Annotated in this window: 59 protein-coding genes and 3 pseudogenes (1 of these 62 running past the window's edge); 32 read left to right on the forward strand and 30 right to left on the reverse strand. The window is 42.5% G+C overall.

The window, feature by feature from the left end; genetic code table 11:
• The first annotated feature begins 990 nt into the window (after positions 1-990).
• From PR699_RS13530 to PR699_RS13560, 7 genes and pseudogenes are all read left to right on the forward strand, one after another.
• Positions 991-1,863, forward strand: a pseudogene (locus PR699_RS13530) (GTPase family protein).
• Between the two features lie 91 nt (positions 1,864-1,954).
• Positions 1,955-2,378, forward strand: a pseudogene (locus tag PR699_RS13535) (antirestriction protein).
• Between the two features lie 13 nt (positions 2,379-2,391).
• Positions 2,392-3,228: pseudogene (locus PR699_RS13540) on the forward strand (DUF932 domain-containing protein).
• Positions 3,229-3,440: 212 nt separating this feature from the next.
• Positions 3,441-3,917 (forward strand): hypothetical protein, encoded by a 477-nt coding sequence (locus PR699_RS13545; RefSeq protein ID WP_014657556.1) that lies wholly within the window; start codon positions 3,441-3,443, stop codon positions 3,915-3,917.
• The gene (locus tag PR699_RS13550; RefSeq protein ID WP_223854669.1) at positions 3,902-4,138 is read left to right on the forward strand and encodes a WYL domain-containing protein; all 237 of its coding nucleotides are present in this window, start codon (positions 3,902-3,904) and stop codon (positions 4,136-4,138) included. Before PR699_RS13545 ends, PR699_RS13550 begins: the two co-directional genes overlap by 16 nt.
• A 4-nt stretch (positions 4,139-4,142) precedes the next feature.
• Positions 4,143-4,313 carry a hypothetical protein gene (locus tag PR699_RS13555; protein ID WP_004925596.1) on the forward strand — a complete coding sequence of 57 codons (171 nt, stop codon included), beginning with the start codon at positions 4,143-4,145 and terminating at the stop codon, positions 4,311-4,313.
• A gap of 18 nt (positions 4,314-4,331) precedes the next feature.
• Positions 4,332-4,727, forward strand: a complete 396-nt coding sequence (locus tag PR699_RS13560) for a hypothetical protein (RefSeq protein WP_004925592.1) — start codon at positions 4,332-4,334, stop codon at positions 4,725-4,727.
• Positions 4,728-5,296: 569 nt separating this feature from the next.
• Here the strand turns inward: PR699_RS13560 and fis are convergent.
• The 11 genes from fis to PR699_RS13615 all read right to left on the reverse strand — a co-directional run bounded on the left by fis (position 5,297) and on the right by PR699_RS13615 (position 13,980).
• A complete protein-coding gene (gene fis, locus PR699_RS13565) occupies positions 5,297-5,593 on the reverse strand; it encodes a DNA-binding transcriptional regulator Fis (RefSeq protein WP_004258438.1) in 297 nt (98 codons plus the stop codon).
• Between the two features lie 24 nt (positions 5,594-5,617).
• Positions 5,618-6,583 (reverse strand): tRNA dihydrouridine synthase DusB, encoded by a 966-nt coding sequence (gene dusB, locus PR699_RS13570; protein WP_014657558.1) that lies wholly within the window; start codon positions 6,581-6,583, stop codon positions 5,618-5,620.
• Between the two features lie 317 nt (positions 6,584-6,900).
• Positions 6,901-7,785, reverse strand: coding sequence for a 50S ribosomal protein L11 methyltransferase (gene prmA, locus PR699_RS13575; protein ID WP_014657559.1), 885 nt, complete (start codon positions 7,783-7,785; stop codon positions 6,901-6,903).
• 17 nt (positions 7,786-7,802) lie between these two features.
• The gene (gene panF / locus PR699_RS13580) at positions 7,803-9,266 is read right to left on the reverse strand and encodes a sodium/pantothenate symporter (RefSeq protein ID WP_014657560.1); all 1,464 of its coding nucleotides are present in this window, start codon (positions 9,264-9,266) and stop codon (positions 7,803-7,805) included.
• Positions 9,256-9,498 carry a YhdT family protein gene (locus PR699_RS13585; protein WP_004925572.1) on the reverse strand — a complete coding sequence of 81 codons (243 nt, stop codon included), beginning with the start codon at positions 9,496-9,498 and terminating at the stop codon, positions 9,256-9,258. The genes panF and PR699_RS13585 overlap by 11 nt, the downstream gene beginning before the upstream one ends.
• A 141-nt stretch (positions 9,499-9,639) precedes the next feature.
• Positions 9,640-9,942 (reverse strand): DUF202 domain-containing protein, encoded by a 303-nt coding sequence (locus PR699_RS13590; RefSeq protein WP_004925569.1) that lies wholly within the window; start codon positions 9,940-9,942, stop codon positions 9,640-9,642.
• 8 nt (positions 9,943-9,950) lie between these two features.
• On the reverse strand, positions 9,951-10,307 hold the full coding sequence (locus tag PR699_RS13595; RefSeq protein WP_004925566.1) for a YidH family protein: 357 nt from the start codon (positions 10,305-10,307) through the stop codon (positions 9,951-9,953).
• Positions 10,308-10,446: 139 nt separating this feature from the next.
• The gene (gene accC, locus PR699_RS13600) at positions 10,447-11,793 is read right to left on the reverse strand and encodes an acetyl-CoA carboxylase biotin carboxylase subunit (RefSeq protein ID WP_004925561.1); all 1,347 of its coding nucleotides are present in this window, start codon (positions 11,791-11,793) and stop codon (positions 10,447-10,449) included.
• A 12-nt stretch (positions 11,794-11,805) separates the two neighbouring features.
• Positions 11,806-12,282, reverse strand: a complete 477-nt coding sequence (gene accB, locus PR699_RS13605) for an acetyl-CoA carboxylase biotin carboxyl carrier protein (protein ID WP_004925558.1) — start codon at positions 12,280-12,282, stop codon at positions 11,806-11,808.
• 39 nt (positions 12,283-12,321) lie between these two features.
• The gene (gene aroQ / locus PR699_RS13610) at positions 12,322-12,765 is read right to left on the reverse strand and encodes a type II 3-dehydroquinate dehydratase (RefSeq protein WP_004925554.1); all 444 of its coding nucleotides are present in this window, start codon (positions 12,763-12,765) and stop codon (positions 12,322-12,324) included.
• 231 nt (positions 12,766-12,996) lie between these two features.
• The gene (locus PR699_RS13615; protein ID WP_014657561.1) at positions 12,997-13,980 is read right to left on the reverse strand and encodes an oxidoreductase; all 984 of its coding nucleotides are present in this window, start codon (positions 13,978-13,980) and stop codon (positions 12,997-12,999) included.
• 632 nt (positions 13,981-14,612) lie between these two features.
• On the opposite strand from PR699_RS13615, the gene PR699_RS13620 reads away from it, so the two are divergent.
• The 11 genes from PR699_RS13620 to PR699_RS13670 all read left to right on the forward strand — a co-directional run bounded on the left by PR699_RS13620 (position 14,613) and on the right by PR699_RS13670 (position 26,912).
• Positions 14,613-15,656 carry a rod shape-determining protein gene (locus tag PR699_RS13620; RefSeq protein ID WP_014657562.1) on the forward strand — a complete coding sequence of 348 codons (1,044 nt, stop codon included), beginning with the start codon at positions 14,613-14,615 and terminating at the stop codon, positions 15,654-15,656.
• Between the two features lie 87 nt (positions 15,657-15,743).
• Positions 15,744-16,712 carry a rod shape-determining protein MreC gene (mreC, locus tag PR699_RS13625; protein WP_004925539.1) on the forward strand — a complete coding sequence of 323 codons (969 nt, stop codon included), beginning with the start codon at positions 15,744-15,746 and terminating at the stop codon, positions 16,710-16,712.
• Positions 16,713-16,751: 39 nt separating this feature from the next.
• Positions 16,752-17,240, forward strand: a complete 489-nt coding sequence (gene mreD, locus PR699_RS13630) for a rod shape-determining protein MreD (RefSeq protein ID WP_004925536.1) — start codon at positions 16,752-16,754, stop codon at positions 17,238-17,240.
• Positions 17,241-17,280: 40 nt separating this feature from the next.
• Entirely contained in the window at positions 17,281-17,868 is a 588-nt protein-coding gene (locus PR699_RS13635; RefSeq protein ID WP_004925534.1) for a nucleoside triphosphate pyrophosphatase, read from the forward strand.
• Complete coding sequence (gene rng / locus PR699_RS13640; protein ID WP_004925530.1) at positions 17,865-19,334, forward strand: ribonuclease G; 1,470 nt, start codon at positions 17,865-17,867, stop codon at positions 19,332-19,334. The genes PR699_RS13635 and rng overlap by 4 nt, the downstream gene beginning before the upstream one ends.
• Before the next feature lie 22 nt (positions 19,335-19,356).
• A complete protein-coding gene (gene yhdP, locus PR699_RS13645) occupies positions 19,357-23,151 on the forward strand; it encodes an AsmA2 domain-containing protein YhdP (RefSeq protein ID WP_071821175.1) in 3,795 nt (1,264 codons plus the stop codon).
• Complete coding sequence (gene nit1, locus PR699_RS13650; protein ID WP_004925524.1) at positions 23,151-24,005, forward strand: deaminated glutathione amidase; 855 nt, start codon at positions 23,151-23,153, stop codon at positions 24,003-24,005. The genes yhdP and nit1 overlap by 1 nt, the downstream gene beginning before the upstream one ends.
• Before the next feature lie 5 nt (positions 24,006-24,010).
• On the forward strand, positions 24,011-25,456 hold the full coding sequence (gene tldD, locus PR699_RS13655; protein WP_014657565.1) for a metalloprotease TldD: 1,446 nt from the start codon (positions 24,011-24,013) through the stop codon (positions 25,454-25,456).
• Positions 25,457-25,470: 14 nt separating this feature from the next.
• The gene (locus PR699_RS13660; RefSeq protein WP_041705188.1) at positions 25,471-25,956 is read left to right on the forward strand and encodes a ribonuclease domain-containing protein; all 486 of its coding nucleotides are present in this window, start codon (positions 25,471-25,473) and stop codon (positions 25,954-25,956) included.
• 12 nt (positions 25,957-25,968) lie between these two features.
• On the forward strand, positions 25,969-26,256 hold the full coding sequence (locus PR699_RS13665; protein ID WP_004925519.1) for a barstar family protein: 288 nt from the start codon (positions 25,969-25,971) through the stop codon (positions 26,254-26,256).
• Positions 26,257-26,315: 59 nt separating this feature from the next.
• Entirely contained in the window at positions 26,316-26,912 is a 597-nt protein-coding gene (locus tag PR699_RS13670) for an alpha/beta hydrolase (protein ID WP_014657567.1), read from the forward strand.
• Between the two features lie 41 nt (positions 26,913-26,953).
• Here PR699_RS13670 and PR699_RS13675 read toward each other — a convergent pair whose 3' ends face one another.
• Both PR699_RS13675 and PR699_RS13680 read right to left on the reverse strand, forming a co-directional pair.
• Complete coding sequence (locus PR699_RS13675; RefSeq protein WP_014657568.1) at positions 26,954-28,537, reverse strand: hypothetical protein; 1,584 nt, start codon at positions 28,535-28,537, stop codon at positions 26,954-26,956.
• Between the two features lie 173 nt (positions 28,538-28,710).
• Entirely contained in the window at positions 28,711-29,043 is a 333-nt protein-coding gene (locus PR699_RS13680) for a low molecular weight protein tyrosine phosphatase family protein (RefSeq protein WP_004925512.1), read from the reverse strand.
• 490 nt (positions 29,044-29,533) lie between these two features.
• Between PR699_RS13680 and PR699_RS13685 the strand changes: the two genes are divergently transcribed.
• Positions 29,534-31,090, forward strand: a complete 1,557-nt coding sequence (locus tag PR699_RS13685; RefSeq protein ID WP_272572916.1) for a leucine-rich repeat domain-containing protein — start codon at positions 29,534-29,536, stop codon at positions 31,088-31,090.
• Between the two features lie 56 nt (positions 31,091-31,146).
• Here the strand turns inward: PR699_RS13685 and yjgA are convergent, their stop codons facing one another.
• A complete protein-coding gene (gene yjgA, locus PR699_RS13690; protein WP_004925504.1) occupies positions 31,147-31,692 on the reverse strand; it encodes a ribosome biogenesis factor YjgA in 546 nt (181 codons plus the stop codon).
• Between the two features lie 158 nt (positions 31,693-31,850).
• Here yjgA and pmbA point away from each other — a divergent pair, with 158 nt between their 5' ends.
• A complete protein-coding gene (gene pmbA, locus PR699_RS13695; protein ID WP_004925502.1) occupies positions 31,851-33,206 on the forward strand; it encodes a metalloprotease PmbA in 1,356 nt (451 codons plus the stop codon).
• Positions 33,207-33,402: 196 nt separating this feature from the next.
• Here pmbA and rnk read toward each other — a convergent pair whose 3' ends face one another.
• From rnk to kdsD, 11 genes are all read right to left on the reverse strand, one after another.
• On the reverse strand, positions 33,403-33,813 hold the full coding sequence (rnk, locus tag PR699_RS13700) for a nucleoside diphosphate kinase regulator (RefSeq protein WP_004925498.1): 411 nt from the start codon (positions 33,811-33,813) through the stop codon (positions 33,403-33,405).
• 188 nt (positions 33,814-34,001) lie between these two features.
• The gene (gene npr / locus PR699_RS13705; RefSeq protein ID WP_004925495.1) at positions 34,002-34,274 is read right to left on the reverse strand and encodes a PTS phosphocarrier protein NPr; all 273 of its coding nucleotides are present in this window, start codon (positions 34,272-34,274) and stop codon (positions 34,002-34,004) included.
• Positions 34,274-35,125: an RNase adapter RapZ gene (rapZ, locus tag PR699_RS13710; protein ID WP_004925493.1), complete on the reverse strand. Its 852-nt coding sequence runs from the start codon at positions 35,123-35,125 to the stop codon at positions 34,274-34,276. Before rapZ ends, npr begins: the two co-directional genes overlap by 1 nt.
• Before the next feature lie 168 nt (positions 35,126-35,293).
• On the reverse strand, positions 35,294-35,761 hold the full coding sequence (gene ptsN, locus PR699_RS13715; protein ID WP_004925489.1) for a PTS IIA-like nitrogen regulatory protein PtsN: 468 nt from the start codon (positions 35,759-35,761) through the stop codon (positions 35,294-35,296).
• Positions 35,762-36,021: 260 nt separating this feature from the next.
• A complete protein-coding gene (gene hpf, locus PR699_RS13720; RefSeq protein WP_004925485.1) occupies positions 36,022-36,309 on the reverse strand; it encodes a ribosome hibernation promoting factor in 288 nt (95 codons plus the stop codon).
• A gap of 22 nt (positions 36,310-36,331) precedes the next feature.
• Positions 36,332-37,777, reverse strand: a complete 1,446-nt coding sequence (rpoN, locus tag PR699_RS13725) for an RNA polymerase factor sigma-54 (protein WP_014657573.1) — start codon at positions 37,775-37,777, stop codon at positions 36,332-36,334.
• Between the two features lie 45 nt (positions 37,778-37,822).
• Positions 37,823-38,548 (reverse strand): LPS export ABC transporter ATP-binding protein, encoded by a 726-nt coding sequence (gene lptB / locus PR699_RS13730; RefSeq protein ID WP_004925481.1) that lies wholly within the window; start codon positions 38,546-38,548, stop codon positions 37,823-37,825.
• Between the two features lie 5 nt (positions 38,549-38,553).
• Positions 38,554-39,102 (reverse strand): lipopolysaccharide ABC transporter substrate-binding protein LptA, encoded by a 549-nt coding sequence (gene lptA, locus PR699_RS13735; RefSeq protein ID WP_004925478.1) that lies wholly within the window; start codon positions 39,100-39,102, stop codon positions 38,554-38,556.
• The gene (gene lptC, locus PR699_RS13740; RefSeq protein WP_004925475.1) at positions 39,086-39,679 is read right to left on the reverse strand and encodes an LPS export ABC transporter periplasmic protein LptC; all 594 of its coding nucleotides are present in this window, start codon (positions 39,677-39,679) and stop codon (positions 39,086-39,088) included. The genes lptA and lptC overlap by 17 nt, the downstream gene beginning before the upstream one ends.
• Before the next feature lie 15 nt (positions 39,680-39,694).
• Positions 39,695-40,255 carry a 3-deoxy-manno-octulosonate-8-phosphatase KdsC gene (gene kdsC, locus PR699_RS13745; RefSeq protein WP_014657574.1) on the reverse strand — a complete coding sequence of 187 codons (561 nt, stop codon included), beginning with the start codon at positions 40,253-40,255 and terminating at the stop codon, positions 39,695-39,697.
• Positions 40,256-40,267: 12 nt separating this feature from the next.
• Positions 40,268-41,236 (reverse strand): arabinose-5-phosphate isomerase KdsD, encoded by a 969-nt coding sequence (kdsD, locus tag PR699_RS13750; RefSeq protein WP_014657575.1) that lies wholly within the window; start codon positions 41,234-41,236, stop codon positions 40,268-40,270.
• Between the two features lie 483 nt (positions 41,237-41,719).
• Between kdsD and mlaF the strand changes: the two genes are divergently transcribed.
• From mlaF to murA, 7 genes are all read left to right on the forward strand, one after another.
• Positions 41,720-42,523 (forward strand): phospholipid ABC transporter ATP-binding protein MlaF, encoded by an 804-nt coding sequence (mlaF, locus tag PR699_RS13755; RefSeq protein WP_004925466.1) that lies wholly within the window; start codon positions 41,720-41,722, stop codon positions 42,521-42,523.
• A 6-nt stretch (positions 42,524-42,529) separates the two neighbouring features.
• Positions 42,530-43,312, forward strand: a complete 783-nt coding sequence (gene mlaE / locus PR699_RS13760) for a lipid asymmetry maintenance ABC transporter permease subunit MlaE (RefSeq protein ID WP_004925463.1) — start codon at positions 42,530-42,532, stop codon at positions 43,310-43,312.
• Between the two features lie 3 nt (positions 43,313-43,315).
• Positions 43,316-43,825, forward strand: a complete 510-nt coding sequence (gene mlaD, locus PR699_RS13765; RefSeq protein ID WP_004925461.1) for an outer membrane lipid asymmetry maintenance protein MlaD — start codon at positions 43,316-43,318, stop codon at positions 43,823-43,825.
• A 34-nt stretch (positions 43,826-43,859) separates the two neighbouring features.
• Positions 43,860-44,486 carry a phospholipid-binding protein MlaC gene (mlaC, locus tag PR699_RS13770; RefSeq protein WP_004925458.1) on the forward strand — a complete coding sequence of 209 codons (627 nt, stop codon included), beginning with the start codon at positions 43,860-43,862 and terminating at the stop codon, positions 44,484-44,486.
• Positions 44,487-44,490: 4 nt separating this feature from the next.
• Positions 44,491-44,781 (forward strand): lipid asymmetry maintenance protein MlaB, encoded by a 291-nt coding sequence (mlaB, locus tag PR699_RS13775; RefSeq protein ID WP_004925456.1) that lies wholly within the window; start codon positions 44,491-44,493, stop codon positions 44,779-44,781.
• Between the two features lie 140 nt (positions 44,782-44,921).
• Positions 44,922-45,176 carry a BolA family iron metabolism protein IbaG gene (gene ibaG, locus PR699_RS13780; RefSeq protein WP_004925453.1) on the forward strand — a complete coding sequence of 85 codons (255 nt, stop codon included), beginning with the start codon at positions 44,922-44,924 and terminating at the stop codon, positions 45,174-45,176.
• Positions 45,177-45,333: 157 nt separating this feature from the next.
• Positions 45,334-46,596: a UDP-N-acetylglucosamine 1-carboxyvinyltransferase gene (gene murA, locus PR699_RS13785; protein WP_004925449.1), complete on the forward strand. Its 1,263-nt coding sequence runs from the start codon at positions 45,334-45,336 to the stop codon at positions 46,594-46,596.
• Between the two features lie 94 nt (positions 46,597-46,690).
• Here murA and degS read toward each other — a convergent pair whose 3' ends face one another.
• The 3 genes from degS to zapG all read right to left on the reverse strand — a co-directional run bounded on the left by degS (position 46,691) and on the right by zapG (position 50,178).
• Complete coding sequence (gene degS / locus PR699_RS13790; RefSeq protein ID WP_004925447.1) at positions 46,691-47,755, reverse strand: outer membrane-stress sensor serine endopeptidase DegS; 1,065 nt, start codon at positions 47,753-47,755, stop codon at positions 46,691-46,693.
• A 187-nt stretch (positions 47,756-47,942) separates the two neighbouring features.
• Positions 47,943-49,337, reverse strand: a complete 1,395-nt coding sequence (locus tag PR699_RS13795) for a Do family serine endopeptidase (protein ID WP_164457004.1) — start codon at positions 49,335-49,337, stop codon at positions 47,943-47,945.
• A gap of 436 nt (positions 49,338-49,773) precedes the next feature.
• On the reverse strand, positions 49,774-50,178 hold the full coding sequence (zapG, locus tag PR699_RS13800; protein ID WP_004925439.1) for a Z-ring associated protein ZapG: 405 nt from the start codon (positions 50,176-50,178) through the stop codon (positions 49,774-49,776).
• A gap of 221 nt (positions 50,179-50,399) precedes the next feature.
• Between zapG and zapE the strand changes: the two genes are divergently transcribed.
• The 5 genes from zapE (at position 50,400) to sspB (ending at position 54,422) form a co-directional block, all read left to right on the forward strand.
• The gene (gene zapE, locus PR699_RS13805) at positions 50,400-51,533 is read left to right on the forward strand and encodes a cell division protein ZapE (RefSeq protein ID WP_014657578.1); all 1,134 of its coding nucleotides are present in this window, start codon (positions 50,400-50,402) and stop codon (positions 51,531-51,533) included.
• A gap of 276 nt (positions 51,534-51,809) precedes the next feature.
• Positions 51,810-52,238 carry a 50S ribosomal protein L13 gene (gene rplM / locus PR699_RS13810; RefSeq protein ID WP_004925433.1) on the forward strand — a complete coding sequence of 143 codons (429 nt, stop codon included), beginning with the start codon at positions 51,810-51,812 and terminating at the stop codon, positions 52,236-52,238.
• Positions 52,239-52,253: 15 nt separating this feature from the next.
• On the forward strand, positions 52,254-52,646 hold the full coding sequence (gene rpsI / locus PR699_RS13815) for a 30S ribosomal protein S9 (RefSeq protein WP_004258235.1): 393 nt from the start codon (positions 52,254-52,256) through the stop codon (positions 52,644-52,646).
• Between the two features lie 634 nt (positions 52,647-53,280).
• The gene (gene sspA / locus PR699_RS13820) at positions 53,281-53,922 is read left to right on the forward strand and encodes a stringent starvation protein SspA (protein WP_004925425.1); all 642 of its coding nucleotides are present in this window, start codon (positions 53,281-53,283) and stop codon (positions 53,920-53,922) included.
• A gap of 8 nt (positions 53,923-53,930) precedes the next feature.
• A complete protein-coding gene (gene sspB / locus PR699_RS13825) occupies positions 53,931-54,422 on the forward strand; it encodes a ClpXP protease specificity-enhancing factor (RefSeq protein WP_014657579.1) in 492 nt (163 codons plus the stop codon).
• Between the two features lie 1,166 nt (positions 54,423-55,588).
• Here the strand turns inward: sspB and PR699_RS13830 are convergent.
• Both PR699_RS13830 and gltB read right to left on the reverse strand, forming a co-directional pair.
• Positions 55,589-57,004: an FAD-dependent oxidoreductase gene (locus PR699_RS13830; protein ID WP_014657580.1), complete on the reverse strand. Its 1,416-nt coding sequence runs from the start codon at positions 57,002-57,004 to the stop codon at positions 55,589-55,591.
• A gap of 10 nt (positions 57,005-57,014) precedes the next feature.
• Positions 57,015-57,671, reverse strand: the final stretch of a protein-coding gene (gltB, locus tag PR699_RS13835; RefSeq protein WP_014657581.1) for a glutamate synthase large subunit. Its footprint extends 3,807 nt past the window's final position; the window shows 657 of its 4,464 coding nt (coding positions 3,808-4,464); the start codon falls outside the window, past its right edge — the gene reads right to left on this strand; the stop codon is at positions 57,015-57,017.

Here is a 57,671-nt window from a genome sequence, read left to right on the forward strand (position 1 = left end):
GCGATATCCTTTATCCAAAATGACAAGTTGAGTTAGGTAAATGTAATTATCTATTAATTTCCGTCATCTCAGCCAGTGCGCACGGTAAGATTTACATTAAGGATAATAAAATCTTATGAATGGACTGTAAACCTGTCGACCTTTTTGTATCTCTCTAGGATAAGTGACTTAGCGTAAACTGGTTGAAATTTCGCTATATAATGCTAATAAAGATGTCAAATTAAAGCAGTATCAGAATAAACCTCGAACAAAAAACACACTAATTCACGACAAGCCCAGTAAGTTCTAATGTACATAGAAATAAACTATGTTACTAAATATTTCATACAGAAAAAATGAGATAACTCATTGATTAATAAAAATAAAAAAACACTCTTAGATTAACATTTAATTCCACAGGGATTAACCGTCTTAACAACATAGTGTAATGCTCTTAAAATCCACGCTTAAAATGTATTTTATTCCAACACTTAGTGATTTATCGAATTAACATATAAAAAAACATTTTTTTATGTCCATTTTCCATTTTTTCAGAATATTTGTCACGATATTACATCGTACACTCTCTATCCTTTCCTATTGAGAAAAAGACGTCAGCTTCAATTAATCTAACTTATTGAATATAGATATTCATCGTAAGCCAATCGTTTACAAATCATCACCCTTGTAATTTGTTATAATTTATTTCTGGATTAAATAACTTTTGTTGATATCATTCGTCTACCCATTTGAAATTTGGGTATTCATAGAACAAATAATCAATATTCCAAGTATTTGCCTCGGCTTACAGAGGCGCTTTTTTACTTTACTAAAGCCCTGTCATTCATCAACTCATTTTATGTTTATTCACCTTATATGCACAATTGGTTGTCGTTAAAGCTCGGTGAGTGTTCTTTGAAAACCGTGCCACCATTCGTATCATTACAAATAATCTCAGATATATATTATCTCTTTGAATAATTGTTATTTTCTTTTATTTCAAGGAGCAATATGTCCCAAAGGAATCCATTTAAAACAGCACTATCCACCTTACCGCATTCATTTCAAACGCTCTTTTCCACCCAACTCAACCACTTAATCAACTACTCACCCACCATTGGAATCATGGGTAAGACAGGTGCAGGAAAATCCAGCCTTATCAACGCGCTATTTCAGTCCTCTCTATCCCATGTCAGTAATGTCTCTGGCTGCACACGACAGGTTCAGCGCTTCAGTATGACGATGAACAACCACACACTCACCTTTGTGGATTTACCCGGCGTAGGAGAAAGCCTTGAGCGAGATAAAGAGTACCACTCGCTATACCGTAACTTATTGCCAGAACTGGATTTTATCATCTGGGTACTCAAAGCCGATGACAGAGCATGGTCATCGGATGAACAGTGCTACCACTTTCTGACTGAACAATGTGGTTATCATCCAAACCGTTTTCTATTTGTGCTGAACCAAGCTGACAAAATAGAGCCCTGTCGCCAATGGAATGAGCTGTACCACCAGCCATCCCCTGAGCAATCGGCTAACTTAGAATTAAAGCAAAAAGCCGTAGTAACCGCCTTTAAGCCACATAACCCTGTGATGATTGTATCTGCAATCGAAAACTATCAACTGACTGAATTAGCAGAGCAATTAATACAGACGTTACCAGCACAAGCCAGCAGCGGGGTAGCTAGGCAACTGCACCGCCCTTATCGGACGCAATCTGTGGAAAATTCTGCACGTAACGATTTTGGGTAATGTGTCAGTGATGTCGTCGATACGCTGATAGACATCCTTCCTCTACCTGTCTTGATAAAAAGCACGATTAGTATAGCCAAAAACAGCATCGTCTCCGTCGCTAAATCCCTGTGGAGCCTGTTCTTTTAGCTTCTTAACTTAACTCATTACTTATCACTCTCAGCGCCAGTCCTTAACGGGATTGGCGCTTTTTTATTTCTTTTTCCTGGAGTATCAACTGATGAATAATAAAATTGAATCTGCTATTGCAATGACACTCGTTCCCGATGAACAACGCCTTGATTTTTGGTTCAACCATTTTGGTGCAGTAAAAGGTTGGGCCACATTTGAAGTGGTGATCTTCACCACAATGGGACAATTCTGCGATGAATACCGTGGCGGTTATTGGGAGTACGGCACGCTCAGTAATGGTGGTGTTTTTCTACCCCGATATCAACGCGGACACCTTAACCCTATTCAACATGCACAACGGCAATGAAGCCACCGTGCGCCAAGAGGCGGCAGGCATTGCGGTATGCCTTATCCTGTATAGCATCTGGTCATTCCAAACAGAAAGCGAAGTGATGTGCGACCGCTTTTATCAGTTGCGTGACTACGCTTCACAACATTCCGAATCAGCTGCCATTTTCCACTTAATTGATTGATCAGGAGTCTATCATGAGTTTATTAGCTCCGCGTTTTGGTTCTGCTAACAGTATTCGTCGTGACCGTCCACTCACCATTGAAGAATTATTCCGTACTGTACCGAGCGTTTTCTCCGAAGATAAGCATGGGTCACGTAGTGAACGCTATACTTACATTCCCACCATCACCTTGTTAGACAGTCTACAAAAAGAAGGTTTTTACCCGTTCTTTGCCTGTCAAACTCGCGTGCGTGATGTCAGCCGCCGAGAATACACCAAGCATATGCTTCGATTACGTCGCCATGACCAAATTACGGGGAGCCAAGTCCCTGAAATTATCTTGCTCAATAGCCATGATGGCACCAGCAGCTACCAAATGTTGCCGGGATTATTTCGCCAAGTCTGTGCGAATGGGCTGATTTACGGCGATGTATTGGGGGAAGTGCGTGTGCCTCATAAAGGGGATGTGGTGGGCAAAGTAATTGAAGGCGCTTATGAGGTACTCGATACGTTCGAACAGGTCACTGAAAAATGCGAAAGTATGCAGTCGCTATTGTTACCGCCACCCGCCCAGCAAGCCTTTGCTGAAGCGGCTTTGACCTACCGCTTTGGTGAAGAGTTCCAGCCTGTCACACGAGAATAAGTTCTACAGCCTCGCCGTTTTGAAGATAAAAAAGAAGACTTATGGACAGTGTACCAACGCCTACAAGAAAATCTGATTAAAGGGGGATTATCAGGTCGTACCGCAAAAGGTAAGCGCGCTCGCACTCGTTCAGTGAATGGGATTGATGGCGATATCAAACTTAATAAAGCCCTGTGGGTGATGGCGGATACCTTATTTAACCAACTCGCTTCTCGCCAACCCAACTAATTTTCCCTCCCTGACAGGTTTTGTCGTCATCCCTCATTTTTCTCATTGTCTAAATAAACAACATAACCTTATTTATCAATTCATTAGAATTCACTTTTTATCACTAAATAGCTCAATGAGAATTTTTCCCAACAGACATAACCTGTCCTCTCCCTCCGTTACACTTTTCCTTTTTATAACAACATGATGTTTGTACACAAGAGCACGCGTTTATGCTTCCAACAAATCGAAAATATGACCGTATGGCTATGCGTTTATCGGCACTGATTACCCGATTAATGGCAGGAGAAAGCCTTGTGCTCTCATGTTTAGCCCAAGAGTTCAATGTTTCTGAACGCACGTTACAACGGGATTTACGTGAACGCTTGGCTTATCTGGGGGTAGAAGGTCGGCAAGGTTGTTATCGCTTACCCATCAATACGCTAAAAGCTTATCGAGACAAAGATGTTCTTACCTTTGTGAAACAGATTGGAATGACTCGATTGTTTCCGGGGCTAGACAGTCGCTTACTGGGATTACTGTTAACTCAGCAGCCCCATGCACCTTATTTGATTTGGCATCACGCCCACCAAACTTCAGCGGAGCATGCCGAGCATTTTTATCAATTAGTCTATGCCATCATAGGCTATCAGCACATTACCTTACTGACCGCTGAACGCCGTTTTCACCCGTTATGCCTTATCAATTAATTTACCGAGAAGGGCAATGGTATTTATTGGCGGAATACCACCAGAAAGTCCATGTGTTTCTTTTGGAAGATATTCAGTCCGTTAAACCACTATCCAGTACATTTATTCCCCAAAAAAATATCAACCAACTTTCGCAACAAAACAGTTTTATCGCTGCGTTACCGCATTTTCGATTGATATCGCAATTGCTGATGCCCCTCATTTCAACAACAGAAGGATAATCCCATGCTACATCATTCAATTTTGTCTACTCCTCCGTCACTCCCGACCGATTGCCCACATTGCCATTCTGATAAAGACATTATTCTGTGGGGAACTGGCTGGATGTGCCGTGATTGCGGTCATGATTGGCACATTCCGTCACAAGAGCAAACTCAAGCATTTCAGCAAGCTTAAATTAATAGGAGATATCTAATGAATACCCTTGCACACATTCGCCTAGGTCTTGAACGCATCGCATTCATTATCACCCTCATTCTGTGTTTCATACTCACCATAATACTCGTCACACATTTCAGCCTCGAGGGGCTAGTCCTAAGCCCCTTTGCCATTCCGCTGTTCTACCTCATACTTTATGTACTTGCACTGATTATCCCTCAATGTCTCGCCCAATTGCTGCTGTGGGTGATATGTGCATTTCGCAGTATCCACTACACCTTTCGCCTTAGCCCTAACCTAGTCAGCACAACACTCTCAGTTATTATCGGCCTAATTATCGTCTGTGCGCTATTAATTGCGATTGGCTGTGGATTTTTTAGCCACAAAAAAATTCACCATTACTTTTTAACGACTCAAGGTGAGCAGCCATGAGAAACGTTGCCATTCGTCAAAAAATATTGGCTAAACATATTGAGATCATTGTCTAATGTTTCCACGCAATATCGATAAAATGCTGCCGATTGGGCTCTCACTGTTAGGGATCATCAGCATTGACCTTAAGATTTCTTCTGTATTCAGTGATCGTGAATGTGTTTCTTTTCTCAACGAGCCTAAAAACCCGATCATCGTTTATGAGTATCCAAATAGCCCTTCCTTTACTTCTTTACTTCCTACCCAAAGCCTGGAACACTGAAGTATTTTTGGGTCGCTAAACGTACTGCCGATAACACATGGGTGCAGCTTTATCAGGCTGCCACTCCGTATGGCAATTTAGTAGAGTCGGATAAAATAGGCTGGATAAAAGCAGAACAGATTGAATGGCAAGAACAATTTCACTGTTTTCCTAAAGGTATAGGCTAGGTATGTCATTTTGAATAAAATGAAAATAACATTATAGACTATGTTTTCTCTGTGCAGTCAATTGTGTAGTCGTTTTAAGGGGTAGGCGCAATAGTTGTTCACTATTGCGCCTTTAAAAACAAAGCATTAACCGACTAGGATTAGTTCATGCCGTATTTTTTCAGCTTCTTACGCAGAGTACCGCGGTTGATACCCATCATCAGGGCTGCACGGGTCTGGTTTCCACGGGTATATTGCATAACCATGTCCAACAAAGGCTGCTCTACCTCAGCCAATACCAGCTCATATAAATCATTAACATCTTGATTGTTTAATTGAGCAAAATAGTTCTTCAGTGCTTGCTTAACTGAATCACGCAATGGTTTTTGAGTTACTTGATCTTGTGAATTTACAGTAGCAACGGTTAGTACGTCAGAATTTACGCGTTGTTCGAACATAGTTCTGTCAGCTCTTATCTTTATTTACGCAAAATATTCAAAAAATGCTTCCAACACCTCCAGCTGTTCGCTGGCGTCCTCAATGGCGTTGAATGAGCGCCGGAACTGGTCATCAGGTGCATGCTCTTTTAAATACCAAGAGACATGTTTGCGCGCTATACGGGCTCCTTTGCCTTGACCATAAAAGTCGTGCAACTCCTGTACGTGCGCAATCATAATGCGCTTCACCTCTGCCATAGGCATGGGGGGCAACATTTCACCTGTGTCCAGATAATGCTGGATTTCCCGAAAGATCCAGGGTCTTCCCTGAGCTGCTCGTCCTACCATTAGGGCATCAGCCCCCGTGTAATCTAAGACAGCTCTGGCTTTAAGCGGGTCAGTAATGTCACCATTGGCGATAACCGGTATGGCAACAGTCTGCTTAACTGCCCGTATGTTGTCGTACTCAGCTTCACCATTAAACAAACAGGCACGAGTCCTGCCGTGAATGGTCAGCGCTTGAATACCACAATCTTCGGCCAATTTGGCAATTTCTATGCAGTTTCGTTCTTCAGGTGACCAACCTGTGCGGATCTTCAGTGTAACAGGCACATCTACTGCTTTTACGACTGCCGACAGGATAGACTTCACCAAATCGGGATAGCGCAAGAGTGCAGAGCCTGCCAACTTACGATTCACTTTCTTAGCTGGACAGCCCATATTGATATCAATGATCTGGGCACCACTCTCAACATTAATCTGAGCCGCAGCAGCCATTTCATCGGGATCATTGCCAGCTATTTGAACGGAACGCACCCCCGGTTCATCGCGATGGATCATTCTTAGTCTCGATTTGTCAGTCTTCCAAACCTGTGGGTTAGAAGAAAGCATTTCTGATACCGTCATCCCCGCACCCATGTCATAACAGAGGGACCTAAATGGTCTATCCGTAATGCCTGCCATGGGGGCAGCAATAAGACAGTTTCTCAACTGATATTGTCCGATTCGCATAACTAAAGGGGGCCATACTGTGACTGCAAGGGCGCGTATATTACGCATTTTTTTCGAGATATGAAAGGACAAACTTTGAGCAAACCGTTATTTATCACTAACTTTTTTATCTTGATTTTTTCAAAATACAACTATTAGTCTTTTATAACAATGGGTTAGGTATGTTTGTAAAAAAGCACACGAAAACCGCTGTTAGTCCGTTCAAATCTCAAGCAGGATAGAATATCACCAGCAGTTGAACAATATTTGAGCTATAAGATAATCTATTCCTGCCCTAATTTCAAAGAAATTATTCACTGATTTTTATTATAAATTTGTCAAAAACGCTTGACACCAGTGATACGACACCATTCATCTTTTTCAGCGATAGGGTCTATCTCAAACAGTTGACGATAAGCATCGGCCACCCCTTCTGCTTGGGTAGCAAGGACACCTGAAAGCCCTAATAAACCTCCTGTACGAGGCAATACGCTTATCATAGGCGCTAACTCACGTAATGGGCCAGCTAAGATATTGGCGACCACGACATCGGCTTGTAGCTCTTTTGGCTGGTCTTTAGGCAAGTAGAGTGATAGGCGTTCTGAGACACCGTTGCGCTCCGCATTATCACGACTTGCGATAATCGCCTGTGGATCAATGTCGATCCCGATAGCTTGTGCTGCACCTAATTTTAATGCGGCGATCGCAAGAATACCGGATCCACAACCAAAATCGATGACGGTTTTACCTTCAAGATCAAGTCCATCCAGCCACTCTAGACATAACGACGTTGTTGGATGAGTACCTGTACCAAAGGCAAGGCCAGGGTCTAACATGACATTGACTGCGTTAGGATCTGGAACATCACGCCAGCTTGGGCAGATCCACAGGCGTTGCCCAAAGCGCATAGGATGAAAATTGCCCATCCACTCTCTTTCCCAGTCTTTATCTTCCAGTTGCTCGATTTTGTGAACAAAACCTTTTTCGAGCAGAGGGCTGTTTTCAAGTTGTGCCACAACCATGTTCATGTCAGTTTCAGCATCATAAAGGCCGATAACATCCGTATCGCCCCATAGTCGTGTTTCTCCCGGTAACGGTTCGAAAACAGGGGTATCATGACTATCTTGAAAGGTGACTGACACTGCGCCACTTTCAATAAGTTCATCGCCGAGAGCTTCGGCTTGTTGGCCTGTTGAGTTGAGTCTGAGTTGTATCCAAGGCATAGTTATTCTCTTTTAACTTAATTTTTTGCGGGCGTAGCCTGCTCATTGGGCGCCAATTGTACTGGATTTTTACCGAAAAGATTACCAATTATAAAAGCAATCAAGCTAAATAGTAGTGAAGGCACGATGGCGTGGAACCCCATGATTTCGATTTTAAATGATGCCAGTAGAGCATAAGAGACGCCGCCTACAATCATACTGCTAATCGCTCCCTTGCTGTTGGCTTTTTGCCAATATAGGCCTAAAACCAGTGGCCATAAAAACACTGCCTCCAGTCCACCAAAGGCCAGCAAGTTGAGCCAAATGATCATTTTGGGGGGATCCCATGCCGCGAACAGCAGCAAGATACCGAGTATTAAGGTTGAAAAACTCGAAATGCGGGAGAGCTTTTTCTCATTCTTAATTTGTTCGGGGGCGGCGCTTAAATAGATATCTTTTACAATCGTAGCTGATGACTGCAATAGCTGTGCGTTGATGGTTGACATGATTGCTGCCATTGGTGCGGCTAAGAAAATACCCGCCGCAAAAGGTGGTAGCACTTGCACCATCAATGTTGGAATAACCTGATCTGGAATAGTGAGATCAGGTAAGACGGCGCGGCCTAAGGCTCCGGCAAAGTGCATACCAAACATGAGTATTGCCATCACGATTGTGCCTATTACGATACCACGGTGAACGGCTTTACTGTCTTTGTAGGAAATACAGCGTACAGCCGTGTGTGGCAAACCAATCACCCCAAAACAGACTAAAATCCAAAAAGAGGCAAGGAAAGGGCCACTAAGAATATCATCGGCACCTTCTACGGAAACCAGTTTAGGGTCAATGGCCTGAATTTTTTCGACTGCCGCGCCAAGCCCACCTGCATGGTAAATGATCGCAACAAGCAAAATAACCGTACCTAACAACATAACGAGGCCTTGTAAGGCATCATTGAGCACACTAGCTCGAAAACCACCGATAGCGGTATAGAGTGCGATAGAGATACCAAAAATCATTAAGCCATAGGTATAAGGGATACCCGCAGCGGTTTCGAGTAGTCGTGCACCGCCAATAAATTGCACGGTCATTGCGCCGAAAAAGGCGACGAGCAAACTGATACTTGCAAACCCAACTAAAAAGCGGCTTTGGTAACGTGCATAAAGCATATCATTGAGTGTTACTGCATTGTATCGGCGAGCTAAGATGGCAAATTTTTTCCCTAGTACACCCAGTGATAGCCAGATAGCAGGAAGCTGGATCATGGCAAGTAGTACCCAACCTAGCCCATATTTATAGGCTGCTCCTGGTCCACCGATAAATGAACTGGCGCTGACATAGGTTGCTGTGATCGTCATAGCGAGCACAAAACCCCCCATAGAGCGATTCCCTAAAAAATACTCATTGAGGAATTCTCCCTTTGTGCGTTTGCGATAAGCGTACACAGATAGCAAGAATACGAGTGCAAGATAACCAATTAGAGGTAGTAGAACTTCAGTCTGCATCCCTATCCTCCAGCGGAATATCTTTAAAAATAATTTTGACCATCATAATACACAGTAAAATGAAAATGACCGGTAGGATGAGACATGACCATTCAAACCATAAAGGTAAACCTGTCAAGCCAATCGCATTACTCGGAAGATAGGCACAAATAACCCAACCAACTAAATAGGCGAGCGTCAGATAGAGTGACCAGCGAGCTTCCCTGTTTGATTGAAGAAAACGTTTATCCATACGTATTTCCCCCTCATAGAAATAAAAATAATCAGGGATTGTACGATAAACCTAGGAATGTGTGTAAAAAAACAGACCAAGGAAAGCCAAGGTGCTTAGTTTACAACCAAAGATAATTTTGAGTATGTAGGATAGTAAGTATTATTTATCTACCAGCAGGTGCACAATCAATAGGATGGACATAGTAAAAATAGCAAAAGCCGTAATATAAAGAAAAAGTGAGCTATCTATCTTAAGTCCACTATTTTGATACGCTGTTGAAATACTCCTTTTGAAGCTAATTAAGCACAGTAGGGCGATCGCAATGACAGCTCCTAATAACGCTAGCCATGACGACTGTATTAGCCCTAGTCGTAAGAATAATAACCCATTGATTGCTAACAGGAGCAAAGTACGGCTCCAGGCTTGTTGTGTTCTTTCCGGCTGTAAACCAGGATCACGCATGATAGTGCCTATAGCAGAACGTAGAAGAGTGAAATGACGGCAATGACGGTAATGAATAGCGTCATCATAGTAAGAAAGGAGGTGTATTGTAACGGCTCCTCTTTACGCATAGCGATTTCGTTTTGTCGCCAGCGATAAAGAGCCATAATGGCGGTAATCCCCCCCGCAGATGCAAGAAAAACCGCTAATAAGGTTCTTAGCCAAGGGGCGGCAGCCTCATGTAGGAGCTGTTCAATGGCAATAGCACCCGCTAATAGTGCTAACGCGGTTCTGATCCATGCTAGAAATGTTCTTTCATTCGCCAATGAGAATCGATAGTCTGGCGTTTTTCCAATGTTTTTCCACTTATTACGTTTAAAAGACATGGTTTTTTCACTATGTTGATTGTCGTGGTGGTGTTTGGGGTATGTGACTCATGATAGCTTGATTATGAGATAAAAAAATACCGGAAAGGTGACTTTCCGGTATTTGATGAATGAGAGGTGAATCTCAGTGTTTCAGTCATTACTCCTGAATACCGAGTTTTTTCTCCAAATAGTGGATGTTAGTGCCACCTTTTTGGAAGTTTTCATCATTCATGATCATTTGGTGCAGTTCAATATTGGTTTTGATGCCATCGATGATCAGCTCATTAAGCGCATTCTTCATACGCATAATGGCGATTTCACGTGTTTCACCGTAGGTGATCAATTTACCAATCATTGAGTCATAGTATGGCGGTACGCTATAGCCTGCATAAATGTGAGATTCCCAACGAACACCAAAGCCACCTGGCGAATGGAAACGGGTGATCTTACCTGGGCTAGGCATAAAGGTATTCGGATCTTCAGCATTGATACGACATTCAATCGCATGACCACGAACGATAACATCTTCCTGTTTTACTGATAATGGTAAACCAGATGCGATGCGTAACTGTTCTTTGATCAAGTCAACGCCAGTGACCATCTCTGTTACTGGATGCTCAACCTGAATACGGGTGTTCATCTCAATAAAGTAGAATTCACCATTCTCATAGAGGAATTCGAAAGTACCTGCACCACGATAGCCAATTTCGATACAAGCATTAGCACAACGCTCACCGATATTGCGGCGAACTTCAGGAGTAATACCTGGTGCTGGGGCTTCTTCAACGACTTTTTGGTGGCGACGTTGCATTGAGCAGTCACGCTCTGCCAAGTAAATGGCATTGCCTTGACCATCAGCCATAACTTGAATTTCAACATGACGAGGGTTTTCAAGGTATTTTTCCATGTAAACCATATCATTATTGAAGGCCGCTTTAGCTTCTGCACGCGTCAGATTGATGGAAGATTCCAAATCTTTTTCGTTACGCACAACACGCATACCACGACCACCGCCGCCGCCAGAGGCTTTGATGATAACAGGATAGCCGATACGTTGTGCGATAGCTTTGTTTTTATCAGTATCGCTGCCTAGTGGACCATCAGAACCTGGTACACAAGGAACACCGGCAATTTTCATCGCTTCGATAGCGGAAACTTTATCGCCCATTAGGCGGATGGTTTCAGCTTTTGGTCCGATAAAAATAAAGCCTGAACGTTCAACTTGTTCAGCAAAATCAGCATTTTCAGACAGGAAACCATATCCTGGGTGAATAGCTTGAGCCCCTGAAATCTCTGCCGCTGAAATGATAGCGGGAATGTTCAAGTAGCTTTTTGCGGAGGCTGCTGGGCCGATACAAATAGTCTCGTCTGCCAACAGCACATGTTTTAAATCACTATCTGCCGCGGAGTGCACAGCTACGGTCTTAATGCCTAACTCTTTACAGGCACGAAGAATACGCAGTGCGATTTCGCCACGGTTAGCAATGACAATTTTTTCCAGCATGGAAACGCCTCGTTATTCGATAACCACCAACGGCTGGTCATATTCAATTGGCTCGCCGTTCTCTGCCAGGATTGCTTTCACAACACCTGCTTTTTCTGCTTCGATTTGGTTCATCATTTTCATTGCTTCGATGATGAAAAGTGGATCACCGACGTTGACAGTTTGGCCAACTTCAATAAATGGTTTTGCTTCAGGGCTTGGTGAACGGTAGAAAGTTCCCACCATAGGTGAGCGAACTTGGTGGCCCGCAACAGCAGCCGCTGCTGGAGCTGGGGCTGCCGCCGCCGCTTCTTGAGCAGGTGCAACAGCGGTAGCTAATGCTGGCTGAGCTGCTGGCGCTGAATAAAATTGTTGAGGAGCCGTCATGACCTGAGAAGTAGCTGAAACGCGACTGATGCGTACTGATTCTTCACCTTCAGAAATTTCCAGTTCAGAAATACCAGACTCTTCGACCAGTTCGATCAGCTTTTTAATTTTACGAATATCCATGGATATGATTCCGTACTCTTATATTTGGATTTAATTGATTTATGACAGACGGTTAACCGCTGCCTGTAACGCGAAACTGTAACCGTCAGCACCAAGACCACAAATCACACCGACAGCTTTATCGGAAAGATAGGAGTGATGGCGAAACGGTTCTCTGGCATGCACATTAGACAGATGGATCTCGATAAACGGGAGTGCAACTGCTAATAATGCATCACGTAGGGCAACACTTGTATGTGTGAATGCCGCCGGGTTAATCAGAATAAAATCTACGTTATCTTTTGCAGCATGAATCTTTTCAATCAACTCATGTTCTGCATTAGACTGAAAATGACTCAATTTTACACCTAGCTGTTCCGCTTCTGCGGTTAACTTGGAGACAATATCTACCAGAGTTTGATTACCATATTTCTCTGGCTCCCTTGTGCCAAGTAGGTTTAGATTCGGTCCATTGAGGAGTAAAATGTGAATATCTTCTGTCATTGTGGTGCTAACTCCGACGATATGTCAATAACCTGACAACATAACCTGATGTTGGCGGTTTGTCATCTTTTATCATAAAAATAAATGAAATCTTTATCGATAAAAAACGCTATTATAATTATTTCGTGGCATATGACAGCAAAATACTGGTCTTATCAGAGAAATTACCCGAATTTATTTTTTGAATTGTGCGGTAATCCAAATTTCTGAATATCTCCGCACAAATTCAAATTATGAACGCGAAATGTTCACCAGTGTACGCCCTGTTATCTGATTTTTTAAGATCTTTTGTGCGTACTCAATGGACTGCGTTAAGGTAATTTCTGAGGTAACCTGTGTATAAAATGACTCAGGAAGTAATTGCGTGAGGCGTTGCCAAACGGCGGAGCGCTTCGCGGCAGGGTAGTAAACAGAATCGACGCCTTGCAGGCGAATATTGCGCAAAATAAATGGCATGACAGTCGTCGGTAATGAAAATCCTCCGGCTAGGCCACAAGCCGCGACAGCGCCATTATATTGTGTTTGGGCTAATATATTCGCGAGTACCTCTGCGCCTACCGTATCAATTGCACCAGCCCAATGTTGCTTATCAAGTGGTTTGGCCGGGGAGGTAAATTGGCTTCGTGGTAGCACTCTTTTCGCCCCTATTTGCTGCAAATAGTCACTGTTTTCGGCGCGTCCTGAGATGGCAACGACATCATAGCCTAACGATGATAAAAGCTGTATTGCGGTAGAGCCGACACCGCCGCTAGCGCCACTGACAATAATTTCCCCTCTCTCTGGCGTGATCCCAGCATCTTCTAATGCGTTGACACAGAGCATAGCGGTGAAGCCTGCCGTACCGATAATCATCGCTTGGCGTAATGATAAATCTTCAGGAAGCGGGGTGAGGTAATCTGCGGGAACACGAGCTTGTGTCGCCAGTCCACCCCAGTGCGTTTCGCCTACACCCCAGCCTGTGAGTAAAACATGTTGGCCGACACTAAAGCGAGGATCTTCGCTGTGGTGTACGACACCCGAGAAATCAATGCCAGGCACCATGGGGTATTGACGTACAATCCCTGCCTTACCACTGATAGCGAGGGCATCTTTATAATTTAATGTGGACCAATAAATATCCACGATAACATCTCCAGCAGGAAGTTGTTCAGTGGGAATGGATTGGATATCGGATGTGAGTTGGTCATCGTGTTTCTGTAGGACGAGGGCTTTCATACTTCGCTCCTAATTTTGAGGGGATTTTTTAGTCAATTTAAGAATAATGAATGATATCTATCATGGCAACTTTATCGCAACCGAGTGAGTTGTGACGCTCGTATCATTACTATTGTAATTAATTTGTAAAAATGTAATTTTTTCTGGCATAAACACTGTTTTATCGTGCAAAATATCACGTTACGAAGATTTCTGTTTGTGAATAAGTACCATTACCTAGTTTCTTTAGTGAGTAATGGAACTAACATACAGAAAATGCACGTGTTTAGCTGTGAAGCTAGTCGATGTGCAACAATAAAAAAAATAACAAAATATTATTTGAACTTGTAGCTATAAAAACTTGTCAACACAGGGTGGAAGAGAAGACGGCGTATATAACAACCAAAGTGCTATTGTCTGTTGATAAATTTATGCATAAATAAGTTAAATTTACTCACCAATAAATGGCCCTTTTTAAAGGTTGTTATCTGCTTCGTTTTCTAAAGAGGCATGTACAGTCATTTGTGCTGTAACAACAGATGGATTAACCATATTTTTCGAAGCGGCTCATTAACGCCTTGAGACAGCTTCAAGTGGTTGGTAGAGTAGACGGGTTTTTATTCGTCCCCAGCTTGCAGGATAACCCTTTCGTTATGTTTAAAAAATTTCGTGGCATGTTTTCTAATGACTTGTCAATTGACTTGGGTACGGCCAATACCCTTATTTATGTCAAAGGACAAGGCGTAAAATTAAATGAACCTTCTGTTGTCGCTATTCGCCAAGACCGCTCAGGTACGCCAAAAAGCGTCGCGGCTGTTGGTGGTGAAGCTAAGCAAATGCTGGGGCGTACACCAGGTAACATTTCAGCGATAAGACCAATGAAAGATGGTGTTATTGCAGACTTTTTCTTAACTGAAAAAATGCTTCAGCATTTTATCAAACAGGTTCATAGCAATAGTTTCCTTCGCCCAAGCCCTCGTGTGCTGGTCTGCGTTCCTGTTGGCGCAACTCAAGTTGAACGTAAAGCAATTCGTGAATCTGCGTTAAGTGCGGGTGCACGTGAAGTCTTTTTAATTGAAGAACCTATGGCTGCGGCAATTGGTGCTGGGTTGCCGGTTTCTGAAGCGACAGGTTCAATGGTTGTTGATATCGGTGGTGGTACTACCGAGGTAGCGGTTATTTCGTTGAATGGTGTTGTCTATTCTTCTTCTGTTCGCATTGGGGGTGACCGTTTTGATGAGGCGATCATTAACTATGTTCGTCGCAACTATGGCTCTTTAATTGGTGAGGCAACCGCTGAGCGTATTAAGCATGGTATCGGTTCTGCTTACCCAACTGATGAAGTTTATGAAATAGAAGTTCGTGGTCGTAACCTCGCTGAAGGTGTGCCGCGCGGCTTCAAAATGAATTCAAATGAAATTTTAGAGGCATTGCAAGAGCCACTAACCGGTATAGTTAGTGCTGTCATGTTAGCATTAGAACAGTGCCCTCCTGAATTAGCTTCTGATATTTCAGAACGCGGTATGGTATTAACTGGTGGCGGTGCTCTGCTACGTAACCTCGATCGCTTACTAATGGAAGAGACAGGTATACCTGTTATCGTTGCTGAAGATCCTTTGACCTGTGTTGCTCGTGGTGGCGGTAAAGCACTAGAGATGATTGATATGCACGGTGGCGATCTGTTTAGCGATGACTAAATAACGCTATAGGCAAGCTGGGGCTTTGGCCCCGGCTGCTGATTTGCCTATTTTTGTTCCTCTGAACTTAGTGAAACACAGCCATACATGAAGCCGATTTTTAGGCGAGGTCCATCGCTCCAGCTGCGTATTTTTATTGCTGTTATTGCCGCAATCGCACTGGTCGTGATCGATCACCGCTTTGAGCCTTTCAATAAAATCCGTAACTATCTAGACACGGCGGTTAGCCCATTTTACTTTTTGGCTAATGGCCCACGTCAATTTCTTGATAATATTTCGGAAAATTTCTCCTCGCGTGAACAACTCCAGTTTGAAAATAAGGCATTGCGTCAGGAATTGTTGTTGAAAAAAGCAGATAGTCTTTTGCTCGAACAATTAAAGCAAGAGAATGCTCGCCTGAGAGAATTACTTGGCTCACCGCTCCGTCAAGATGAACACATGATGGTCACACAAGTGATCTCGGGAGCGAACACGCCTTATCGAGACCAAGTCGTTATCGATAAAGGTGAAAATGATAATGTGTACGAAGGGCAGCCCGTCATTAGTGATAAAGGGGTTGTAGGGCAAGTCGTTGGTGTTAGCCAATTTAATAGTCGCGTCTTGCTGATTTGCGACACGACCCATGCGCTACCGGTACAGGTATTACGTAATGATATCCGAGTGATCGCCGCGGGGTCGGGGTGTGCCGATGACTTACAGTTAGAGCCACTGCCTGAAAATACGGATATTCGCGTTGGGGATGTTTTGGTCACATCCGGTTTAGGTGGTCGTTTCCCTGAAGGCTACCCTGTGGCCGTTGTCTCTAATGTTAAGCACGATACTCAGCGGGCTTATACGATTATTAGCGCAAGGCCAAGTGCTGAGTTGCAGCGCTTACGCTATTTGTTACTATTATGGGGTAATGATAACGATGCCGTTACACCATTACAGCCTTCAGAGGTCTATCGCGCTGCCAATGAGCGTCTGATGAAGGTGCTCCCACAAGTATTACCAAACCCGAGTGAAATTCAGGGTCCACCGTTACCTCCATCAATGTCTCAAGAAGCCCAACCATAAAGGAAGGTATAATGGCTATGGGTAAAGAGGGTTAGTTAAATGGATGAATATCGCGGTAATGGTCGCAGTATTATTTGGATTTCTTTTTTCATTGCATTGATTTTGCAATTGGTCCCATGGCCGGAACAATTTACGTTTTATCGGCCATCATGGTTACTTTTGATCCTTATCTACTGGGTTATGGCGTTACCGCACCGTGTAAGTGTGGGAACGAGCTTTATTCTTGGCATTATTGTTGACTCTATTCAAGGTTCGGCATTGGGGGTTCACGCCCTTTCATACAGTATTATTTGTTATCTTGTCTCCTATAAATACCAATTACTGAGAAATATGGCGCTGTGGCAGCAAGCCTTAATCATTGTGTTGCTGACAATCATACTGGATATGACTGTTTTTTGGGCTGAATTTGTCTCTTCTCAGGTATTATTCCACCCTCAAGTATTCTGGAATAGTCTCGTAAATGGTATTCTGTGGCCATGGCTGTTTTTGCTATTACGGAAAATTCGTCGTCAGTTTTCAGTGTGTTAAGATTTTTACCGGCTGGCAATTATCTCTGGAATATCATTTTATGAGTTATATTTATTTGGCTTCTGGTTCGCCGAGAAGAAGAGAGCTTGTGCAACTATTAGGATATCATTTTGATATCTTGCTTCCCAACGTTGAGGAACAATGGCAACCGGGTGAAACTCCTGAAGCGTATGTTCAACGTTTGGCGCGGGAGAAATCACAGGCGGGGGTTAAAATAGCGCCTAAAAAATACCCGGTAATTGGGGCTGACACCATTGTTGTTCTTAATAATCAAATCCTAGAGAAACCTCGCCATGAACAGCATGCTCAAGAAATGCTGTCAGCCCTTTCGGGAAATACGCACCAAGTGATGACGGCTGTCGCAATCTCGGATATGGATCGCACACTCAGCGCATTGATTGTGACAGATGTGACGTTCCGCGAGTTATCTTTAACTGAAATACAGGATTATATAAAGTCAGGGGAGCCTATGGATAAAGCTGGAGCCTATGGGATCCAAGGTAAGGGTGGCTGTTATGTAAGGCGTATAAATGGCAGCTATCATGCAGTTGTTGGTTTACCGTTAGTAGAAACAGATGAATTAATACAACGATTTTTAGCGTTAAGTGATGGTAAGGGGATGTCATGACGGCTGAGTTACTAGTAAATGTTACACCATCTGAAACGCGCGTTGCTTATATTGATGGTGGGATTTTGCAAGAAATCCACGTAGAGCGAGAAGCAAAAAGAGGAATTGTAGGGAATATCTACAAAGGTCGTGTGAGCCGTGTGTTGCCCGGTATGCAGGCGGCCTTTGTTGATATTGGTCTGGATAAAGCTGCCTTCTTACATGCCTCCGATATTATGCCTCATACCGAGTGCATTGCTGGGGATGAGCAAAAGAATTTCCATGTTAGAGATATCGCTGAACTTGTTAAACAAGGGCAAGACTTGATTGTTCAAGTCGTGAAGGATCCCTTAGGCACGAAAGGTGCAAGGCTCACGACAGATATTACATTGCCTTCTCGCTATCTGGTATTTATGCCGGGAGCTTCACATGTTGGTGTGTCACAGCGCATTGAAAGTGAAAGTGAACGCGAGCGTTTAAAAGAGTGCGTGTCTCAATATTGCGATGAAAATGGTGGCTTTATCATACGCACCGCTGCTGAAGGGGTGGGTGAAGATGAAGTGAAGCAAGATGCGGCATTTCTCAAACGTTTGTGGGCTAAAGTCATTGAACGGAAGAAACGTAATGTCACTCGCACCAAAATTTATGGCGAATTATCACTCGCTTACCGGATAATTCGTGATTTTGCGGGGGCTTCATTAGATAGAATTCGTGTGGATTCTCGTCTAACCTATAAGGAGTTACAGGAGTTTATTGAAGAATATGTTCCTGAAATGACAGCTAAGCTTGAATTGTATCAAGGTAACCAGCCGATTTTTGATTTGTTTGACGTAGAGAACGAGATCCAACGCGCGATGGATCGGAAAGTTGAATTGAAATCAGGTGGTTATTTGATTATCGATCAAACTGAAGCGATGACGACAATCGATATCAATACAGGGGCGTTTGTAGGGCATCGCAATCTTGAGGAGACCATCTTTAACACCAATATAGAGGCGACCCAAGCGATTGCTCGTCAGTTACGGCTGAGAAATTTGGGCGGTATTATTATTATCGATTTTATTGATATGAGTGATATCGAGCACCGTCGCCGTGTTTTAGCCTCTTTGGAGCAGGCGCTTAGTAAAGATAAAGTAAAAACCACGATCAATGGCTTTTCTCAGCTAGGGCTAGTGGAAATGACGCGTAAGCGTACCCGAGAGAGCCTTGAACATGTTTTGTGTGATGTGTGCCCAACTTGCCAAGGGCGTGGCACAGTAAAATCGGTTGAAACCGTGTGTTATGAAATTTTACGAGAAATTGTTCGTGTTCATCGCACAATCGATGCAGATAGGTTCTTAGTTTATGCTTCCCAATCAGTGGTTGATGCACTGACTGGTGACGAGTCTCATGCCCTTGCGGAAGTGGAAATTTTTGTCGGTAAGCAGGTTAAAGTTCAGACTGAATCGTTATACAGTCAGGAACAGTTTGATGTCATCATGATGTAGTTTTTACGTGAAGGAGAAACGGGTGAAACGACTGCCACGGGTAGTATGGATGACGACGGCTATCGTGCTGCTGCTTGGTGCATTGCTGCTCACTGGGCTACGTTTCTTCTTACCGAATATCAACTATTACCGGCAAGATATCATTGGCTATATTGAAAAAAACACGGATATCACCTTACAAATAGGTGAAATTGAGGGGGCATGGCAATCGTTTGGGCCGGTTCTGACCTTAACCGATGTGGTTGTTCGCAATGAAGAAGTCGATGCAAAAGCCAGCAAAATCGCCGTTGAACTCGATATTTGGAGCTCGTTACTTTCCTTAACATGGCGTTTTCGTGACATCACTTTCTACCAGCTCAATGTCGATTATAAAGTGCCTTTTAGTTTTGAAGGCCGTGCACAACCGATTGATAGTGATAGTATTGAAGGGCTATTTCTAAAGCAATTTAACCATTTTACTCTCAAAAATAGCCAACTGACCTTTCTGACGCCATCAGAGCAAAAAACAACCCTGATTTTACCTGAATTAACTTGGTTGAATGAGCAACGCCGCCACCGTGCCCAAGGGTTTGTTAGCTTAGAAACGATCAACAAGCAGCATGGTTTTTTGCAAGTCAAAATTGATATTAAAGATAAAAACGGCATCTTGAGCGACGGCACCATTTATCTACAAGCTGACAATATAGATATGCAGCCATGGTTAAGTCGCTGGTTACGTGAAAATACTGGGCTGCGCGATGCCAATTTTAGCTTATCCTCTTGGGTTACCATCAAAAATAATCGTATTGATAGCGGCCTCTTGCAGTTACGACAAGGCGAAGCGAATTGGGGGGAAGCCCCTTTAGCGCAAAACCTACAAGTTAATGACTTACTCATCCGCATGAGAAGGCAAGGGGAAGGCTGGTTATTTAATATTCCTGAGTTAGATACATTAAAAACCAATGAATATATTTGGCCGAATGGGAGTGTTTCGGTACTTTATCTGCCTTCATCGATGAAATACCACCAAAAAGATCACTGGCGGATCCGAGCTAAAAATATTGAGTTAGAGCGCCTTAGTGAAATCTTACCTACTTTTTCATTTGTGACGCCAGAAACGGTGCAAGAATGGCAGCATCGCCAACCGAAAGGTTTATTATCCGTTTTTGCTCTAGATATTACTCCCGATCAACTTGAGCACACGCAAATTGATATGGACTGGCAGGATGTCAGTTGGAAAAAATGGAAACAACTCCCTTCGGTTGATCACTTCACGGGTGTCTTGGTCGGGAATGCGCAGCGAGGGGTTCTCTCTGCGACATTAGATAAGAGTTATGTTGACTATGAGCCTCAATTTAAAGCCCCTTTTCAAATTGATAAAGCACGCGGACAACTGTATTGGCAAAATGATGACAATCAATTCAAGTTGTGGAGCGACCAACTGGATATACAGGCCTCTTCATTATGGGCGAATGGGCAGTTTAGTTTTTATCAGTCGAAAAAAAGTGATGATACTGACCTGAGCATCTTAGCGGGCGTCAATATTGATAATGCGGGAGAAGCGTGGCGCTATTTCCCGCAACAGTTGATGGGGGAAAGCCTAGCGGACTACCTATCAAACGCTATCATCGCAGGGCAAGCGAAAGATGCGACAGTCGTCTTCAAGGGTGACCCTAAACATTTCCCATTTAATCAGAACGATGGTCAGTTCCAAGTCTTTGTGCCCTTACGCAAAGCGACCTTTGAGTATGATAAAGGTTGGCCTGCTTTATCTAATTTAGACATTAACCTTGATTTTAAACGTTCAGGTCTGGCAATGCGTGCAGACAGTGTCAAATTAGGTGAAGCAACAGCCACACAGCTAACCGCTGATATTCCGAATTATCAAAATGAAATGCTATTTATTAAGGCTGATTTAGCGGGTACAGGCTCACAAATACAGCAGTATTTTAGTATGACACCACTGAAAAGCTCGATTGGCAATACGTTAGATGAGTTGCAAATTGGAGGCATGGTAACAGGTGATCTCGCTTTATCTATTCCGTTAGCACACGGCAAGGAAGTTAACGCGAAAGGGAATATCAATCTGAATAAAAATGATTTATTGATTAAGCCTATCGACAGTAAGCTCACGGAGTTGACGGGGCAGTTTAAATTTAACAACGGCGATTTGGTCGGTGATAAATTAAAAGCACAATGGCTGGGGCAACCTGTCGACGTCAATTTTTCAACGGTTGATAACCCTAAAGATTACCAAGTGAAGGTGGATCTAGGGGGAAATTGGGATATAGCAAAAATTGCTCAATTGCCTGATTCATTAAAGCAAAAAGTGGCGGGAACCAGCGATTGGAACAGTCATATTGAAATTACACTTCCACATTCGCCGTCCGATGATATGGCTCTTGCCGTGGAATTCTCTGCTGGTTTAAAAAAACTGAAAAGCCGCCTCCCTGCATTGGACGATCGCTTACTTAAAGAGTTAGGGACGGTCAATGCAACAGCTAAAGGCTCATCGACGCATTTAAATATAGGCGGTGATATTGGTCGGCGTATTGGTTTCAACACGCGTTGGGATCTGAGAGCACCACAATTACGTTTAGAAAAAGGCACTCTGGCAAAATGGAATGGCAAGCCACCAGAGTTACCGCAGTCATCAATGCTACTTGCTGATTTGCCAGTGATTACTAACCCACAATGGTTAAAAACAGTCGATACATTTTTTTCAGCAGATCAAGGTGGTAAATCGATAAATATTGGCTTACCTGAAACAGTGAGAGTGAAGACACCATCCCTGTCTTTAGGTGGACAAGCATGGCAAAATTTAGACCTCTCATTTAACTTGTTGGCTAAAGAGCAGCAAATTAAGGTATCAAGCGAAAATCTTAAAGGGGAATTACAGATTTTTGCTCAACAGCCTTGGGTGCTGAATATCGATTACCTGTATTACAACCCAATGGCATTCCCTGGGGAACAAACAACCAGTAGCAATGACTCTTCCTCATTCAACTTTAGCCATTGGCCTGAAATGACGGTTAATTGCCAAGATTGCTGGGCAGGTGGACAAAAATTAGGGAAATTGAGTGCCCACTTGAAGCCGCAAGGAAATACATTGCAACTAAGTGGTGGAACATTAAGTAATAGCGCCACTCAATTAAAATTAGATGCTTTATGGCAAAGCGGTAAACAAAACCGTACACAAATTGCAGGCTCCTTAAGTGGGGAGCAATTTGATGAAACAGCCGCTTACTATGGTATTTTAGTTCCTATCATCGGTTCACCTTATACGCTTGATTTCGAACTCAATTGGCAAGATGTACCTTGGTCGCCAGATATTGCAACCCTTAATGGCGCGTTATCAAGTAAGCTTGGTAAAGGCGCGATCGCTAAAATGGGCGGAGGGCGAGCGGGCCAACTGTTACGGCTAGTGAGTTTTGATGCACTATTACGCAAACTTCAATTTGATTTTCGCGATACCTTTAGTAATGACTTTGACTTTGACTCAATTAAAGGTAATGCCAAGATCCGTAATGGTATTCTATCAGCAAAAGATGTGTACATTGATGGGTTAGTTGCCGATATTACGTTAAGTGGGGAAATTGATTTGGTGAAACGCCAAATTAACGGTGAAGCGGTCGTGACGCCCGAAATATCTGCTACAGTAGGAGTAGCAACGGCATTTGCAGTTAACCCGATTGCGGGTGCAGCGGTTTTTGCTGCATCAAAAGTATTAGGTCCGCTATGGAGCAAAATTTCTGTGATACGTTACCGTGTGACAGGAAGCTTGGATGAACCCAAAATTGATGAAGTATTGCGTCAGCTAAAGGAGACTCAAGAGTAATGAAAAATGGCAATGTTGCACTTTTGCAGTTATGCAGCGGTAAAAATACGAAACATAATTTGGCACAGATTGAGCAGCAAATTAAGCAGTTGCCAGAGACTGTTGAGTTAGTATTGACACCTGAAAATGCCTTGTTGTTCGCAGATGCGGCGACTTACCGTAAACAGGCCGAAAAAGAAGGGCAAGGCCCTTTACAAGAAGCTATTGCCAATATGGCGAAGCGCTACAATGTCTGGATTTTAATTGGCTCAATGCCATTGATCAGCCGTGAGGATCCTGAACGCATTACGAGCAGCAGTATTTTAATTGATTCCCAAGGGCAGATTCAGGCGCGCTATGACAAGATCCACATGTTTGATGTGAATATTGAAGATGAGCAGGGAACCTATAATGAATCGGTTATTTATCAGCGTGGTGAACATATCACGGTGGTTGATACGCCTGTAGGTCGATTAGGTATGACAATCTGTTATGATCTCCGCTTCCCTGGTTTATTCCAAGCCTTGCGTGAGCAGGGGGCTGAGATTATCTCTGTACCTGCCGCTTTCACGCGTTATACCGGTAAAGCACATTGGGAGCCACTGCTGCGTGCAAGGGCGATAGAGAACCAATGTTTTATATTAGCGCCCGCTCAAGTTGGTGTACATGGTACGCGCAGAACGTGGGGCCACACCTTAGCCGTCGATGGTTGGGGTAAAGTTATGAAAAAGAACGTTGATGCTGTAGCATCGACGGTTTTAAATATTCAAACTGAAAATTTAAGTGGGATGCGGGAACAAATCCGAGTGGTGAAACATAACCGCTTTAGGCCGCAACTGACTTCATTGATTAAAAAAGACACAATAAAAGAGTAACCAATATGAGTTTAGCTTCTGTCAGCGAACATTTGCTGGCCGCCAATGGTCTTGACCATCAAAAACTGTACGACACACTAGGCTTGTTATCTGAGCGTAAAATTGATTATGCGGATCTCTATTTTCAATCAAGCTACCACGAAGCGTGGGTATTAGAAGATCGCATCATCAAGGACGGCTCTTATAACATTGACCAAGGCGTCGGTGTTAGAGCGATAAGTGGCGAAAAAACGGGATTTGCCTATGCCGATCAGGTTTCGTTGATGGCGTTACAGCAAAGCGCGACTGCGGCACGTAGCATCGTCAGCGAGCAAGGTAACGGTAAATCACAAATTTTGACTGAAGTGGGCTACAAGAAGCTATACTCAGAAACGGATCCACTGCAAAGCTTGTCACGAGAGGACAAAATTGCGTTATTGCACCGTATTGATCAGGTTGCAAGAGCAGAAGATCCGCGAGTGATCGAAGTCAATGCAAGCCTAACGGGTGTTTATGAGCAAGTATTAGTAGCAGCAACGGACGGTACGTTAGCGGCCGATATTCGCCCATTAGTTCGTTTATCTGTCAGTGTGCTGGTGGAGCATGAAGGTAAGCGTGAGCGCGGTGCTAGCGGTGGCGGCGGGCGCTATGGCTACGAATATTTTCTTGAAATTCATCAAGGACAAGTGCTTGCAGAGCAGTATGCGAAAGAAGCGGTACGTATGGCACTGGTTAATCTGTCAGCGATTGCAGCGCCAGCTGGTATGATGCCTGTTGTATTGGGGGCAGGCTGGCCGGGCGTATTGCTTCACGAAGCGGTAGGACATGGCTTAGAAGGTGATTTTAACCGTCGCGGCACGTCTGTTTTCTCAGGGCAAATTGGTGAGCTGGTCGCATCTCCTCTTTGTACTGTCGTTGATGATGGCACAATTGCAGGCCGTCGAGGCTCTTTAGCCATCGATGATGAAGGTGTACCGGGTCAGTATAATGTCTTGATTGAAAATGGTATTTTGAAAAATTACATGCAGGATAAATTGAATGCACGTTTAATGGGGGTCGCACCAACCGGAAATGCGCGTCGTGAATCTTATGCGCACCTACCAATGCCTCGTATGACCAATACCTATATGTTGCCGGGTACGTCAACGCCTGAAGAGATTATCTCTAGCGTGGATAAAGGCATCTACGCACCTAATTTTGGTGGTGGTCAGGTTGATATTACTTCCGGTAAGTTTGTTTTTTCAACTTCTGAAGCTTATCTAATTGAAAATGGCAAAATTACCTCTCCGGTTAAAGGCGCAACGCTCATTGGTTCTGGCGTTGAAGCAATGCAGCAAATCTCCATGGTAGGTAACGATCTTGCGCTCGACAAGGGAGTGGGTGTGTGCGGAAAAGAAGGGCAAAGTGTGCCTGTTGGTGTTGGGCAACCGACACTGAAATTGGATAAAATGACTGTTGGCGGCACCGCATAAATTGGAATTAAGCAATGAATAAACGGATTATTTCAATGCTGTTGATGGCGGTCTTGATCGCGCTTAGCTTATATTTTAATGCGGGTGAACAACAAGACAAAAAACAGGCCGAAAGGCCTGTTTCAGTGCCAGCGCAAACAACAGAACAACAGGCGCATCCCCAGAAAATTGATGAACTAACCAAACAGGCAAATGTGGTGAGCTATATGCAAAAACATCAGCAATTGCCGAGTTTTTACATCACGAAAAAAGCGGCTCGTCAGGCTGGTTGGGAGCCGAAACAGGGGAACCTGTGTGATGTACTACCTGGGAAAGCGATTGGGGGAGATAGGTTCTCTAATCGAGAGAAGCGGTTACCCATCGCTCCGAATCGTCAATGGTATGAGGCTGATATCAATTACAACTGTGGGCACCGCGGTGCAGACCGTTTGCTATACTCCTCCGATGGCATGATTTATGTCACCACAGATCACTATAAAAGCTTCCAGCAGGTAAACTAAGAGATAGCAGCGATGAACCAAAAAATAGTTTTTGACTTTCGGCAGATCAAAACAGTTGAAGACTTTTATTTGCAATTTTCACAACGGTTCTCGCTGCCAAATTGGTTTGGTCACAATCTTGATGCCCTTTGGGATATGGTCTCTGCGGGGCTAGAGCTGCCTATTACCATTGTTTTTAGCCACATGACATCAACTCAGCGGATAGAATTCTCGGATATTATTGATGTAATGAATGATGCACAAGATATGTGGGAAGATGAGTTTATTTTCGCCCTAGATATAACGAAAAATTCTAAATAACCATTAAATGATGCGTGGTATAGTATATGCCAACTGATTAAGGTTATGGAGAAATAAAAATGGCAAATGACGTTTCTCAAAATGAGTCATTGAAAGGTAAGAAGTTTGTCATTGTGCATGGTTATACCGCTTCACCAGAAAAAAACTGGTTTCCATGGTTAAAGGCTGAGTTAGCGTCGTTAGGCGCGTTAGTGTATGTACCTGAAATGCCTGAACCGCTATCACCCGAGCCATTAAAGTGGCAACAACATCTCAAAAACTTAGCAATTGAGATTGATGAAAATACCCTATTTATTGGGCATAGCCTAGGGTGTGTGACCGTATTGCGCTTTTTAGAGCAGCAGGTTGCAAAAGGCAATAAAGTCGGTGGCTATATTTTAGTAGCGGGTTTTGATCAGGAGCAAAGCACACTACCTGAATTAAAGCCTCACACGTTGAGCCGATTAGATTACCCATATTTAATTGATATAGCAGATAAAAGGATTTCAATTATCTCTACCAATGATTGGGTCGTTTCACCACAATCATCACAAACACTCGCCAAGGCATTACAAACCGAAGTGATTATTGAGGAAGAAGCTGGGCATTTCCTTGATAGAGAAGGGTATACAGAATTCCCAACATTACTTCACTCAATAAAAACTCAATTTAACTGAATATAAAATAAGGCTGATTGAAGTCAACCAGCCTGATTTTATTAATCTTCAAGTGGCTCGCCCCGTAAGAGGGCTGCAAATCTTGCCTTGGCTTCGTTATCCGGCTCAATGGCATGACATTGAGTCAGCAATGGCTCTAAGTCTTGAGGCCAATCTTCTCTTTTCCAATTCGCTAATGCCCTAAGAGCCATATTACGGTTACGCACTACAGGGCTTTGCAACCCACAGAGGATCATAGATAAACCGACACCAGGAAAACGCGGTAATTCTTGTAAAATAAAATCAAGTTTTCCATGTTGTACATAGCCAGCACCAAGACCAAGGCTATCACTCGGCCCTGTCGATATTGCTTCTAATGGGAGCTGCTGCTCTGCTAAGGCTATCACTTGTTTGACTTGGTCTATATCGTTCGTTTTCATTAACTCAAACCACAAATCATTCTCAGGGTGATTTAACTGTTTTTCGTATAGATAAGGGAAGATATCTTGACCACGGGCTCTGGCTATACTGGTGCTATTACGGAATAAGATATCATCATCACTATTTAAACCTTGAGCGATTAATTTATCCCATATAGGGTTATCCAATATAGTTTGTGCTAATGAAGTGATGGCTGTGCTATTTTCAAATTTCTCGCTATTTTCTTGAAAATAATCATTAATGCCGAGTACAGTAAAATAATAGTCTAATAAATAATCTTGTTCTAAAATGCGGCTCAAGTAATTGAAGCAACAACGAAAAGCATCATCATAGTCATTGATATCACGTGCCGGTCCACCGCCTAGCAACGCTTGAATAATATCGGATGAGGCTACTAATAATTGGCTATCATTTTGTGTTTCTAATGCATCTGCCAAGTGGCAATAGGTTGCACAGTGCCAAGCGGTATATTCAACCATAACACTATTTTGATAGCCTGTAGTCAGTATCCATTGCTTGGTTTCCTCACTTATTTCATCGGGTAGATGTTCAATAAGATGTACGCGCCCCCAGCCTTCAACACGTTTTGCTAACTTTAGCCACATTGCATCATAGTCAGATGTGGATGTGAGCATCGCATGGATTGGGATAATAGTGTAAAGCGTGAATTCATCATGGCAAGCAAGACAATAAAGTGTCTTAAGGCGTTCATCACTTGGAAAAAACACAGTAAAGGAAATGGCCAATTTAACCACATTAGTATCGGGGCTATTGTGGAGTAACCAGTCGGTAAAGGCTTCCAATTTTGGCGCATGGATCTCTTGTTTATCGACGATTAAATGGATTAGATCGTCGATATAAGATAACGGGCTTTGTTCGGCGACTTGCTGATAGAAATGATAAACCGATTCTTTGTCGTTTTTCTCCAGCGCTCTTTTTAGTGAAGTGTAAATTTCGCTAGCAGTGATTTCAGAAGCCCCCATTCCGTGGTGGCTGAATACACCATCTTCAGCGCCATTAGCCCAACGAATTGTATTTTCATCGACTTCAGTTGTATCTGGGAGCTCAGACAGTGATTCAGGGAGTGGGGATAATTCGTTTATCCAAGGCAATAAATGCTGATAGATTGGCGTGATATTCGTATTCCAAACGACAGGATAATTTTCTTGTCCTTTTTTAAAAAGAGAGGCTAACCATTTTTTCATTTTTGATAACATCCTATTGTGTTTGAATTATGGGTTTTTATATTGAATAAGCCAATAAAATGTTTTTTTAATCATAAAATAGATAACACGGTAGGTTCGATGTTGGCTCAATCAATTTTGTGATAAAACCTTCTTTATGGGTAATTAAAAAAGGTTTCACTTATCGTCATTTCTTACGGGATAAACTCGCTGAGATAACTTGGAACAATATCTTTAAGTATCTCAATTAATTGCGGGTCCATGTATTGATACTCATCAGGAATATCGAGTACATAAAGTGATTTGTGTTCGAGTAGGCGAGTAAAATTGGCTTTTAGCCGATCTTTATGTTTTTGTTCCATGACAAAAATAACATCAGCCCAACGGAGCAAATCTGCGGTAATTCGGCGTCTTGCATTGCTACTGGTGCCAGCAGAGCGTACCGACCAGCTTGGATGGTGGCGCCAAATTTGCTCTGCGGTTGGGCTACGCCATTGGTTACGACTACAAATAAATAAAATATTCATTTACTGTTATGTATTTCCTCCAAACCTTTCAGAGCAAGCTGTCTGTTACTGATTTGGGGGTATGCCATACCTAGCTGTGTCGCGCGAATAATTTTTTCCTACGCCCATACATCTGTTTCCAATTTTTCTCAGCGGGAAAGCGATCTCGTTTTTTTCGCGGCGAGTGGATTCTATTTTTGGCTCTACGCCATGCTCGATTTCTTGAATTATCCATATCTTCCACATAAGGTTATCGGGGATAGCAGCCGCGATAATACGGGTAAGAATATGATTAACGTCAGTATCATACGGAGACATTGTATGACTATCAAGCAAATGCAAGATAGTTAACGTTTTTTAGGATTATTACGTTATTTATATCCTAATAATGATTATTCTACTGTTATTGGGTTTAATCATTTTACATTTATCGCAAAGTTAATGATAATTGAATATTTATGACTAAAGCTAGATTTATTATAATAAAATAATGCTAAATAAGGTAAGGGAAATGAATTTTTTTGAAAGAATAAACATCAGTTTTTCCGATTGTGTTAAAAAATACCATCTCGAGTTTCTACCTAGTTATCTTGAGGATTATTATAACGGTCGACTTTTACGGGTCAAAGAAAGTGTCACATTGGACTCTTTAGAAATTGATGATATAGACGAGATGGGAGGGACTATTATTCTTTTTGAAAAAGACCTTATTATCGAAAATGCGTTAACTCAAAGTAATGTAGATTATGGTCCAACTGTTATTGTAAAAGGGAATGTATCAGCTAAGAACATAGCATTTGGGGGAGCTTGTATTATCATCAAGGGGGATGTGACCGTTGAGCAAACCATGATAGGAATTTATAATCATGGAGTGATAAATATAACAGGTAAAGTCACAGCGGAATATATTATTTCGGATGACCACTGTTTTTCAATCTATGATAAGGGGAGTAAAGGTATCTTTTTAGGTTTCCAAGATTTAAGGTATCATGCAAAAGACGTATTATCTGGAAAGTATTATGATGACGCCGAAGAAAATATCAAAATAGATAAAATAATTGAGGCGATAAAAAAAGGTAATTCGATTAAGAAAAATGGTAATATAGTAAGTCAAGTTCAGAAGGCAATAGATAAGTTTAAAGCATCAAAAAATGCTAAACTTAATTTGTCTAACCTAAATCTTACAGAAATGCCCGAAGAAATATTTCAGCTTGAAAATATTAAAGAGCTAGATTTATCAAATAATCCGCTAAAAGAATTATCGTTGAAGGGCATGCAGACTGACCATTTAAAATCCATTAATTTAGCGTGCTGCTCGTTGACTGAATTTCCAATAGATATATTAAATATCAATCAGATAGAATCCATTGATTTAAGTTTTAACACTATTTCAAGTTTACCCGAAGAACTACCTGTACTCAATCAATTGAAAAAACTATTGTTAAGCCATTGTAATTTTACCGAGTTCCCTTGTATTTTATATCAGGTAGTCAATTTAGAATATTTAGATCTTGGTTTTCAAGATGAAGAAACCTTATTTCTTATCGATAAAGCACTTCAAAGTTTAAAGGTGTTACTGCTATCGGGTAATGCAAATATCAATATTACTGCACCACAACCCAAATTATATGAACTGAATATCAGCCATTGTCTAATGGATACTTTTCCAATTGCATTAACCAAGTCAACACATCTTACACACTTGGATATGAGTTATAATCATAAAATGAGATGGCTACCTGATGAGTTTTCTGAGTTAAAAAAATTAAAAAAACTCTCTTTTTCAATTCTCTATATGGAAGAAAGTCATATCAATATTTTACAAAAACTTCCTAAGCTACAATATATCGCTAATTTTCTAAAGAGTGATAATCCGTTCTATGGTAATCAGGTGGTTCAAGCACTATTAGCCGTCAAAAATTGGAATACATTGGTTATTGATAGTGTCTTAGAAGATCAAACAATTATTGATGCAATCGTACTCAGAGAGAACCTTAAAAAATTCATTATGGGTGAATATGAAGTTGATATAAAAGAAGCAAGGCAATGTTTAGGGGTTAGTTTTTAATCTATTTTTGACATCATCCCCTATAGCATATTGTGAGTGGTATAGGGGATGGTGATTTAAGCGCTTTCGGACAGCTCTTTTAAATATTGAAAAACTTGGCGGAAGGCTTTTGGTGGCTTATTGCCTTCACGCTCTTTTTTAGCGTTACGTACCAATGCTCTAAGTTGTTGTCTATCTGTATGGGGAAACAGAGCAACGACTTCTTCGATAACATCATCACCATTTTCAATAAGGCGTGTACGCAGGTCTTCAAGCTTATGCAGAATGACAACTTGCTGATTATGGCGATTTTTCAGTTTATCTAAAGCCTCTGTGATGGGGTCAACGTCTCGAGAGCGTAGCAACTTACCAATATATTGTAGTTGGCGACGACGACCTTCACGCTTGATTTTTTGTGCCAGTTCAATGGCATCTAGTAACTGAGCATCAAGTGGAATGCGCTCAAGTTCATTTTTGCTTAATTCAACAAGTTCGGCCCCCAGTTTTTTGAGAACTTCAGCATCGCGTTTAATTTCGCTTTTACTGACCCAAATGATCTCATCATCGTCTTCATCTTGCGGCGCTGGGACATCATCCAGCCAGTCTTCAGGCTGTTTGGCCATATATCGATTTCCTTTTTACAGAACGCAGCGTGTAATTGCATGACCTGCCGCGTTGTGGATGTTAACATTCATATATTATGTATTGTAACTGGGAAAAAGCCCTGATGACACCCGACATTTGTGAGTTGGTGTAAAAAAAGCCGGGTTTCCCCCATTTTATGTGGATTGAATCGATGAATTTAACTGAACAAGTCAGCGAACAACGTAAAAATTTAGAAGAGGCGGTTGCACGGGCGCTTCATTTTGCAAAAAGTCGTTGTGATGCCGCTGAAGTTGCTGTGAACAAAAGCACTGGAATTAGTGTCAGTACCCGTCAAGGAGAAGTCGAAAATGTTGAATTCAATAGTGATGGCGCACTTGGGATCACCGTTTATCACAACCAACGTAAAGGGAGCGCCTCTTCAACAGATTTAAGCCCCGAAGCGATTGAGCGTACAGTGCAAGCTGCGGTAGACATTGCCCGTTACACATCGGAAGACCCATGTGCAGGCCCTGCTGAGAAGTCACTATTAGCCTTTGATGCCCCTGATTTACAACTATTCCAAGCCAGTAATATCACTCCTGAAGAAGCAATTAAATTGGCGTCACAAGCGGAAATGTCGGCACTTAAGGTTGACCCGCGTATTGTGAATACGGAAGGGGGAAGCTTTAATGGTCATTATGGCGTGCGGGTTTTTGGTAACTCTCACGGTATGCTACAAAGCTATTGCTCAAGCCGTTATTCGATGTCGAGTTGTGTGATCGCAGAGCAAAATGGTGAAATGGAACGTGATTATGCTTATACCATCGGGCGCAGCTTAAGTGCTTTGAAATCGCCTGAATGGGTGGGGCAAGAGTGCGCTCGTCGTACATTGGCACGCCTCTCACCGAGAAAGCTGCCAACGATGAAGGCACCTGTTATTTTTGCTGCTGAAGTGGCGACAGGGTTGTTTGGTCATCTTGTTGGGGCAATTAGTGGAAGTAGTATTTACCGCAAATCTTCTTTTCTACTCGATAGCTTAGGTAAGCAAATTTTACCTGATTGGTTAACCATCACTGAACAGCCGCATTTAATCGGTGGATTAGCGTCATCGCCATTCGACAGTGAAGGGGTTCGCACCACTGAGCGCAATATTATTGAAAATGGTGTGTTGCAAACGTGGCTAATGACCTCTTATTCAGCCAGAAAGTTAGGCTTGCAAAGTACAGGGCATGCTGGAGGGATCCATAACTGGCGTATTGCTGGTCAGGGGCTGTCATTCGAAGCATTGCTAAAACAAATGGGAACAGGACTGGTTGTTACTGAACTGATGGGGCAAGGGGTCAGTGGGATCACCGGAGATTATTCACGTGGTGCTTCCGGTTTTTGGGTGGAGAATGGTGAAATCCAATATCCTGTCAGCGAGATCACAATAGCGGGTAATTTAAAAGATATGTGGGCAAATATCGTCACGATTGCTGATGATATTGAAACTCGCAGTAATATTCAGTGTGGCTCTGTATTGTTACCTGAAATGAGTATTGCGGGAGAGTAATTTGCTCAAATGAATAAGGCACTCCTTTTGAAGTGCCTTATCAATAAACAGAATAGATTTATTTTTTGCCTGATAAAGTGGCTTCAAGCGCTTTGCCTGCAAAGCCTATCGTGGGAAACCCATTTTTTATTCTGTTAACGTCAGCCTGCTTATTTAATACATTGATGTTATTGCTAAGTTAGGCGATTTTATACCATTAACGATGGTATTCACCCGCGGCTTCTGGCTGATAAATAATTTCGAGTACTCTTACGCGTGTTTCAACACCATTAGGCAATGCCCAACTGATCTCATCATTAACATGCAGACCAAGCAAAGCCGCACCGATTGGCGCCATAACAGAGAGCTGCTCAGCACTATCTTTTAAAGAGGCTGGGTAAACTAAAGTGCGTGTGCGTTCTTCATTGCTAATCAAATCAAGAAAACGCACCGTACTGTTCATTGTGACGACGTCAGCAGGAATTTCCTGTGGTGACAGGATGTCTGCACGATCAAGTTCATCATTCAGTGCGTCAGCAACTGGGGTACCCGCATAAGCTGCTTGTTCCAACAGTGCATCTAGGCGTTCTGCATCTAAATCATTGATAATAATTGTTGGCTTTGTCATACCACACTCCAATAGAGACGTACAAAGCAAACACCCCCCACCCAATAAGGTAGGGGGTGTCGCTGTGATAAAATTGTATAAAATATTAGGCTCTTCAAGCTCCAAAAGGAAGAGATCATGATCACGATCTTTGAGCCAATACTTGTAAAATTATTGATATTTAGTTCATAAATAAATGGTGGATTATACTAGCTTTCATCAAATCCACTTTCGAACAGGTTAATAATCGCGGATAAAGCCTGATCCTCATCAGGGCCGCTAACCTCAATATCAATGGTACTTCCTTGCTCTGAGTCTAACATCAACATCGCAATAACGCTATCGGCCTCAGCCTCAATCTGATTATTATTGCGTAAAATAACCTTAGAGTTAAATTTTTTAACTAATTCATAAAGTAACATTGCCGGCCTAGCATGCATACCAAGCCGGTTTTTTAATGTGATTGTCGCTTTTAAGGTCATTACTTGCGTTTTTCTAGGGTTCTGTGGCGAGATTGTACATTCTTACCACGAGAACGGAAGTAATCAGCTAATTGCTCAGCGACATAGACCGAACGGTGTTTCCCTCCGGTACAGCCGATTGCCACCGTGAGGTAACTACGGTTATTGGTCTCAAGCATAGGCAGCCATAATTCAAGGTAGCTACGTGTTTGATAAATAAAGTTGTGTACCTCTGTGTGCCTATCGAGGAATGCGGCAACAGGGCGATCGAGGCCTGTCATTGGGCGCAATTTCGGATCCCAATGTGGGTTCGGTAAAAAGCGCACATCGAAAACATAGTCTGCATCGATAGGAATACCATGTTTGAAACCAAAAGATTCGAATACCATGGTTAGCTCTCGTTCACGTTTACCCATCAAACGCGTTCTGAGCATCTCGGCTAATTCATGGACTGACATTTCTGAGGTATCAATCACTAAATCAGCGCGTGACCGTAAAGGCTCTAAAAGCTCATTTTCTTCATCGATAGCACTTTCAAGTGACAAGTTTTTGCTCGAAAGTGGATGTAATCTACGAGTATCACTATAGCGGCGAATTAATGTGTTGCGATCGGCATCCAGAAATAGCAATTGCGGCGAAAAGCTAGAAGGTAATCTACCTAAAGCCTCTTCAAAGATTTCTGGGTTGTCAGGCATATTACGCACATCAATGCTCACAGCAGCTGAAATATTACGATCTGCGAGTGAATTGGCCAGTTCTGGAAGCAGCACAACCGGCAGGTTATCCACACAATAGAAACCCATATCTTCCAGCGCACGTAAGGCAACGGATTTTCCCGAACCGGAACGGCCGCTGACAATCATCAGCACCATGAGCTAACTCCCTTTTGTTTCTTTTCGGTGATCATAGGACCCCGATAGTTGAATAGATCGTTTGCTTACTTATCAGAACATCACAGTCTATGTCAGTACAGCTATATAGAAAATATCAAAATTTCATAGACATGTAACCCTGTGATGACGAAGTTATTTAATTATAGGCTACTCAGTAATAATACTATATAACTCTGCATCGCTTTGTGCCGATCTCAGACGCTTACAAAGAGATTTGTCGGCTAATTTTTTCGCGATTAATGATAAAGTGTGTAGATGCGTTTTACACTGATCTGCGGGCACTAATAGCGCAAAAAGCAGATCAACAGGTTGGTTATCAATGGCATCGAAGGCGATTGGCTCTTCCAGATGCAAAAAAACACCAACAGCTTGTGTATGTTCACCTTCTGCTAGCTTGCCGTGAGGGATGGCGATTCCTCCGCCAATACCTGTTGTTCCTACTTTTTCTCTGGTGAGTAAAGCTTCAAATACCGTGTTTTCCGGTAATCCCAACTCTGCGGCAGCCAGTTCACTAATAATCTCAAGTGCTCTTTTTTTACTAGTACAAGTAAGGTTATTGCGTGTACAAGCTGAAGATAATACGGCGCTTAATTGGATTTCTATATCACTGTTCATTTTATTGTTCACTTAGGACTACAAAACCAGATGGTGTATGCCACCATCTGGTTTAAGCCATTTATTAGTTATACACCACAGTATGATTTGGGATTGTTGTTAACAAACTGAGAACGCATACTGTTGTTCGCATTGTTTCATACGTTGAAAACCAACCGTTTGGCTTTCGACGCTTATTTTTACAATCCCTAATGACCGCCACTAAACATTGAAGGTCTGGTGAAGGCCTGAAATCAACCTGTGATTTCACCATAAATGTATTAGTGTTGTCTCAGTTTTTCTTTATGTTTAGTTAATTGGCGTGACAGTTTGTCTACCAGTTGGTCAATTGCAGCGTACATATCACTTTCTTCCGCTGACGCATGGAGTTCAGCACCATTAACCTGCACAGTTGCTTCAGCAATTTGCTGAACTTTTTCAACTTTCAGAATGACTTGAATACCGTTAATGCGATCAAACAATTGTTCCAATTTTCTGATCTTTTTCTCAACAGTTTCACGTAATGCAGGGGTGACTTCAATATTGTGTCCAGTAATCTGAAATTCCATACAACCTTCCTTATTTTATCAATTAAACCAACTGTTTGCGTTGGTTTGAGGGCGGAATAGATAACGATTCACGGTACTTAGCGACAGTTCGACGTGCAACCTGAATGCCCTGTTCGGCTAGCATGCTTGTCAATTTACTGTCACTTAATGGTTTTGCTGGGTTTTCAGCAGCAACCAGTTTTTTCACTAACGCACGTATTGCCGTTGAAGAGGCTTCACCTCCTGTATCGGTACTGACGTGGCTAGAGAAAAAATACTTCAACTCGAAAATTCCTCGCGGGCTATGGAGAAACTTTTGAGTTGTCACTCTCGAAATCGTTGATTCGTGCATATCCACTTGATAAGCAATATCTGCCAATATCATGGGTTTCATGTACTCTTCACCGAACTCAAAGAATTCTTGTTGTTGCTCTACAATACAAGTCGCCACTTTTAACAAAGTTTCATTACGGCTTTCTAAGCTTTTTATCAGCCATTTGGCATCTTGTAAGTGACTACGAATATATTGTGAATCACTTTCGTTCACTGAATCTTTTATCAAAGAAGCATAGTGATTATTGATACCTAATTTAGGGATGCTATCTGTATTTAATTCAACTTGCCAGTGCCCGTTGATTTTTTTCACCAAAACATCGGGAATAACATATTCCGACTCTCCGGTATTGATAGATTGGCCCGGTTTAGGGTTCAACGTCAATATCAGGTCAATAGCGGTTTTTAAAGCATCCTCTTTTAGACGGGTGAGTTTACTGAGCTGGCGAAAATCACGATTAGCCAGTAAATCAATATGTTGACTAATAATCAACCGAGCCTCATCTAGCCCGTCAGTACCTTTTGGGTAAAGGGATAGCTGGATCAATAAGCACTCTTTTAGATCTTGTGCTGCCACACCAAGCGGATCAAAATGCTGAATGCGTTTTAAAACAGCGACCACTTCTTCAAGTGTGATATCTGGGTTATTGATACCTTCGTGGATCTCTTTTATTGGCGTTGTCAGATAGCCAGAATCATCAATTGAGTCAATAATCGCGGTAGCAATCGCTCTGTCTGTGTCTGTAAAAGGCGTTAATTCAGATTGCCATAACAAATAGTCTTGCAGCGTTTGTGTGGTTTCCCCTTGATAGACGGGTAACTCATCAAAGCTATAGTCATTATTTGTACCCGATGGCGTACCCGCAGTATAAATTTCATCCCAATTCGCATCCAAAGGAAGCTCATCTGGCATATCACTTTTTTCAAGGGCATCTTTAGTATCGATTTCACTGCTGTCAGTATGAATATCGAGACTATCAAGGGAGTCTAAGTCAGAGGTGTTTTCTTCTTGTTCCAGAAGCGGGTTAGTTTCTAGGGCGAGTTGGATCTCTTGTTGTAGCTCAAGCGTAGAAAGTTGCAACAGACGGATAGCCTGTTGCAATTGAGGAGTCATTGCAAGTTGTTGACTGATTCTGAGCTGCAAACTTTGCTTCATGAATGTGCTTTTATCTCCACCTCAATTGAATGCTTAACCAATGACTTACAACCGGAAACCTTCCCCTAAATATACCCGTTTTACTTGTTCGTTTTCTAGGATCATTTCAGGTGTGCCATGAGCAATTAAGTGCCCTTGACTGACAATATAGGCTCTTTCACAAACATCGAGCGTTTCACGTACGTTATGGTCAGTGATGAGTACTCCTAAGCCATAATCACGTAAATGTTGGATAATTTTTTTAATATCTAATACCGAAATCGGGTCAACACCTGCAAACGGTTCATCTAATAGAATAAATTTCGGGTTTGCTGCTAATGCACGAGCAATCTCTACGCGGCGACGTTCCCCACCAGACAACGATTGGCCAATGCTATCACGCAAATGGGTAATGCTAAATTCTTCCATTAACTCTTCTGCACGCTCTTTGCGTTGCTCAGTGTTGAGGTCATGGCGTATTTCTAGCACTGCCATTAGATTATCATAAACACTCAAGCGACGGAAAATCGACGCCTCTTGAGGAAGATAGCCAATACCACGGCGCGCACGTTCATGAAGCGGAAGGAGACTAATATCTTCACCATCAATGGTAATTTTGCCTGCATCCCGCTGGACGATGCCGACGACCATATAAAAGGTGGTCGTTTTTCCCGCACCATTAGGGCCTAAAAGACCAACAATTTCGCCAGATTTCACCTCAAGGCTAACATCTTCAACGACCTTGCGTTTTTTATAGGCTTTTGCCAGATTCTCTGCGGTTAATGTCGCCATAACGATTATTTACTCTTTCCGTTGTTTGCCGCTGGGCCTTTTTCTTGTAGCTGTGATGGCAATAATACTGTCGTGACACGTTTCCCTTTATCACTAAACGCTTCCATTTGCTGCGTTGGCACGATATAGGTGATCTTATCACCTTTAATATTACTGTCTAACTGCTCAAGATAAGCATTGCCAGTTAATGTGAGGAGCTCTTTATCCACCTCATAGCGTGCTTTTGACGCTCGGCCTTTAATTGGCTTACCATCATCTTGTAATTGATAGAAGGTCACTGGGTTACCAAACGCTTCTATCGTAATTTTATCTGAATTACTGCTAGGGCGCGTCACAACCACCTTATTTGCTCGGATATCAATAGAGCCTTGCTTAATAACGACATCATCAGTAAATGTGGTGACATTTTTTTCTAAATCAAGGGATTGCTTGACTGAATTAATCGTCATTGGCTGTTGCGTGTCAGTTTTTAATGCAGAAGCTGGTACGCTAAGAGCAAAAATTGCGCTGGCAACGGCTCCTTGAATAAAACGCTTTTTATTTACTTGATTCATTTTTTTGCTCTTCTTTTTGTAGCACGTAATGTGTTTTTACATCTTCAATTAACTCTGCGGTTCTTGAGCGCAGGTTACCGCGCATTTTTAGACCGGTAGAATTAAGGCCTTGCCCGATAATAGTGACTTTGTCATCTGATGAAACATCTTGTGTTATCAGGTTAACGACGGCACTTTGGGTTGAAATCCGTTGGATTTGGGAATCCGGGCTTAAACTATCGGCCTGTACATCGTTATACAGATAGAGCACTCTATCATTTGTTAACTTGGCTTTTAGCGCCCGTACAGTCCAAGTGGGTACACCGACTTCGTTGTATGTTGTTAAAACAGGGTTAGCAAACCAAGTGATTTTTTCAGCCGTATAATTATCAATTTTATCTGATACTAATTTATAGGCCAAATCACCCGCTGGATTATAGACAAATGTCACTGAATCATCGGTTTGATAATTAGGTTGGCTGTTATCAAGGACACTGTTTGTGGGCGTGTCTGTGTCAAGACCGGCAAGGTTCCAGCCGATCAGACCAAGTGCTATCAATGATAACAGGATAATTAACCACTTTTTAGCGTTACTCATGGGTGTCTTTATTCTTTAAATCGATAAGCCTTTAGCTTCTTCCAGTTTATTTTGCGCTAGAAGGATGAGGTCGCAAAGTTCACGTACCGCCCCTTTACCCCCACCAAGACGTGTGACGTAATCTGCCTTTGGTAGTAATAATGGATGTGCATCAGCAACCGCTGCCGATAGCCCAACTTTTGCCATAACAGGCCAATCAATAAGGTCATCCCCAATATAGGCCGCTTCTTCTTCTGTTATCTTCAGTGTATCTAACAGTTCATGATACGCCAAAAGCTTATCGCTTTGACCTTGGTAAAGATATGTAATCCCTAATGTCTTCGCGCGATCTTCAAGCAATTTGGCTTTTCGACCGGTGATAATCGCCACTTCGATACCAGAGGTGAGTAAGCAGCGAATACCGTATCCATCACGGACATTGAAGGCTTTGAGTTCTTCGCCGTTATTACCCATATAAATCAGTCCGTCAGACATAACGCCATCGACATCACAGATTAATAATTTAACTTTAGCGGCTTTCTGCAATACTGTCTCGGCGACTGGGCCATAACAGGTATCCTGATAGTGCGGATCCATAATCATTCCTTTTTATACCACGCCTGCTTGTAAGAGGTCGTGCATATGCAAGACACCCACTAATTTATTACCTTCAGCAACCATTAACGAAGTAATATGTTTAGACTGCATTAGGTTGAGTGCTTCTACTGCTAGCATATTCTGTGACACTCTAATTCCACCACGGGTCATTACATCGGCGATTTTGGCATTATTAAGATCGATGCCCATGTCGAAAATACGACGCAAATCACCGTCGGTAAAAATACCAGCAATATTCATTTCGTCATCACAAATAACCGTCATACCCAATTTTTTGCGAGTAATCTCAATTAAAGCTTCACGTAACGTTGCTGTTTGAGGAATATGCGGAATATCATCGCCAACGTTCATTAAATCACGAACTAGTAGTAAAAGTTTGCGCCCTAGTGCGCCACCTGGGTGGGAAAGGGCGAAATCTTCTGGCGTAAAGCCTCTTGCCGTCAGTAGCGCAATAGCTAAAGCATCCCCCATTACCAGCGTTGCTGTTGTACTGGTGGTTGGTGCAAGTCCCAGTGGGCAAGCTTCTTTTGGTACTTTGATGCATAGATGGATATCTGCATATTTGCCCATACTGCTATTGGGATTATTGGTCATACAGATCAGCGGAACTTTAATTCGCTTTAAAACAGGCAGCAGCGCAAGGATCTCACTTGACTCTCCTGAATTAGAAATCGCCAATACAATATCTTTATTGGTGATCATCCCTAAGTCACCATGGCTGGCTTCTCCGGGGTGAACAAAGAAAGAAGGGGTACCTGTGCTGGCTAATGTTGCTGCAATTTTTCGCCCAATATGTCCCGATTTCCCCATGCCCATCACAACAACCTTCCCTTGGCAGGCAAAAATGCGCTGGCAAGCGTGAGTAAAGTCATCGTTGATATATTGTTCTAAGTTTTTTAGGCCTTCACTTTCGATATGGAGAACTTCTTTGCCTACTTGCTGAAAATCGATGTTTGACATTTTCTGTTCCATGCGTAGCTTTTCAGTTAATCGGATTAGCGAGCGCGAATTGTATAACGAATACTTACTATCAGTAAGTGCTTTGTCAAATTAGTCGAATATTCATTGTACTTTAATGAATACTAACGGTGTTGTGATTAACAAAAACTTAAGTCAAAGAGCGCTTTGCATTTATTAGCATCATAAACCAAATAAAAGATGATAAACTTTAGTATTCTCAAACGATAACAAATTTTTAAAGTCTAAGAGCTATCTGCTTTAATTGCGTAAAAATCTGGTTAATTATAAGTCGTTGAACTGTTTTATGTTCCCTTTAGTTATATAAATACACATTTTGAACATCAACAGACATATTTCGAACGTTATAATACTATAAATACAATCAGATGCGATATTAGACGATTTTCGGTTTATCTTTCTGTAAGATCGTGCTCTTGGTGCGTCTAAAAGACAAAATTCATGGTGTAATGAGCTATCAAACAAATGCAAGCACAGACAGACAACTTAATTGAAGTACGTAACATGTCTTTTACCCGTGGTAGTCGGAAAATATTCGAGGATATTAACCTAACCGTACCACGCGGTAAGATAACGGCAATTATGGGGCCTTCAGGGATTGGTAAAACCACCTTATTACGTCTCATTGGTGGTCAGTTACGCCCAGAACAAGGTGAAATTTGGTTTGATGGTGATAATATTCCAGCGTTATCACGTTCAAAATTGTACCAGTCGCGTAAAAAGATGAGCATGCTTTTCCAGTCTGGTGCGCTGTTTACGGATATGAATGTGTTCAATAACGTCGCATTTCCGCTGCGTGAACATACCAACTTACCTGAGTCATTGATCCACACAACGGTGATGATGAAACTAGAGGCGGTTGGTTTGCGTGGTGCTGCGAAATTGATGCCTTCAGAGTTATCAGGCGGGATGGCAAGACGAGCTGCATTAGCTCGAGCGATTGCACTTGATCCTGAACTGATCATGTTTGATGAGCCTTTCGTTGGGCAAGACCCCATTACGATGGGAGTTTTGGTCAAATTGATTGATGAGCTTAATCAGGCGTTAGGCGTGACTTGTGTTGTGGTTTCTCATGATGTTCCTGAAGTACTGAGCATTGCGGATAAAGCCTATATTGTGGCTCAGCAGCATGTGATTGCGAAAGGAACGGGGGATGAACTACGTAACAACCAAGACCCGCGTGTTAGGCAGTTTTTAGATGGTATTGCTGACGGGCCTGTACCGTTCCGTTTCCCCGCCAATGATTATCTGGCTGATTTATTAGGGTAAAATAAGATGATAGTAGAGGCAATTGCTGCCCTCGGACGTCGGTGGATTGAAATTTTTTCGGCCTTTGGGCGAGCGGGTTATATGCTATTTCGCTCATTAATTGGGAAACCTGAGTTTTCCAAGCAGTGGCCATTATTAATTAAGCAGTTATATGCTGTTGGTGTGCAATCACTCTTGATTGTCGCTGTCTCAGGGCTATTTATTGGTATGGTGCTTGGGTTACAGGGCTATTTAGTTCTGACAACGTTTAGCGCAGAAGCCAGCCTTGGTATGATGGTGGCACTATCTTTGTTGCGTGAACTTGGTCCGGTTGTGACAGCCCTTTTGTTTGCAGGGCGGGCAGGCTCTGCATTGACGGCTGAAATTGGCTTAATGAAAGCAACAGAACAAATTTCTAGCCTTGAAATGATGGCGGTGGATCCTCTTCGTCGAGTGATAGCACCGCGTTTTTGGGCTGGTTTTATTAGCATGCCATTGCTATCACTGATATTTGTTGCAGTAGGTATCCTAGGTGGTGCATTGGTTGGCGTTGATTGGAAAGGGATTGATGAAGGGTTCTTTTGGGCCTCAATGCAATCCTCCGTTGATTGGCGGATGGACATTGTAAATTGCTTTATCAAGAGCTTAGTGTTTGCCATAACGGTGACTTGGATTGCGTTGTTCAACGGCTATGACGCTATCCCAACATCGGAAGGGATTAGCCAAGCGACAACACGAACCGTGGTCCATGCATCGTTAGCGGTTCTTGGTCTAGATTTTGTACTTACAGCACTGATGTTTGGGAACTAAGTCATGCAAAGTAAAAAAAGTGAAGTATGGGTAGGTTGTTTTATATTGCTAGCGATTGCGGCAATTATTTTTCTGTGCCTAAAAGTGGCGGATATAAAATCGCTCGGTAGCCAATCGACTTATCAGATTTCGGCCTCTTTTGAAAATATTGGTGGCTTAAAAGAAGGTTCCCCAGTGAAAGTGGGGGGCGTTGTGATTGGGCGCGTTGCTAGCATTACGCTTAACAAAGAGACCTATGTGCCTGATGTTAAAATTGACCTACTAAGTGAATATAATAATATTCCTGATACCAGCTCATTATCTATTCGTACTTCCGGCTTACTCGGTGAGCAATATATTGCGATGAATATCGGGCCCTATGGTGAAGGTCTCGATGCAGAATTATTGAAAGATGGTGGACGTATTGAAGATACCAAACCTGCGATGGTTTTAGAGGATTTGATAGGTCAATTCTTGTATAAGAGCGGCGATAGCCAAGGCGCTGAATCTCAACCTGCTCCTGCTGCTAATTGATTCGATATTAAGACGAATTTAGAAGGAATAACTTATGTTTAAGCGCTTAATGATGATAGCAATGTTAGCGATTGCACCATTTGCAATGGCGATAGATCAAACCAACCCGTATAAGCTGATGGATGAAGCGGCTGAAAAAACCTTTACCCGTTTAAAGAATGAGCAGCCGCAAATTCGTAAAGACCCTAACTACCTGAGAACTATTGTTCGTGAAGAATTATTGCCATATGTACAAATTAAATATGCAGGGGCTTTAGTCTTAGGCACTTACTACAAGAACGCGACGCCTGCGCAGCGTGACGCTTACTTTACTGCTTTCGAAGCGTATCTTGAGCAAGTTTATGGTCAAGCACTCGCGATGTACCATGGTCAAACTTATCAGATAGCACCAGAGCAACCTATTGGGAATAAAAACATTGTTGCTATTCGAGTCACCATCATAGATCCAAATGGCCGTCCACCAGTACGCCTTGATTTCCAATGGCGCAAAAACAGTAAAACAGGTAACTGGCAGGCCTATGATATGATTGCAGAGGGCGTCAGTATGATCACGACTAAACAAAACGAATGGGGTGATATCCTGCGTAAACAAGGCATTGATGGCTTAACAAAACAGTTAGAAATCAGTGCGAAAGCACCTATTACGCTGGAAGAGAAATAGTCAAATGAGTCATGATCTTACGTGGGAAAAGTCATCATCGGCATTGTTACTGTCCGGCACATTAGGCCGAGACTCTTTGCTGGTGTTCTGGGAAAAGCGAAAATCATTACTTGCTGAGGTTGAGCAAATCGATGTTTCGGGCTTGGAACACGTTGATTCAACAGGGCTAGCAATGCTAGTGCGCCTAAAAGGCGAATTGGCAACAGAAAAACGCTCACTGAAGATAGTCGGTATGAGTGATAATCTCACAACCTTGATGGAGCTTTATGGTGTTAAGTCATTATTGCTAAGTTAAGGTCAGTTTGTGTAAAGAAAGGCGCCTCTGCGTGTTTTTGTGCACCAGAGGCGTTTTCTTTGGTTTAAGAATTGTGACGGATCCTTTAGGATAGACGTCTATTTATACCCGTAACCAATGATTATAAAATTGAGTCATATATGGAACCCAACGAAATAAAACAAGTATTGATGGATAAGCTATCTCTGGATGAGGTAATTGTTAATGGTGATGGCAGCCACTTTCAGGTTATTGCCGTCGGTGCCATGTTTGAAAATATGAGCAGAGTCAAACAGCAACAAGCTGTTTATGCCCCTTTAATGGAGTATATCGCGGATAACCGTATTCATGCGCTTTCAATAAAAGCATATACCCCAGCAGAGTGGGCTCGCGACCGCAAGCTAAACGGTTTTTGATAAAAAATCCGCGAACAGTATTTAAAATCTATACTCCAAATATTTCACGTTGCCTGTCGTCGCTCAATAAAAGGAAGTTCTAGCAAGCCACTGGACTAAGGAAGTCGATTACATCCGCAACTTGAAGTATGGCGAGTGTGAATACGAGAGTAACCGAATGGATAAATTTTTAGTTAAAGGGCCTACCCGCTTAGAAGGTGAGGTAACAATTTCTGGTGCGAAAAATGCCGCATTACCAATTCTGTTCGCTGCGCTGTTGGCTGAAGAGCCGGTAGAGATCCAAAATGTACCTAAGCTTAGGGATATCGATACAACGATTAAGTTGCTGAATCAACTCGGAACGAAAGTTGAACGTAATGGTTCCATTTATGTTGATGCCAGAAATGTCACTGAATACTGTGCACCTTATGATCTGGTCAAAACCATGCGTGCTTCCATTTGGGCTCTCGCACCGCTAGTCGCTCGTTTTGGTCACGGGGAAGTTTCTTTACCGGGAGGCTGCGCGATTGGCGCTCGTCCTGTTGACCTACATATCTCAGGCTTAGAGCAGCTCGGCGCGCACATTATCCTAGAAGACGGCTATGTGAAAGCGACGGTTGATGGGCGTTTAAAAGGCGCTTGTATTGTCATGGATAAAGTGAGTGTTGGCGCTACGGTGACTATTATGACCGCGGCAACATTAGCTGAGGGCACGACAACTATTGAGAATGCCGCTCGCGAGCCAGAAATTGAAGATACGGCTAATTTCTTAAATACATTAGGTGCCAAAATTACCGGTGCTGGTACTGACCGCATTGTTATTGAAGGGGTTGAGCGCCTAGGTGGTGGTACCTATCGTGTACTGCCTGATCGTATTGAAACAGGTACTTTCCTTATTGCAGCAGCAGTTTCAAAAGGGAAAGTGGTTTGCCGTAACGCTCGTCCAGATACACTAGATGCCGTTTTGGCGAAGCTGCGCGAAGCAGGTGCTAAAATTGAGGTAGGCGAAGATTGGATCAGTCTTGATATGCAAGGCAAACGCCCTAAAGCGGTTACTTTGCGTACTGCACCGCATCCTGGCTTCCCAACAGATATGCAGGCTCAATTTAGCCTATTGAATTTAGTGGCTGAGGGTGCAGGGATGATCACAGAAACAATTTTTGAAAATCGTTTCATGCATATTCCTGAATTAATTCGTATGGGCGCGCATGCTGAAATCGAAAGTAATACTGTGTTATGCCATGGTGTGGAAAAGCTAACTGGAGCACAAGTCATGGCGACAGATTTGCGTGCATCAGCAAGCTTAGTCATTGCAGGTTGTATCGCGGAAGGTACTACAACGGTTGATCGTATCTATCATATCGACCGCGGATATGAGCATATTGAAGATAAGCTGCGTGGTTTAGGCGCGAATATCGAACGGATCAAATCTGACGATTAATTCGTGGATGAGAGCGATAAGATAAACATAAAAAGTTGTTCAAATTGAACAACTTTTTTTTGTATTGCTGTGGGGGAGACTCTCAGAAAATAGCCTAGCCCGCTTGCCCTTCAGGTATCTCTTCGATGATCACATCGACATCTTTTACTTCACCATCACGTAAGATTTTTACTGGTACTTTGCTACCGGGGCGGATCTCTGCCACTAAGTCCATCGTTTCAGCGGCTGATATTGCAGGCTTATTATCGACGGATAAAATAATATCCCCTTGGAGAATGCCGGATTTAGCCGCTGGGCCATTGGGAGCAACTTGGAAAACGCGCAAACCTTTAATCTGATCGATATTGTTGTTGTTGGTTCTAATTTGCGGTAATTCACGTGCGGTGATCCCAATATAACCTCGGATCACTCGTCCATCACGGATCAGTTTTTCCATAATTTTTGTAGCCAGTGCTGTTGGGATAGCAAAACTTAGGCCTTCTGAACTAACCCCTTGGCCTGCACTGAACGAAAGCGTGTTAATACCGACAAGCTCTCCTTCGCTATTAATCAAAGCTCCCCCTGAATTACCTGAATTAATCGATGCATCGGTTTGTAAAAAATTTTGCCTCCGAGTGGAGCTTAACCCTACACGACCTGTTGCACTGATAATCCCTTGGGTGACGGTTTGACCAATATTATATGGGTTGCCGATAGCGAGCACGACATCGCCTACATGGGTGACGCGGAATTTATTAATTGGGATAACGGGAAGATTTTCTGCATCAATTTTTAGTACAGCTAAATCAGTCAGAGCATCTGAGCCAACTAATAGCGCATCAAAAATAGAGCCATCCTGTAAGGCGACTAAGATTTGATCAGGGTTATCAACCACATGCTTATTGGTGATGATATAGCCATTTGAACTCATGATCACACCCGAGCCAAGTGATTTCAATTCGCGGCCTGATTGAGAAAAACTGCCTTTTGAGCTGCTATAAACATAAACAACGGCTGGAGCGGCTTTACGCACAGCCTTATTATAACTGACAGGTTCGCTATCTATTTTACCATAAAGCAAATCTGCTAAGCCTTGAGGACGTAGGGAAGGAACCGCAACGATAATAATCATAGCGATTAATAGGCCTAGCATTGCTGCCCAGATAAGCTTTTTCACCATAAGATATCGAATTATTCAGGTTGTTGATGTTAATAAAGGGAACTTGAGCATAACATAAAAAAACAGGCACAGCAGTTTGTCCTGTACCTGTTTTGATCTTTTACAACAATTTTGTGTAACGCTCTAAATATTTCGAGTTAAAGGAAGCCATATGTAACCGACAGTCACTCGAAGTACAAAGGGCTAATTAGTTTTTCATCAACAGATATAAGGTTTCACCACCACGCAGAACCTTCATAGCAAGTACTGGTGGTTTAGCATCAATGACTTTACGGAACTGTTCGATGGTTTCGACACGAACATCGTTTACACCGTAAATGAGGTCACCTTTCACTAAACCGACAGCCGCTGCTGGTGATTTAGGTGTTACGTTATCGATCTGTACACCTTTGGTGTTATTAACTGTTGCGTTAGATAATGTTGCACCAAGTAATGATTCACTCAGTTTTTCCGCTTTAGTGGCTTCGCCTTCATTGTTTTCTAAAACCACTTTAACATCCATTGGTTTTCCTGAACGGATCAAACCAATCGTGATCTCTTTACCAATCTGGCTAGTACCAATTTTGGCTCTCAGCTCAGCAAAGCTGTTGATACGTTTACCATCAACAGACACGAGGACGTCGCCTGATTTAATGCCTGCTTTAGCGGCAGAAGATTTAGGCAGAACTTCACTGACGAATGCGCCGCGTTGAGCATCGATATTAAAGGCTTTAGCAATATCTGAATTCATTTCGGTGCCTTTAATACCCAAAATACCGCGTCTTACTTCACCGTGCTTAATTAACTGCTCACTGAGGTTTTTCGCCATATTACTTGGGATAGCGAAGCCGATACCGATGTTACCACCGCCCGGAGCTAAGATTGCGGTATTGATTCCAATCAATTCACCGTTTAAGTTAACCAGAGCACCACCGGAGTTACCGCGGTTGATAGAAGCATCGGTTTGGATAAAGTTTTCTAACCCTTCAAGGTTTAAACCACTACGACCCAGTGCCGAAATGATACCTGAAGTCGCTGTTTGCCCTAAACCAAATGGGTTACCAACGGCAACGGCAAAGTCACCAACACGGAGTTTATCTGAATCTGCCATGCTAACGGCGGTAAGGTTTTTGATATCTTTCGCATTGGTGATTTTCAGTAACGCAATATCGGTTTGCGCGTCTTTACCAATGAGTTTGACATCAATTTCACGCCCATCATTCAGTTGGATTTGGATCTTATCCGCGCCATCAATCACGTGATTATTCGTTAAAATGTAGCCTTGTTGTGCGTCAATAATAACGCCAGAGCCTAAGCCCTCAAATGGCCTAACACTTTGTTGTTGTGAAGGGATATTTGGGCCAAAGAAGAATTTTAATTCTTCTGGGATCTGCTGATTTTGAACGCGCGTACCAGAAACATGGATATTCACCACCGCTGGCAGTACTTTTTCAAGCATAGGTGCCAAGCTTGGCATATTTTGGCTTTGTGCCGTTGCTGGTAATGTCGCAGGCAAAGCAGCACTGCTAATTGAAGGTAAAATTGAAAGGGATAACCCTAGGCTCATTGCGACTGCAGTGAGAAAGAAATTTTTTCTTTTCATCATTCCGTAGATTCTCTCAAGAATAAAATTTATCAGGCTGTAGCCTTGCTACACCAATCAGGATATTTTTCTCATATCAGATTTGATTTTACTGATAACTATGACCATGGATTATGCGCAAAAGTTCATACAACGGGTAGCGGTTATCCATTATTTTACATCTATTTACATGTATTGTAGATGAGGACTTAATTTCTATACAGTTTTGAAATAAAAAGAAATATTTAATATGAAACGATATATTGTGAAATAGAGTTAACTGATTAATTTACAGCAGCAAACTCGTTGGTTTAGTGTAAATAGAAAATGATATTTGGTATCCACCAGCAAATTGCTTTGCTGGTGGTTCGACTCGTTATATTTTAAGTTGCAGCTTGCTGGATGAAGCTATTGTTCGCGCGCTGCCCCTCAAATACTTTAGAGCATAAATGAATAATTACTTCTCTTTTTCGTCAATAGGACGGAATAACCCAGATGCCCCATCGGAATAATCTCTTGGTGGCATTTTGACGGGTGCTTGGTCATTATCCGCTTCTGATTCTGTTAAGCGATAATTGAACGGGTTATCTTGCGCTGGCATATCTGGCATTAACTCAGATGAGCTTTGAGCCATATGCTGATATAGCTGACGATAATCACGAGCCATATTATCAAGTAATTCTGCACTGCGAGCAAAATGACCGACTAGCTCCTTACGGTACTCTTCTAGCTCAGTGTTTTTCTTGTCTAATTCAGCTTGTGCTGTTTTTTGTTGACGAAGTTTTGGGTTCCCATAACGGACAACTAATGCGCCGATGATGAAACCAATAACTAATCCAATTAGTGCATACTCCCAGGTCATGCTGACTCCTTCGTTTACTTCACTGTTCGCAGAAATTAAGCTTGGCTACTTATAACTATACCTGTTAATCACTAAAGAGTGGAATACTAAGGTGAAATTCCTTACTCTATTTAGCATTCGTTAACTAGACGTTAAATAATAAATGAATCTGGTTATAATAAGGGCAGTGTATACCATATAACGGTAAAAAAACCGAAAATTTTTTAAGGATTATTCAGTTAATGTCGCCGATGTCTCCTACTATGCGTTATCAGCAGGCTCTTGCTGAAGGTCACTACCAGCCTGATGACGTACAAAAACGTGCTGTAGAGCGTTTAGATGAAATTTATCAGCAACTGATCGCGTCATCCTCTTCAAATGAACAAAAGGAAAAGCCTTCTGGGTTGAAAATGCGCTTAGAACGTCTACTAGGCAAAAAGCATGCTGCTGTGACTGAACCTGTACAAGGGTTATACATGTGGGGGGGAGTTGGTCGAGGTAAAACTTGGCTTATGGATATGTTTTATGAAAGTTTACCGGGAAACCGGAAACTTCGTTTGCATTTTCATCGGTTTATGAAAAAAGTCCAAGAAGACTTGATGGCTCTGCAAGGTCAAGAAAACCCGCTAGATATTATTGCTGATGAGTTTAAAAAACAGACGGATGTCCTTTGTTTTGACGAGTTTTTTGTCTCTGATATCACGGATGCGATGATTTTAGGCACATTGCTTGAGGGGCTATTTGCCCGAGGCATCACGCTTATTGCGACATCCAATATTATCCCTGATGAGCTGTATCGTAATGGTCTGCAACGCGCTCGTTTTCTACCTGCAATTGAACAAATTAAAAAATATTGTGAAGTGATGAATGTTGATGCTGGGGTTGATTATCGGCTAAGAACATTAACTCAGGCTCATCTTTTCCTCTCTCCAATAAATGAAGAAAATCGCCAGCATCTCAATGAAATTTTCGTGAAGCTGGCAGGTAAGCAAGGCGAACAACAACCTGTATTAGAAGTGAATCATCGCAAAATGCAGGCTATCAGCAGCGCAGAAGGGGTACTTGCGATTGGTTTTAAAGCATTGTGTGATGAGCCTCGTAGCCAAAATGACTATATTTATCTAGCCAATTGTTATCACGCTGTCATTTTATATGATGTGCCAGCGTTAGATTCCAAACAAGAAAATGCAGCACGGCGATTTTTGGCGTTAGTGGATGAGTTTTATGAGCGTAAGGTTAAGTTGATCATTAACGCACAGGTGCCGATGGAATCGCTGTACCAAGGTAATTTATTAGCCTTTGAATATCAGCGCTGCCTTTCTCGTTTACAGGAAATGCAAAGCGAAGAGTATTTAAAGATCCCGCATTTGGCTTAAGTCGATTAAATGCCGGCATGCTATTCGCACAAAAAAGACGCAGTTCACCGCGTGGTGAAAAAAAATGTGTTTTGGGGTCGATTTTTATTGCTGACTTCTCTATAATCTTGCGACCCCACGTTACAGCGATATTTTCTTATTTCCCAAGAAATATCGCATAATGCCGGCTAGGCTGCTCGAAGGGGTAGGTTTGCTGGACAAGAGTCGTGTGAACCTCACAAAGCTTATGAACATGAGTGTTCACCAACGTGTAACTTCAATATTGGGTAAGTTTTAATGAAAACTTTTACAGCTAAACCAGAGACCGTAAAACGCGACTGGTACGTTGTTGATGCAGATGGCAAAACTTTAGGTCGTCTTGCAACTGAATTGGCTCGCCGTCTGCGCGGTAAGCATAAAGCGGAATATACTCCGCACGTGGATACTGGTGATTATATCATCGTTCTGAATGCAGAAAAAATTGCTGTTACCGGCAATAAGCGCGAAGACAAAATCTACTATCGCCACACAGGCCATGTAGGTGGAATTAAGCAAGCGACTTTCGAAGAAATGATTGCTCGCAGTCCTGAGCGTGTGATTGAAATCGCGGTTAAAGGCATGTTGCCAAAAGGGCCTCTGGGTCGTGCAATGTACCGTAAACTGAAAGTTTACGCAGGTAACGAGCACAACCACGCGGCACAACAACCGCAAGTTCTTGACATTTAATCGGGATTATAGGCAATGGCTGAAAATCAATACTACGGCACTGGTCGCCGCAAAAGCTCTTCCGCTCGTGTCTTCATTAAGCCAGGTAGCGGTAACATCACAATCAATCAGCGTACACTGGAACAGTACTTTGGCCGCGAAACTGCGCGCATGGTCGTTCGTCAGCCGCTAGAGTTGGTTGAAATGTTGGAAAAACTGGATCTGTACATCACTGTTAAAGGTGGTGGTATTTCAGGTCAGGCAGGCGCAATCCGTCACGGTATCACTCGTGCACTGATGGCTTATGATGAGACTCTTCGTTCTGATCTGCGTAAAGCTGGTTTCGTTACCCGTGATGCGCGTTCTGTTGAACGTAAAAAAGTTGGTCTACGCAAAGCACGTCGTCGTCCACAGTTCTCCAAACGTTAATTTGTTGCCCTTTGGGCATAAAATTGATAACAAAACCCGTCTTTATGGCGGGTTTTTTATTGTCTTGAATTTATCGTTGTGGGGGAGCGGATCTTTTAGGGGAATGGTATCCAATATGTTGTAACGCTTTATCTTTTAAGGCTGGAAGAGACCGAATATTATTTATTGTGGTGAAAAAGGGTAAGTGATTCGCTAATATAAATCTATTGCATATAAAAATTATGCAAACAGTATATTGTTAGTCTCAGTTACTGATCTTTAGGTAATTTACTCACTTTTGAGAAAAACCATTTTCTTTCTGAAAATGATAACTTTAGAGTTAACTTCAAGGTTTATATGCTAATAAGTTTTCATTAAGTATGTTAATGCTCTATTTTTTATGTTTTTATTTGTCTTAAAAGACATTTAGTTATGATTTTTTCATCAACATCCCCCTAAGTTGCACAAAATCTGCTAGAATATGCGACTGCTTTTTATTTTCTTATTTCTCGCAGCATTATTGCGAGAGGGTTGTGCTGGCTTTCAATATGGATAAATGAGAGTTTTAGCACAGGGGATTTTAAAATGAGCGGGCTCGTAATTATTAAAAAACTTATTACAGTTTAGTTCATTTTTATGCAACTTGGAGGTTTTAATGGCTGTCGCTCCTAACAAACGTTCGGTAATGACATTATTTTCAGGGCCAACCGACATCTTTAGTCATCAAGTCCGTATCGTTTTGGCTGAGAAAGGGGTTAGCGTTGAGATTGAACATGTCGAACAAGGTCATCTGCCTCAAGATCTGATTGATCTAAACCCATACCAGAGTGTTCCTACTCTTGTTGACCGTGATCTGACCCTATATGACCCACATATCATCATGGAATACCTTGATGAGCGTTTCCCTCATCCTCCATTAATGCCTGTTTATCCAGTTGCGCGTGGTACTAGCCGTCAACTGATGCATCGCATTGAAAAAGACTGGTATTCTCTGATGTACAAAATTGAGAAGGGAAGTGCACAGGAAGCCGATAACGCGCGTCGCCAATTAGCTGAAGAGCTGATTGCGGTGTCACCCGTTTTTGCTGAAATGCCTTTCTTTATGAGCGAAGAGTTCAGTCTCGTTGATTGCTATTTAGCACCGCTATTATGGCGTTTACCTGTATTGGGTATTGAACTGAAGCCTTCAAGCAGCAAGCACCTGCAAATGTATATGCAACGTGTTTTTGAACGTGACGCATTTTTGGCTTCACTGACTGAATTAGAGCGCGAAATGCGTCTTTCGGCACGAGGCTAAGTGTCATGATGGAAATGGCACCAATGACACCTCGACGCCCGTATCTGTTACGCGCGCATTACGAGTGGCTGCTCGATAACGATATGACGCCGCATTTGGTAGTTGATGTCTCCGTTCCTAATACCAACGTACCAATGGAATTTGTTCGTGATGGGCAAATTGTCTTGAACGTGGCGCCGCGTGCGGTTGGTAATTTTGAGATCACAAATGATGAAGTACGTTTTAACGCACGATTTGGTGGCGTACCTCGTCAGGTGTATGTTCCGATGGCTGCGATTATCGCTATCTACTCTCGTGAAAATGGGGCTGGCATGATGTTCGAACCTGAAACAGCCTATGAAGAGCAATTATCAGGTGAGCCAGAAGTGGTTGAAGATAACCCAGCGGATAACATCATGTTAGTTCACGAATCAGAGCCGACAAGTGATGAATCTACAGCATCGGATGATGAACCAACGCCACCCCCTAAAGGTAGGCCATCTCTCAGAGTTATCAAATAGTTGGTAAGTTATCTAGGTTAAAAAATAGAGGGAAGAGCATCTTCGACGCTGATCAATAAAGAAAAAATTGGCGAAATGGCAGATGACCCTTTGAATATATAAAATCCGATATTAAGGAATATAATATCGGATTTTTTTATGGTGTTGCTGATTGAGTCTACTTACTTCTAGCATCGGTGATGCTGTCCACTCCTTATTAATTGAGATACACCAATTTATATTAACCAGTTAATCAGTAAGCTGCTTGCTATCGCGTTCAAGAAGAACTACAGCATCAATTTTCCAGCCAGATAAACCTTTTAATAATTCAACTAGCGATGCTGGATGATACGTATAATTACTGAAAGCTACTTTTACTTTGGCTTTATCTAGCCTCTTCTACAGTTATATTTCTTAGTCAAAAATCACATATATCTTGGGCATCAATATAATAATCCCAACTGATATCACGAGAGTGGATCTGATCTTTTATTCGTTGAGTGAGATAAATATCAATAATATTGTCACTTATTTCAACATAATCGGTATAGATAGCGATTAAATCATGCCGATAAACACTCTCAGTGACCTATTTAGGCGATCACTTCGAGATAGCCATTTGTATATTGATATTATCTTTATACAAATGGTTTTATTCGTAATTACGCATAATTGAAAAATATTATCGAGAAAGAAAGCGTCTGATGAATTGTAGACTTTATTATCCCTTATCAGTGAGTGAGACGAGTTACCCTCTATAGTCATTTAACGAAGCTTAAGGCTTAGATAAAATAGTATCGTGCTGTAGCACTTTAGATGGGACAAACACATATAGCTAAAATTACTAATAAGTAGTCGAAGCCGCTCATCAATATTTGTTATGAACGTTATATAACCATTCCTAATATAATTAAATAGCGGCTCTCATGACTATTGATAAATCGAACCGCACTATTTTTTTATGGGTTTGTATTTGTGTGATGAGATTGATTCGCGAGATAGATGATCTTTAGGTTGAAAACGAAACAAACTAGAAAACGCGAAAATCGGTGTTTTGCAATACATGGATAAGCCATAAATCTAAATCCGATCAATATCCTGACAAGAAAATGCCAGTCAGTTTAGCTGACTGGCATTAGGAGGGGGTATCACTACGGCCTATCGGTCGCTTACTAAGGCGTTAGCAATTAGACTCCCATAAAACATAAAATACCATCGGCAGCTTTACGCCCTTCAGCGATTGCGGTGACAACCAAATCAGAGCCTCGGACAATATCCCCCCCTGCAAATATTTTGGGGTTTGAAGTCTGGTAGGCCAAAAGCGCATCATGACTCGCGATAATACGCCCTTGATTATCGAGTTGCACATCGTGATCTGCGAGCCAAGGCATAACATGTGGACGAAAACCAAAGGCGGTGATCACGGCATCTGCGGGGAGCAAATGCTCAGACCCTTCAATGATTTCAGCTTGAGCACGACCATTTTTAGATGTGCTCATACTGGTTTTCACCACCTTAACACCACATACTTTTCCTTGTTGATCGACTTCAATACTGACTGGCTGCACATTAAATAAAAATTCAGCGCCTTCTTCATGCGCATTTTTTACCTCTCTAGGCGACCCTGGCATACTCGCTTCATCTCGACGATAAGCGCAGCTAACTCTTTTTGCACCTTGCCGAATAGCAGTACGGACACAATCCATTGCAGTATCACCACCACCAAGCACGACAACATGCTTATTGTTGAGGTCGATATAAGGTGCATCCTGTAACTCCTCAAACCCCATTAAATGACGCGTATTGGCAATCAGATACGGCAAGGCATCATGGACGCCATGGGCATTTTCATTGGCTAGCTGCCCTTTCGTTGATTGATAAGTTCCTGTACCTATAAATACGGCGTCATATTCATTGAGCAAATCACTTAAAGGCAGATCTTTGCCAATTTCCGTATTCAGTTTGAACTCAATTCCCATAGCGGTGAAAATCTCTCTACGGCGAGACATAATCTCTTTTTCGAGCTTGAAGGCAGGGATACCAAAAGTGAGTAATCCCCCAATTTCAGGGTGGCGATCATACACGGTTGCTTGAACACCATTGCGCGCTAAAACATCGGCACAGGCGAGACCAGCAGGGCCAGCCCCGATAATTGCAACACGTTTATTGACTGGCACAACATGGGAAAGATCGGGACGCCAGCCCATTGCAAAGGCTGTGTCATTAATATAGCGCTCAATATTACCGATAGTGACAGCACCAAACTCATCGTTTAGGGTACATGCGCCTTCACATAGGCGATCTTGAGGACACACTCGACCACATACCTCAGGCAAGCTGTTGGTTTGATGAGAAAGCTCAGCGGCTTCAATAATACGCCCTTCATTCGCTAGTTTTAACCAATTAGGGATATAGTTGTGTACAGGGCATTTCCATTCACAGTATGGGTTGCCGCATGAAAGGCAGCGATCTGCCTGTGTTTGTGCTTGGATCGCGCTAAAAGGTTCATAGATTTCCACAAATTCAATCTTACGAACATTTAATGTTTTCTTCGGCGGGTCAACACGCTGTAAGTCGATAAATTGATAAACATTCTGGCTCATTTTTCTCTCCTTACTGTGCTTGGACGCGTAATTCGGCTGCTGAACGGCTACGATGGCCTAAGAGCGCATTGATGTCACTGGATTTGGGCTTCACCAATGCAAAACGGCTTACCCAGTACTCCCAATCAGCTAAGATAGCCTCGCCACGGGATGAATGTGTTAAGCGGACATGTTCAGTGATGAGCCCACGTAAATGCTCTGCGTGGATAGGCAACTCATTGACGGATAGCAACTCAACCATTTCATTGTTAACTCGACGTGAAAAGTTATCTTCTTCGTCAAGAACATAAGCGAATCCGCCTGTCATACCAGCCCCAAAATTGATCCCTGTATTACCAAGCACACAGACGATCCCACCTGTCATATATTCGCAACCATTATCACCAATCCCCTCAATGACGGCGGTTGCACCTGAATTACGTACCGCAAAACGTTCACCAGCTAGACCCGCTGCATAGAGTTTACCGCCTGTGGCGCCATATAAACAGGTGTTACCCGCGATGGTGGTTTTATGTGTTGCAAAGGAAGAGCCTACCGGTGGACGGATCGCGATAATCCCTCCCGTCATGCCTTTGCCAACATAATCATTAGCATCACCCGTTAAAATCAACTCGACACCACCTGCATTCCACACGCCAAAGCTCTGCCCCGCTGTTCCTGTAAAATA

This window comes from Providencia sp. PROV268 (genome assembly GCF_028477805.1).
Taxonomy (GTDB): Bacteria; Pseudomonadota; Gammaproteobacteria; order Enterobacterales; family Enterobacteriaceae; genus Providencia; species Providencia stuartii.

Coding starts and splice junctions, on each gene's coding strand:
- PR699_RS13545 (WP_014657556.1), top strand. CDS start 3,441: ATGCTTCCAACAAATCGAAAATATGACCGTATGGCTATGCGTTTATCG.
- PR699_RS13550 (WP_223854669.1), top strand. CDS start 3,902: ATGCCTTATCAATTAATTTACCGAGAAGGGCAATGGTATTTATTGGCG.
- PR699_RS13555 (WP_004925596.1), top strand. CDS start 4,143: ATGCTACATCATTCAATTTTGTCTACTCCTCCGTCACTCCCGACCGAT.
- PR699_RS13560 (WP_004925592.1), top strand. CDS start 4,332: ATGAATACCCTTGCACACATTCGCCTAGGTCTTGAACGCATCGCATTC.
- fis (WP_004258438.1), bottom strand. CDS start 5,593: ATGTTCGAACAACGCGTAAATTCTGACGTACTAACCGTTGCTACTGTA.
- dusB (WP_014657558.1), bottom strand. CDS start 6,583: ATGCGAATCGGACAATATCAGTTGAGAAACTGTCTTATTGCTGCCCCC.
- prmA (WP_014657559.1), bottom strand. CDS start 7,785: ATGCCTTGGATACAACTCAGACTCAACTCAACAGGCCAACAAGCCGAA.
- panF (WP_014657560.1), bottom strand. CDS start 9,266: ATGCAGACTGAAGTTCTACTACCTCTAATTGGTTATCTTGCACTCGTA.
- PR699_RS13585 (WP_004925572.1), bottom strand. CDS start 9,498: ATGGATAAACGTTTTCTTCAATCAAACAGGGAAGCTCGCTGGTCACTC.
- PR699_RS13590 (WP_004925569.1), bottom strand. CDS start 9,942: ATGCGTGATCCTGGTTTACAGCCGGAAAGAACACAACAAGCCTGGAGC.
- PR699_RS13595 (WP_004925566.1), bottom strand. CDS start 10,307: ATGTCTTTTAAACGTAATAAGTGGAAAAACATTGGAAAAACGCCAGAC.
- accC (WP_004925561.1), bottom strand. CDS start 11,793: ATGCTGGAAAAAATTGTCATTGCTAACCGTGGCGAAATCGCACTGCGT.
- accB (WP_004925558.1), bottom strand. CDS start 12,282: ATGGATATTCGTAAAATTAAAAAGCTGATCGAACTGGTCGAAGAGTCT.
- aroQ (WP_004925554.1), bottom strand. CDS start 12,765: ATGACAGAAGATATTCACATTTTACTCCTCAATGGACCGAATCTAAAC.
- PR699_RS13615 (WP_014657561.1), bottom strand. CDS start 13,980: ATGAAAGCCCTCGTCCTACAGAAACACGATGACCAACTCACATCCGAT.
- PR699_RS13620 (WP_014657562.1), top strand. CDS start 14,613: ATGTTTAAAAAATTTCGTGGCATGTTTTCTAATGACTTGTCAATTGAC.
- mreC (WP_004925539.1), top strand. CDS start 15,744: ATGAAGCCGATTTTTAGGCGAGGTCCATCGCTCCAGCTGCGTATTTTT.
- mreD (WP_004925536.1), top strand. CDS start 16,752: ATGGATGAATATCGCGGTAATGGTCGCAGTATTATTTGGATTTCTTTT.
- PR699_RS13635 (WP_004925534.1), top strand. CDS start 17,281: ATGAGTTATATTTATTTGGCTTCTGGTTCGCCGAGAAGAAGAGAGCTT.
- rng (WP_004925530.1), top strand. CDS start 17,865: ATGACGGCTGAGTTACTAGTAAATGTTACACCATCTGAAACGCGCGTT.
- nit1 (WP_004925524.1), top strand. CDS start 23,151: ATGAAAAATGGCAATGTTGCACTTTTGCAGTTATGCAGCGGTAAAAAT.
- tldD (WP_014657565.1), top strand. CDS start 24,011: ATGAGTTTAGCTTCTGTCAGCGAACATTTGCTGGCCGCCAATGGTCTT.
- PR699_RS13660 (WP_041705188.1), top strand. CDS start 25,471: ATGAATAAACGGATTATTTCAATGCTGTTGATGGCGGTCTTGATCGCG.
- PR699_RS13665 (WP_004925519.1), top strand. CDS start 25,969: ATGAACCAAAAAATAGTTTTTGACTTTCGGCAGATCAAAACAGTTGAA.
- PR699_RS13670 (WP_014657567.1), top strand. CDS start 26,316: ATGGCAAATGACGTTTCTCAAAATGAGTCATTGAAAGGTAAGAAGTTT.
- PR699_RS13675 (WP_014657568.1), bottom strand. CDS start 28,537: ATGAAAAAATGGTTAGCCTCTCTTTTTAAAAAAGGACAAGAAAATTAT.
- PR699_RS13680 (WP_004925512.1), bottom strand. CDS start 29,043: ATGAATATTTTATTTATTTGTAGTCGTAACCAATGGCGTAGCCCAACC.
- PR699_RS13685 (WP_272572916.1), top strand. CDS start 29,534: ATGAATTTTTTTGAAAGAATAAACATCAGTTTTTCCGATTGTGTTAAA.
- yjgA (WP_004925504.1), bottom strand. CDS start 31,692: ATGGCCAAACAGCCTGAAGACTGGCTGGATGATGTCCCAGCGCCGCAA.
- pmbA (WP_004925502.1), top strand. CDS start 31,851: ATGTGGATTGAATCGATGAATTTAACTGAACAAGTCAGCGAACAACGT.
- rnk (WP_004925498.1), bottom strand. CDS start 33,813: ATGACAAAGCCAACAATTATTATCAATGATTTAGATGCAGAACGCCTA.
- npr (WP_004925495.1), bottom strand. CDS start 34,274: ATGACCTTAAAAGCGACAATCACATTAAAAAACCGGCTTGGTATGCAT.
- rapZ (WP_004925493.1), bottom strand. CDS start 35,125: ATGGTGCTGATGATTGTCAGCGGCCGTTCCGGTTCGGGAAAATCCGTT.
- ptsN (WP_004925489.1), bottom strand. CDS start 35,761: ATGAACAGTGATATAGAAATCCAATTAAGCGCCGTATTATCTTCAGCT.
- hpf (WP_004925485.1), bottom strand. CDS start 36,309: ATGGAATTTCAGATTACTGGACACAATATTGAAGTCACCCCTGCATTA.
- rpoN (WP_014657573.1), bottom strand. CDS start 37,777: ATGAAGCAAAGTTTGCAGCTCAGAATCAGTCAACAACTTGCAATGACT.
- lptB (WP_004925481.1), bottom strand. CDS start 38,548: ATGGCGACATTAACCGCAGAGAATCTGGCAAAAGCCTATAAAAAACGC.
- lptA (WP_004925478.1), bottom strand. CDS start 39,102: ATGAATCAAGTAAATAAAAAGCGTTTTATTCAAGGAGCCGTTGCCAGC.
- lptC (WP_004925475.1), bottom strand. CDS start 39,679: ATGAGTAACGCTAAAAAGTGGTTAATTATCCTGTTATCATTGATAGCA.
- kdsC (WP_014657574.1), bottom strand. CDS start 40,255: ATGGATCCGCACTATCAGGATACCTGTTATGGCCCAGTCGCCGAGACA.
- kdsD (WP_014657575.1), bottom strand. CDS start 41,236: ATGTCAAACATCGATTTTCAGCAAGTAGGCAAAGAAGTTCTCCATATC.
- mlaF (WP_004925466.1), top strand. CDS start 41,720: ATGCAAGCACAGACAGACAACTTAATTGAAGTACGTAACATGTCTTTT.
- mlaE (WP_004925463.1), top strand. CDS start 42,530: ATGATAGTAGAGGCAATTGCTGCCCTCGGACGTCGGTGGATTGAAATT.
- mlaD (WP_004925461.1), top strand. CDS start 43,316: ATGCAAAGTAAAAAAAGTGAAGTATGGGTAGGTTGTTTTATATTGCTA.
- mlaC (WP_004925458.1), top strand. CDS start 43,860: ATGTTTAAGCGCTTAATGATGATAGCAATGTTAGCGATTGCACCATTT.
- mlaB (WP_004925456.1), top strand. CDS start 44,491: ATGAGTCATGATCTTACGTGGGAAAAGTCATCATCGGCATTGTTACTG.
- ibaG (WP_004925453.1), top strand. CDS start 44,922: ATGGAACCCAACGAAATAAAACAAGTATTGATGGATAAGCTATCTCTG.
- murA (WP_004925449.1), top strand. CDS start 45,334: ATGGATAAATTTTTAGTTAAAGGGCCTACCCGCTTAGAAGGTGAGGTA.
- degS (WP_004925447.1), bottom strand. CDS start 47,755: ATGGTGAAAAAGCTTATCTGGGCAGCAATGCTAGGCCTATTAATCGCT.
- PR699_RS13795 (WP_164457004.1), bottom strand. CDS start 49,337: ATGAAAAGAAAAAATTTCTTTCTCACTGCAGTCGCAATGAGCCTAGGG.
- zapG (WP_004925439.1), bottom strand. CDS start 50,178: ATGACCTGGGAGTATGCACTAATTGGATTAGTTATTGGTTTCATCATC.
- zapE (WP_014657578.1), top strand. CDS start 50,400: ATGTCGCCGATGTCTCCTACTATGCGTTATCAGCAGGCTCTTGCTGAA.
- rplM (WP_004925433.1), top strand. CDS start 51,810: ATGAAAACTTTTACAGCTAAACCAGAGACCGTAAAACGCGACTGGTAC.
- rpsI (WP_004258235.1), top strand. CDS start 52,254: ATGGCTGAAAATCAATACTACGGCACTGGTCGCCGCAAAAGCTCTTCC.
- sspA (WP_004925425.1), top strand. CDS start 53,281: ATGGCTGTCGCTCCTAACAAACGTTCGGTAATGACATTATTTTCAGGG.
- sspB (WP_014657579.1), top strand. CDS start 53,931: ATGGAAATGGCACCAATGACACCTCGACGCCCGTATCTGTTACGCGCG.
- PR699_RS13830 (WP_014657580.1), bottom strand. CDS start 57,004: ATGAGCCAGAATGTTTATCAATTTATCGACTTACAGCGTGTTGACCCG.